Raw genomic sequence first — 57,671 nt, 5'->3', positions numbered from 1 at the left:
CGACGACACCTACAACGCCAACCCTGATTCCATGCACGCTGCCATCCAGGTGCTGGCTGAATTGCCGGGCCCGCAACTGCTGGTGATGGGCGACATGGGCGAGGTGGGCGACCAGGGCCCGCAGTTCCATGCCGAGGCGGGCGCACTGGCCCGCGAGGCGGGCATCCCCACGATGTTTGTTCTGGGTGCGCAGTCGGTGCACGCCGCATCGGCCTATGGCGATGGGGCCCGGCATTTCAACGAGATGGTCGCCCTGCAGGATGCCGTGCGCAACGCCCTGCCCACGGTGGGCAGTGTGCTGGTCAAGGGATCGCGATTCATGAAGATGGAACAGGTGGTCGAGGCGATCAGCGCCGCCGCACTGCCCGCAGAACAACAACAAAAGCCGATCAACCCACGGGAGGGACACCATGGCGCAACGCATTGATATTGCCCGCACGGTGCCAGCCTGCGCCGGAGGTGCCACATGCTGCTGATGCTGTCGCAATGGCTGCAGGGCTTGTCGCCCGAGTTCGGCTTTTTCCGGGTGTTCCAGTACCTCACGTTCCGTGCGGTGATGGCTGCCATGACGGCGCTGCTCATCGGGCTGGTGGCCGGCCCCAAGGTGATTCGCATCCTCACCTCGCTCAAGATCGGCCAGCCCATTCGGGGCTATGCGATGCAGTCGCACCTGTCCAAGAGCGGCACCCCCACCATGGGCGGTGTGCTGATCCTGTTGTCGATCGCCATTTCCACCCTGCTGTGGTTTGACCTGTCCAACCGCTTTGTGTGGATCGTGCTCATCGTCACGCTCGGCTTTGGCGCCATCGGCTGGGTGGACGACTGGCGCAAGGTGGTCAACAAAGACCCCGAGGGCATGCGCTCGCGCGAGAAGTATTTCTGGCAGTCGGTGATCGGCCTCATGGCCGCGCTGTACCTGGTGTTCAGCATTTCCGAAAGCTCCAACGCCAAGGTGTGGGAGCTGTTTGTGGGCTGGGTGCAGTCGGGCTTCTCGCTGGACCTGCCGCCCAAGGCGGGCCTGCAGTTGCCGTTCTTCAAAGAGGTGAGCTACCCGCTGGGCGTGCTGGGTTTCGTGATCCTCACCTACCTGGTCATCGTGGGTTCGAGCAATGCGGTGAACCTGACCGATGGTCTTGACGGCCTGGCCATCATGCCCGTGGTGATGGTGGGCTCGGCACTGGGCGTGTTTGCCTACGTCACCGGTAGCTCTGTGTACTCCAAGTACCTGTTCTTTCCGCACATTCCGGGGTCGGGCGAACTGCTGATCTTCTGCGCAGCCATGGCGGGCGCAGGTTTGGCGTTTTTGTGGTTCAACGCGCACCCTGCCCAGGTCTTCATGGGTGATGTGGGCGCGCTGGCGCTGGGCGGTGCCCTGGGCACCATCGCCATCATCGTGCGCCAGGAAATCGTGCTCGCCATCATGGGCGGCATCTTTGTGGTCGAGGCGCTGTCGGTGATGCTGCAGGTCACCTGGTTCAAGTTCACCAAGAAGCGCTATGGCGAAGGCCGCCGCCTGCTCAAGATGGCGCCGCTGCACCACCACTTTGAGAAGAGCGGCTGGAAGGAAACGCAGGTGGTCGTGCGCTTCTGGATCATCACCATGCTGCTGTGCCTGATTGGGCTGTCCACGCTGAAACTGCGATGAACCCGAACGATCCTCTTGTCCCTGACCCCCTCGGTACACCCGAGGCCATGCCCCCGTTGGCAGGGGCCGGGGTGGGTGCGGACGGCACTCCCGAAGGCGATCCTGGCATGCAGGCCCCTTTGCCTGCAGAGCCCGTAGCTCCTGAGGCGAATCCGGAGCAGGATGTTGCTGCGACAGGTAGCGAGGCCACAGACGCTTCGCCCGCAGCCAAAAGCACCAGTACCGCCTGGAACCCCGAGGCCGTGCCGGCCGTCTCCGCCGCGAAGGCCGCGGCGGACTTTGTGGCGCAGATCTTTGCCGAGGTGACCGCCCCCGAGCCGGGCGCTGCGGACAGCGCGGACGTTGCCGAGACCGCTGCGGCCGACGAGTCCACCACGCCGGATGTGCCTGCGGGCCCGGCGCGCGAGGGCGTTGCAACCCTGCTGCAAGACCAGCACATCCTGATCCTGGGCCTGGGCGCCTCGGGCATGGCGATGGCACGCTGGTGTGTGCGCTGCGGTGCACAGGTCACCGTGGCCGACACGCGCGCTGCCCCGCCACAACTGCCTGCGCTGCAGCAGGAGCTACCCCAGGTGCGTTTTGTGTCGGGCGCATTCGATGCCAGTCTGGTGCAGGGGCAGAACCTGCACGCGGTCTATCGTTCGCCAGGGCTGAGCCCCGAGGCAGTGGCTCCTGTTTTGGAAGCGGCTCGCGCAAACAGCATCAGCACTGGCGGTGAGTTGAGCCTGTATGCCACGGCCCTGGCCGCGCTGCGCGCATCGCATGCATATGCCCCGGCCGTGCTCGCTATCACCGGCACCAACGGCAAGACCACCGTGACCTCGCTCACCGGTCAGCTGGTGGAGCGTTCTGGCAAACGTGTGGCCGTGGCCGGCAACATCGGTCCGACCCTGCTCGACACACTGGCAGAACACCTGGATTCCGACACCTTGCCCGATGTGTGGGTGCTGGAGCTGTCGAGTTTTCAGCTGGATGGCGTGAATGGGGGTGAAGGCGGCTTCGAGCCCACAGCCGCCACGGTGCTCAACATCACGCAGGACCACCTGGACTGGCACGGCAGCATCGAGGCCTACGCTGCGGCCAAGGCACGCATCTTTGGCCAGACGGGCTTGATGATCCTGAACCGCGAAGACCCTGCGGTGATGGGCATGCTGCCACCGCCCGTCAAGGTCAAACTGCAAAAGCCGCAGGTGCGCGCGCACATCACCTTTGGTGGCGACATGCCCCGGCGTCCGGGCGACTTCGGCATCGAGGTCGTGAGCGGCATGCCCTGGCTGGTGCGCGCCATGGACGCCGACGAAACCCGCAAGCGTGGCCGCAACGAGGTCGAAGAGGACCTGCACATCCAGCGGCTCATGCCAGCGGATGCGCTGCGCATCCGGGGGCGCCACAACGCCACCAATGCCTTGGCGGCGCTGGCGCTGGCAACGGCAGCGGGTTGCCCGCTGGCGCCCATGCTGTACGGCCTGCGTGAATACCGGGGCGAGCCGCACCGTGTGGAGCCCGTGGCCATCATCCATGGCGTGGAATATTTTGACGACAGCAAGGGCACCAACGTAGGCGCCACGGCGGCAGCGTTGGTCGGGCTCGGCACGGAGCGGCGTCTGGTGGTCATTCTGGGCGGAGAAGGCAAGGGGCAGGACTTTGCGCCTTTGGCCGCCCCCGTCGCGCGCTATGCACGTGCGGTGGTGCTGATTGGCCGCGACGCACCGCTGATCCGCGCTGCGCTCCAGGACGCCGGCGTGCCGCTGCTCGATGCGGGCACCTTGCCTGAGGCCGTCGCACTGGCAGCGCAGCGCGCCCATTCTGGCGACGCGGTACTGATGTCGCCTGCCTGTGCCAGCTTTGACATGTTCAAGGACTACGAGCATCGCGCCCACGTCTTTTGCGAGACCGTGCGGGCGATGGCTGACGATGCGGGCCAGTCGGCGGAGGGCATGCAATGACAGCCCCCGCCAGCACCTTGCTCCAACGCGTGACCGGCTGGTTCGGTGGCCTGCCCGGCAAGGCGGCCGACGTGTTGCCCGTGCGTGTGGGCGGCACCGAGTACCGCCAGTCGTCCAGCACGCCCGCGAGTGTGCTGGGCTTTGACCAAGCCCTGCTCTGGGTGGTGGTGGCGCTGCTGGCCTGGGGACTGGTGATGGTCTATTCGGCGTCGATTGCCATGCCGGACAACCCGCGCTTTGCCAACTACGCGTCCACCCATTTCCTGACCCGCCACATGATGTATCTGGTGGTGGGCTTTGTGGCGGCGCTGCTGGCGTTCCAGGTGCCCATGGCGCTGTGGGAGCGCGTGGCACCCTGGTTGTTCATTGTGGCCCTGCTCATGCTGGTGGCGGTGCTGATTCCTGGCGTGGGCAAGGTGGTCAACGGCGCGCGCCGTTGGCTGTCCATCGGGCCGGTGGGCTTCCAGCCGTCCGAGGTGGCCAAGTTTGCGGTGCTGATCTATGCCGCCGACTACATGGTGCGCAAGATGGAGGTGAAGGAGCGCTTCTTCCGCGCCGTGCTGCCCATGGGCGCTGCGGTGGCCATCGTCGGCGTGCTGCTGCTGGCCGAGCCCGATATGGGCGCCTTCATGGTGGTGGCCGTGATTGCCATGGGCATCCTGTTCCTCGGCGGTGTGAATGCCCGCATGTTCTTCCTGATTGCTGGCGTGCTGGTCGGTGCCTTTGCGTTGATGATCGCCAGCTCCCCATGGCGTCGCGAGCGCGTGTTTGCCTACCTCGACCCTTTCAGCGAACAACATGCGCTGGGCAAGGGCTACCAGTTGTCGCACTCGCTGATCGCCATCGGGCGCGGTGAGATTTTTGGAGTCGGACTGGGCGGCAGCGTGGAGAAGTTGCACTGGCTGCCCGAGGCGCACACCGACTTCCTGATGGCCGTGATCGGCGAGGAGTTTGGCCTTGTGGGTGTGGTGGCGCTCATCATCCTGTTCCTCTGGATGACCCGCCGCATCATGCACATCGGCCGACAGGCCATCGCGCTGGACCGGGTGTTCTCCGGCCTCGTCGCACAGGGCGTGGCGATCTGGATCGGCTTCCAGGCCTTCATCAACATGGGCGTGAACCTGGGCGCACTGCCGACCAAGGGGCTCACGCTGCCGCTGATGAGTTTTGGCGGGTCAGCGATTCTGATGAATCTGGTGGCGCTGGCGGTAGTGCTGCGTGTGGACTATGAAAACAAACTCCTCATGCGCGGAGGCCGCATATGAGGAGTTTGTTTCACCAAAACAAGCTGCAGCAGCGTGCAACGCTGCCGAATGCGCAGCATTCGATGCGTGGGGGGCGGGTATGACGCAGAAGACCGCCCTCATCATGGCCGGTGGCACCGGTGGCCACATCTTCCCCGGCCTGGCCGTGGCCGAAGAGTTGCGCACGCGTGGCTGGCGCGTGCACTGGCTGGGCGCGCCCGGCAGCATGGAGTCACGCATCGTGCCGCAGCACGGCTTTGCTCTGGAACTCATCGATTTCTCGGGCGTGCGCGGCAAGGGGCTCGTCACGCTGGCCCTGCTGCCGCTGCGCCTGTTGCGTGCGTTCTGGCAGGCGCTGCAGGTCGTGCGCCGTGTGAAGCCCGATGTGGTGGTGGGCCTGGGCGGCTACATCACCTTTCCGGGCGGGATGATGGGCGTGCTCGCGGGCAAGCCTCTGGTGCTGCACGAGCAGAACTCCGTGGCGGGCATGGCGAACAAGGTGCTGGCCGGTGTGGCCGACCGGGTGTTCACCGCCTTCCCCAACGTGTTCAAAAAGGGCCAGTGGGTGGGCAACCCGCTGCGCACCGCCTTCACGCAGCAGCCCGGCCCGGCCGAACGGTTTGCGGGCCGCAGCGGCCCGCTGCGCCTGCTGGTGGTGGGTGGCAGCCTGGGCGCGCGTGCGCTCAACGAGATCGTGCCCCAGGCCATTGCGCTGATGCCTGCCGACCAGCGCCCCACCGTAGTCCACCAAAGCGGTGTGGCGCAGATCGATGCGCTGCGCGCCAACTACGCCGCCGCAGGTGTCGAGGCAGAGCTGACGCCTTTCATCGACGACACCGCCAGCGCGTTCGCAGCGGCCGACATCATCGTCTGCCGCGCGGGTGCGAGCACCGTCACCGAGATCGCGGCCGTGGGCGCCGCGTCCATCTTCGTGCCCTTCCCGTCGGCCGTGGATGACCACCAGACCACCAACGCGCAGTTCCTGGTGAATGCGGGCGGCGGCTGGCTGGTGCAACAGCGCGACCTGACGCCGCAAGGGTTGTCTGAAATGCTATTGAAATTGGAGCGGTCCACGCTTGTGGATGTAGCGCTCAAGGCCAAAAACATGCAAAAAATCAACGCCACCCGCGAAGTGGTGACTGCCTGCGAGGAGTTGGCATGAAACACGCGATTCGCCACATCCACTTCGTCGGCCTGGGCGGCGCCGGCATGAGCGGCATTGCAGAAGTCCTGTTCAACCTGGGCTACCGCATCTCGGGCTCGGACTTGGCCGACAGCGCCACGCTGCGCCGCCTGGCCGACCTGGGCATCAAGACCTGCCTCGGCCACGCGGCCGCGCACATCGATGGTGCCGACGCCGTGGTCACGTCCACAGCAGTCACATCGGACAACCCCGAAGTGCTGGCCGCACGCGAAAAGAAGATCCCCGTGGTGCCGCGCGCACTGATGCTGGCCGAGCTGATGCGCCTCAAGCAAGGCATTGCCATAGCCGGCACACACGGCAAGACCACCACCACCAGCCTTGTGACCAGCGTTCTGGCCGAGGCGGGGCTGGATCCCACCTTTGTGATCGGCGGCAAGCTCAACAGTGCGGGCGCCAATGCCAAACTGGGCAGCGGCGACTACATCGTGGTCGAGGCCGATGAGTCTGATGCGTCGTTCCTGAACCTACTGCCCGTGATGGCGGTGGTGACCAACATCGATGCCGACCACATGGAGACCTACGGGCACGACTTCGGCCGGCTCAAGGGCGCGTTTGTGGACTTTCTGCACCGCATGCCGTTCTATGGCACGGCCATCCTGTGTGTGGACAGCCCCGCCGTGCGCGACATCCTGCAAAGCGTGACCTGCCCCATCACCAGCTACGGCTTCGCGGAAGACGCCCAGGTGCGTGCCATCAACGTGCGTGCCGAGGCCGGCCAGATGCGCTTCACGGTGCAGCGGCGCAACGGCGTCACGCTGCCCGACATGGAGGTGGTGCTCAACCTCGCGGGCGAGCACAACGTGCTCAACGCGCTGTCGGCCATTGCCGTGGCGGTGGAGCTGAACATCCCCGACGACGCCGTGCAGCGCGCGCTGGCGGGCTTTAAGGGCGTGGGCCGCCGCTTCCAGCGCTATGGCGACCTGCCCGCGAAGGACGGCGGCACCTTCACCGTCATCGACGACTACGGCCATCACCCGGTGGAGATGGCTGCCACGCTGGCGGCCGCACGTGGCGCGTTCCCCGGGCGGCGCCTGGTGCTGGCCTTCCAGCCGCACCGCTACACGCGTACGCGCGATTGCTTCGAAGACTTCGTCAAGGTGATCGGCCATGCCGACGCGGTACTGCTCACCGAGGTGTATGCCGCAGGCGAGGCGCCTGTCGTGGCTGCCGATGGACGCTCGCTGGCCCGTGCCTTGCGTGTGGCAGGGCGCGTGGAGCCTGTGTTTGTGGACAACGTGGCCGATCTGCCCCAGGCCATTGCCAACAACGCACGCGCGGGCGATGTGGTGATGTGCATGGGCGCCGGTTCCATCGGTGCCGTGCCCGGCAAGGTGGTTGAGATGCTACAAAATAATGAGCTGAAAGCGCATGAAGGGAGCGCACCATGACCCTTCCTGAATCAAATATCGACGTGAAATCGCTGGGCAAGGTTGCCGTCCTGATGGGCGGAGACTCGGCCGAACGTGAGGTGTCGCTGATGTCGGGCAGCGGCGTGCTGCAGGCGCTGCGTTCGCGCGGCGTCGATGCCCATGCGTTTGACCCTGCGCAGAATGCGCTGGGTGATTTGAAGCGCGACGGCTATGCGCGCTGCTTCATCGCACTGCATGGTCGCCATGGCGAAGACGGCACGGTGCAGGGCGCGCTGGAGCTGCTGCGCATTCCGTACACCGGCCCTGGCGTGATGGCGTCGGCGATTGCCATGGACAAGGTCATGACCAAGCGGGTGTGGCTGGCCGAGGGCCTGCCCACGCCGCGGTACGTATGGTTGGCCCCTGACCGTCAACAGCGTGAAGTAGTGCGCACCGTGCCCGACGAGCTGGGTCTGCCGCTGATCGTGAAGCCGCCGCGCGAAGGTTCGTCCATCGGCGTGACCAAGGTGCGCGGCTATTCCGACATGCAGGAGGCCGTGCAGCTGTCGGCCCAGTACGACCCCGACGTGCTGTGTGAAGAGTTCATCGAGGGCGAGGAGGTGACTTGCCCTGTGCTGGGCCAGGGCGCCAACGCCCGCGCACTGCCGGTGATCCGCATCGTGGCGCCCGATGGCGCCTATGACTACCAGAACAAGTACTTCACCGACGACGTGAAGTACCAGTGCCCGAGCGGCTTGCCCGAGGCCGAAGAGCGCGAGATCCAGCGCATCGTGCTGGAGGCCTACCGCACCCTGGGCTGCCGTGGCTGGGGCCGGGCCGACCTGATGATCCGTGCGAGTGACCGCAAGCCCTTCCTGCTGGAGATGAATACGTCCCCCGGGATGACAGGCCATTCGCTCGTGCCCATGTCGGCCCGGGCCTCGGGCATCAGCTACGAAGAGCTGTGCCTGCGCATCCTCGCGGATGCCGCACTGGACACGCCCGCAAAGCCAAAGGCTGCCTGATGAATCAGACGCTGCCTGCACCCCTGGACGTCAAGCTCATGAACCTGACCGCGTCGGTCCTGTTCGTGGGCTGCGCCATGGCCGTGCTGGCGGCGGGCGCGTGGTGGGTGCTGCGCTACCCCGGCTTTGCCATTGCACGCATCGTGGTGCAGGGCGAACTGGTGCACAACAACGCGGTGACGCTGCGGGCCAACGTGGCGCCGCACCTGGTGGGCAACTTCTTCACGGTGGACTTGCGCGCGGCGCGCGAGGCCTTCGAGCAGGTGCCCTGGGTGCGCCGCGCGCAGGTGCGGCGGGTCTACCCAGGCAGCCTGCGCGTGGAGTTGCAGGAGCACGACGCCGTGGCGTATTGGGGCCCGGACACCGGCTCGGCGCTGGTCAATAGCCAGGGCGAAGTCTTCGAGGCGAATGTGGGCGATGTGGAGCAGGAAGGCCTGCCGCGCCTGCAGGGGCCAGCGGGCACCTCGGCCGAGGTGCTGCAGATGTACGGGCTGCTGGAGCCGGTGTTCCAACCGCTTGGGCTGGATGTGGAAGAGCTGGAGCTGACAGGGCGGGGCGGCTGGCGCGCCACCCTCGACAGCGAGGCTGTGGTGGAGCTAGGCGGCGGCACGCCGCAGGAAGTGGTGCAGCGCACGCAGCGGTTTGTGCGCACCCTCACCCAGGTGGCCGCGCAGTACGGCCGTCGGGTGGATGCGCTGGAGTCGGCAGACCTGCGCCACGCCGGGGGCTACGCGCTGCGCCTGCGGGGCGTGACCACAGTGAGTGCAGACGCAACCGGCGCGACGGCTGTGCGCAAGAGGTGATGGCATGAGGAACAACAGGACTGGACGCAGCATGCTGCAGACCCCGAGAGGGCGGTGTGAGGGCTTGGTGGGACAGCGGGACAGAACCGAGAAGGGCAGAGACTGATATGGCAAGAGAATACAAAGACGTCGTCGTGGGGCTGGACATTGGCACCGCCAAGGTCATGGCCGTGGTGGCCGAGGTTCTGCCCAATGGCGAGCTGAAGCTCGCAGGCTTGGGCGTGGCCCCGAGCAATGGTCTCAAGCGGGGCGTGGTGGTCAACATCGACGCCACGGTCCAGAGCATCCAGCAGGCCCTGAAAGAGGCCGAGCTGATGGCGGACTGCAAGATCCAGCGCGTCTACACCGGCATCACCGGCAGCCACATTCGCGGCCTCAACTCCAGCGGCATGGTGGCCGTGAAGGACAAGGAGGTCACGTCGGCCGACGTGGCTCGCGTGGTGGAGACGGCCAAGGCCATCAACATCAGCAGCGACCAGCGCCTGTTGCTGGTGGAGCCGCAGGAATTCGTGATCGACGGGCAGGACGTGAAGGAGCCCATTGGCATGAGCGGCATCCGCCTCGAAGCCAAGATCCACATCGTGACCGGCGCGCAAAGCGCGGCCGAGAACATCATCAAGTGCGTGCGCCGCTGCGGCCTGGAGGTCGAGCAGCTCATGCTGAACCCGTTGGCCAGCAGCCAGGCCGTGCTGACCGACGACGAGCGCGAGCTGGGCGTGGTGGTGGTGGACATTGGCGCAGGTACGACGGATGTGGCCATCTTCACGGGTGGTGCGATCCGTCACACGGCGGTGATCCCGATTGCGGGCGACCTCATCACCAGCGACATCGCGATGGCGCTGCGCACCCCTACGAAGGACGCCGAAGACATCAAGGTCGAAAGCGGCTACGCCAAGCAGCTGCTGGCGGACCCCGAGGCGCAGGTGGAAGTGCCCGGCCTGGGCGACCGCAGCCCGCGCATGCTGAGCAAGCAGGCGCTGGCCGGTGTGATTGAGCCGCGCGTCGAAGAAATCTTCTCGCTCGTGCAGCAGGTGGTGCGCGAGTCGGGCTACGAAGAAGTGCTGTCGTCGGGCATCGTGCTCACGGGTGGCAGCTCGGTGATGCCCGGCATGATCGAACTGGGCGAGGACATCTTCCTCAAGCCCGTGCGGCGCGGCATCCCCAAGTATTCCAGCGCGCTGGCGGACATGGTGGCCCAGCCCCGTGCCGCCACGGTGATGGGCCTTCTGGAAGAGGCCCGTCTGGCGCGCCTGCGCGGCTTCAAGGTGGCTCAGAAGAGTGGGTCCATGAAGACCGCATTCGGGCGTTTCAAAGATTTCATCGTGGGGAATTTCTGACCATGAAATATCCCCTGTGGCTGGCGCGTGGGAGCCCTCACAAGATACCGCGCGAGCGATGGCGATGTACAGGACCGCCACGCACTACAAGAAAAATGATCCCATCTCTCAATTGGCAATTGCATACGAATTTAGAACCAGGAGCTCCAAGATGACCATCGAAATGATCGAAGCCGAAGAATTCAACCAGGGCACCCAGATCAAGGTGATCGGTGTGGGCGGCGGCGGCAGCAATGCCGTCGAGCACATGATTGCCCGCAGCGTGCAGGGCGTGGAGTTTGTCAGCGCCAACACCGACGCGCAGGCGCTCACGCGCAGCTCGGCCCACCGCGTCATCCAGCTGGGCAACAGCGGGTTGGGCGCAGGGGGCAAGCCCGAGAAGGCCCGCGACGCGGCCGAGGCAGCGGTGGCCGATATCCGTGAAGCCATTTCCGGCGCCCACATGCTGTTCATCACGGCGGGCATGGGCGGCGGTACGGGCACGGGCGCTGCGCCCGTGATCGCGCGCGTGGCCAAGGAGATGGGCATCCTCACCGTGGGCGTGGTCACCAAGCCTTTCGACTGGGAAGGTGGTCGCCGCATGAAGAATGCGGACGATGGCCTGGCCGAACTGGAAGCCAACGTGGACTCGCTGATCGTGGTGCTCAACGAAAAGCTGCTGGATGTGCTGGGCGACGACATCACCCAGGACGAGGCCTTTGCGCACGCCAATGACGTGCTCAAGAACGCCGTGGGCGGTATCGCTGAAATCATCAACGAATACGGCCAGGTGAACGTGGACTTTGAAGACGTGCGCACCGTGATGGGCGAGCCCGGCAAGGCCATGATGGGCACGGCCACGGCGAGCGGCCCAGACCGTGCACGCATCGCTGCCGAGCAGGCCATTGCCTGCCCGCTGCTCGAAGGCATCGACCTGTCGGGCGCCAAGGGCGTTCTGGTGCTGGTCACGGCCAGCAAGGGCAGCCTCAAGCTGTCCGAGTCGCGCCAGGCCATGAACACCATCAACGCCTACGCATCCACCGATGCGCATGTGATCTTCGGCGCCGCCTACGACGAAAGCCTGGGCGATGAGATCCGCGTGACGGTGGTGGCCACGGGCCTGTCGCGTGCCAATGCACGCCGCCAGCCCATCTCGGTGGTGCAAGGTGGTCTGCGCACGGGCACGGACAACATGGCCTACCAGATGCCCGTCGCCGGTGTGGGCACGCTGGGTACCGCTGTGGGCGTGCCTGGCGGCCATGCGGGCAGTGCCCAGGCCGACTACGGCAGCATGTCGGTGCCCAGCGTGTGGCGCACCAACCGCACGCAGGCGGCAGCCCGCGTGGATGCCCTGTCGTCCGGCGGCATGGATGACCTGGAGATCCCCGCCTTCCTGCGCAAGCAGGCGGACTGACAGCCCCGCTGATCGCACTCCGCCGCCCCTTGATGGGGGTGTAAAACAAAAAGCCCTGCCAGCGCAAGCTGGCAGGGCTTTTTTACTGATGTAGCGTGCTTCAGCGCGCGTTCAAGCCTGGGTGGCCCCAGGCCTCTCAGCGATCAGAAAGACTCCCAGTCATCGTTGTTGTCTGCCGCAGTCTTGGGGCTGCTGGCCTTGGGGGGCAATGCCGCCGCTGGGGCGGGTGAAGGCGCCGCAGGGCGAGGGGCTGCCGGCGCCTTGGCCAGGGCTGGGCGGGGTGTTGCGGCGCGCACTGCAGGAGCCACGGCGGGGCGTGGCGCGGCTGCGGGCCGGCTGGTCGGGGCGGGCGCGGAGGTGCTGCCGTTCACACGGAAGAGCGCCACCACCTGGGTGAGCTTCATGGCTTGCTCGCGCAGACTGTCGGCGGCGGCGGTGGATTCTTCCACCAGCGCAGAGTTTTGCTGGGTCATCTGGTCCAGCTGGTTCATGGCGGTGTTGACCTGCGCAATGCCCTGGCTCTGCTCCGACGTGGCGGCACGGATCTCGCCAATGATGTCGGTCACGCGCTGCACGCTGGCCACGATCTCCGTCATGGTGGCACCCGCATTGCCCACCAGGGCCGTGCCGGACTCCACCTTCTCGACCGACGCGCCGATCAGCGACTTGATCTCCTTGGCGGCTTCGGCGCTGCGCTGCGCCAGGCTGCGCACCTCGCCGGCCACCACGGCAAAGCCCCGGCCCTGCTCGCCGGCACGGGCGGCCTCCACGGCGGCATTGAGCGCCAGGATATTGGTCTGGAACGCGATGCCGTCGATGACACCGATGATGTCGCTGATCTTCTTGCTGCTGGCATTGATGTCCTGCATGGTGGAAACCACCTGCGACACCACCTCGCCCCCGCGTGCCGCCACTTCGGCGGCGGACGTGGCCATCTGGTTGGCGGTCTGGGCGGAGTCGGAGGTCTGCTTCACCGTGCTGGTCAGCTCCTCCATGCTGCTGGCCGTGGTCTGCAGGTTGCTGGCCGTGTCTTCGGTGCGGTGGGCCAGGTCATTGTTGCCTTGCGCAATTTCGCTGGACGCGGTGGCAATGCTGTCGGTGGCCGAGCGCACTTCGGTCACCAGCTTGCGCAGCGAGGTCACCATGTGGGCGAGGCCGTCCAGCATGGAGCCCGGAGGGGCGGCCGGAATCTGCGCGTCCAGGTTGCCTTCGGCCACCTCGGACATGATGGCAATGGCATGGGTGGGCTCGCCGCCAATCTGGCGCAACACCGAGCGCGAAACCAGCAGGCCGATCACCCCCACCGCCACAAACACCGCCAGCACCAGCGCCAGGCTCGACCACAGGGCCTGGCGCAGCATCACATCTACGTCGTCTGTGTACAGCCCGGAGCCGACCATCCAGTTCCAGCCATCCACCTTGACGATGTACTGCAGCTTGGGCACGGGAGTCTGCTGGCCGGGACGCGCAAACATGGTGGGCACAAAGGCCTTGCCATCCTTGCTGTTGCGCATGCCGTTGACCAGCAGGCCAATGATGTCCACGCCCGAACCGTCCTTGACCTTGCCGAGCATGTCCTGCCCGTCCCATTCGGTCTTGAAGGGGTGCATCACGCCCACGCCCTCCGTGGTCCAGATGTAGAAATATTCGGTCTTGCCTTCGGGGCCGCCGTAACGGGCAATGCGCAGGGCGTCCTTGGCGGCTTTCTGCGCATCTTCTACCGACATGGCGCCGCTGGCGGCCTTGGCCTGGTAGCCGACCACGATGCTGTGGGCGGACTGTACGGCGGTGGTCAGCATGTCCTTGCGGGACTCGGTGATCAGCCGCCGCTCCTGGAGGAGGGACAGGATGGCCATGATCAGCAGCGCCGTGAGCGCGGTGCCGATCATGAGCATGACCTTCATCTTGAAACCGAGTTTGCTCATGGGAGTCTCCTGCGGGGCGGGTGTAGTGAGTTCATGTCGTGTATTTTCAAGGCCCTTAGAGCGCAAATTGTGCGACCAAGCATGGGGCCTGCACAGTAGGTGAAAACGCGGCGGTAGCTCTACGTACGCGTCTCTGAAGGGCTGACAAGACCTCGGCGCATGCGGGGCGGCGGCGCAGAAACTAAAATGCGCGGATGCTCCAGCAACGCACCCTCAAGACCCTGACCCGCGCCGTAGGCGTGGGTCTGCACAGCGGCCAGCGGGTCGAGTTGACCCTGCGGCCCGCGCAGCCGGACACGGGCATCGTGTTCCGGCGGGTGGACCTGCCGCAGCCGGTAGACATTCCCATCCGTGCCGAGGCGGTGACGGACACGCGGCTGGCGTCCACCATCGCGGTGGGCAATGCCAAGGTGCACACCGTGGAGCATCTGATGTCGGCCTGTGCGGGGCTGGGCATTGACAACCTCTACGTGGACATTACGGCTGAAGAGGTCCCCATCCTCGACGGGTCTTCGGCCTCGTTCGTGTTCTTGCTTCAAAGCGCCGGGGTGGAGCTGCAAAACGCGCCCAAGCGCTTCATCCGCGTCACCCGCCCCGTGGAGGTGCGCGAGGGTGAAGGCGCCAACGCCAAGTGGGCGCGCCTCACGCCGTACCACGGCTACAAGCTCAGTTTTGAAATCGACTTTGACCATCCCGCCGTAGACTCCACCGGCCAGCGTGTGGAGTTTGACCTGGGGCAAGGCAACTACAGCCGCGACATCGCTCGCGCGCGCACCTTTGGCTTCACCCGCGATGTGGAGATGATGCGCTCCAACGGCCTGGCGCTGGGAGGCGGGCTGGACAACGCCATCGTCATGGACGACTACAAGGTGCTCAACAGCGACGGCCTGCGCTACGACGACGAGTTCGTGAAGCACAAGATCCTGGATGCCATGGGCGACCTGTACCTCATTGGCAAGCCGCTGCTGGCCGCCTACAGCGCCTTCCGCTCGGGCCATGCCATGAACAATTTGCTGCTGCGCGAGCTGCTGGCCCAGCGCGATGCCTGGGAAGTGGTCACCTTCGAGGATGAGCGCCAGGCACCCACCGGCTTTGCGCAGCCTGCGCGTGCCTGGTAGGGCCCGTTGGCCATGTTGATCTTTCGCTGGCTGGCCATGCTGCTGCTTTTGGCGGCCGCCGTGTCATTTGCGTTTTATGCCGGCACCGGGCAGCCGCGCTACAAGCGCCTGGGGCTCGTCATTCTCAAGTGGACGGTGATTGCCGCGGTGTTCTTTTTTGCAGTGATCCTCATCGGCCGCCTGGCCTGATGTATCGGCTGATGCGCGGGCTCTGCGGGCCCGTTTTTTCCTCTGCCCTATACTCGCGCCTGCTCCGGGGTGTGCTGATGCGCTGAGATGCAAGGGTCCTGAAGGAATTCAGGCGAGCTTGCGAACCCGACGAACTTGATCCGGTTCATACCGGCGGAAGAAGAGCCGACCTCCTTGTCCCCGTGCCCGCAGTCCCTGTGGGCACGCCATGCCTCAGGTGCTGCCATGCGCAGCCACCCGAGGGGCGCACAGGTCCATTCCGGAGCAGACCCCACCGCCACCGGAACCAGGAGACCTGCCCATGAACGCCCCCGACCCTCACACCCCACTGGCCAGCGCTGAAAAGTTTGCCGAGCTGCTCGCCCGCACCCGCGAGCCCTTCCCCGCATCGCGCAAGGCCTATATCCCCGGCCAGTTGCACACTGACCTGCGCGTGCCCGTGCGTGACATTGCGCTCACCAATGGCGAACTGGTCAGCGTGTACGACACCTCCGGCCCCTACACCGACCCGAACGCCATGATCGACGTACGCCAAGGCCTGGCCAGCGTGCGCGGTGGCTGGATCACCGGCCGTGGCGATGTGGAGCACTACGAAGGCCGCGCGCCCGTGGCGCTGGACGACGGACAAAAGAGCGAAGACGCCACCCGCCTGGCCCAGTTGCGCGCCGAAGCCGCCGCCCTGCAGCGCAAGCCCCTGCGCGCCAAGGCGGGCGCTAACGTCACGCAGATGCACTACGCCAAGAAGGGCATCATCACGCCCGAGATGGAATACGTGGCCATCCGCGAAAACGGCAAGCGCGAGTGGATGGAGCAGTACATGGCCGACGCAGGCCGTGAGAAGCGCCTGATGGGCAACCCCCTGGGCGCCAGCATCCCGCGCATCATCACGCCCGAATTCGTGCGCGACGAAGTGGCCCGGGGCCGCGCCATCATCCCCGCCAACATCAACCACCCCGAGGTGGAGCCGATGGCGATTGGCCGCAATTTCCTGGTCAAGATCAACGCCAACATCGGCAACTCGGCCGTCACCTCGAGCATTGAGGAAGAAGTCGAAAAACTCGTCTGGGCGATCCGCTGGGGTGCCGACAACGTGATGGACCTGTCCACCGGCAAGAACATCCACACCACGCGCGACTGGATCGTGCGCAATTCGCCCGTGCCGATTGGCACGGTGCCCATCTACCAGGCGCTGGAAAAGGTGGGCGGCGTGGCCGAAGACCTGACCTGGGAAATCTTCCGCGACACGCTGATCGAGCAGGCTGAGCAGGGCGTGGACTACTTCACCATCCACGCGGGCGTGCGTCTGGCCTACATCCACCTCACGGCGCAGCGCCGCACGGGCATCGTCTCGCGCGGCGGCTCCATCATGGCCAAGTGGTGCATGGCGCACCACCGCGAGAGCTTCCTGTACGAGCACTTCGAGGACATTTGCGACATCATGAAGGCGTACGACGTGTCGTTCAGCCTGGGCGACGGCCTGCGCCCCGGCTGCGCCTCTGATGCCAATGACGAAGCGCAGTTTGCCGAGCTGCACACGCTGGGCGAGCTGACCCAGGTGGCCTGGAAGCACGACGTGCAGACCATGATCGAAGGCCCCGGCCACGTGCCCATGCACATGATCCAGGCCAACATGACCGAGCAGCTCAAGACCTGCCACGAAGCGCCGTTCTACACCCTGGGCCCGCTGACCATCGACATCGCGCCGGGCTATGACCACATCGCCAGCGCGATTGGCGCGGCCATGATCGGCTGGATGGGCACGGCCATGCTGTGCTACGTGACGCCCAAGGAGCACCTGGGCTTGCCCGACCGTGACGACGTGAAGCAAGGGATCATTGCCTACAAGATTGCCGCCCACGCGGCCGACGTGGCCAAGGGCCACCCCGGCGCCCGCTCGCGCGACGATGCGCTCAGCCAGGCGCGCTTCGACTTCCGTTGGCAGGACCAGTTCAACCTGGGCCTGGACCCGGAGACGGCCAAGGAATACCACGACGAGACCCTGCCCAAGGACTCGGCCAAGGTGGCGCATTTCTGCTCGATGTGTGGGCCCAAGTTCTGCTCGATGAAGATCACCCAGGAAGTGCGCGACTTTGCCGCGCAAAAGGGCGTGGCCGAGGCCGAAGCCCTGGCCCAGGGCATGCAGGCCAAGGCGGCCGAGTTCCAGCAGGGCGGCGGCGAGCTGTACATCCCCCTCAAGCCCGTGTGATGGCAGCGGCGCAATAAGCGCAGCTACTGGCCCCGAGGATTCCCTGAAACAGGGCCCCGGGGCCGTGCTTACCCTGTGCGGCGGACGGCCTGGCCCGGCATATAGTCCCGCCCACCCCCGGCCCAGAAGGTGGGGGGTGTGTGTGGCACCAAATTTGCTATGCTGGACTATCTGTTAAAAAATGTAAGGAAGAGCCATGAACGCTCTCGGCCGCTTCTCCATCCGCACGCGTCTCTACTTCGGAACCGTCTTCTCCCTGATCCTTCTGGTCGTCATCGGTGCCATGGGCTACGTAGCCCTGGACCGCACGCGCGGCACCCTGCAAGTGCTGTTTTCAGAGCGCGTGCAGACGCTGACCGACATGTCCGAGCTGCGCACCACCCTGGGTGACCTGCGCCGGACCGAAAAAGACATCATCATCAACTTCAACAACTCGGTCGAGGTCTCTGCCCTGCGCGAGTCCTGGGCCAAGACCCTGACCTCCCTGCGCAAACGCTTGGCCGATGTGCGCCAGGTGCAGTCGGGCGATGCGGATTTTGTGGCCTCCATCGACAAATCGCTGGACGAGATCAAGCAGTACGAAACCGGCATTTCGCCCATCTTCGAGAAGATCGAAGGCGCGCAGCTCGACGGCGCCGGTGGCGGCGCCTACGCCGATCGCCTGAAGGTCCACATGGAGGCCACCGACAAGCTGTTCTCCAGCCTCGCGGACTCGGCCCGTGCGCAGATGGACGAGGCCCGTGCGGGCGTCGAATCACGCACCTCCACCATGGCCGCGCTGATCGGCGTAGGCCTGGTGCTGGCACTGGCCGTGCTGATTCCGCTCACGTTCTTCAGCGTGCGCTCCATCACCAAATCCCTCGGGCAGGCACAAGAGCTGGCCGAACGCATTGCCAGTGGCGACCTGTCGCGCGACGTGGCGGCTATGAACCAGGACGAAGTGGGCCAGTTGGTGGGCGCCATGGGCCGCATGCAGGACTCGTTGCGTGACCTGGTGCGCCAGGTGCAGGACGCGGCGGGCAACATCTCCACCGCCAGCTCCGAGATCGCCAGCGGCAACCACGACCTCAGCCACCGCACCGAGCAGACGGCGGCCAACCTGGAAGAGACGGCCTCGTCAATGGAAGTGCTGACCAGCACCGTGCAGCAAAGCGCCCAGGCCTCGCGCCAGGCCAGCGACTTTGCCTCGACCGCCGCCGAGGTGGCTGCGCGCGGCGGCGCCGTGGTGTCGCAGGTGGTGACCACCATGGACCAGATCACCACCAGCTCGCGCAAGATTGCCGACATCACGGGCGTGATCGATTCGATTGCGTTCCAGACCAACATCCTGGCGCTGAACGCTGCGGTGGAAGCTGCCCGTGCCGGTGAGCAGGGCCGCGGCTTTGCCGTGGTGGCCAGCGAGGTGCGCAACCTCGCGCAGCGCAGCGCCGAGGCCGCCAAGGAAATCAAGGGCCTGATCGGTTCGTCGGTGGAGCGGGTGGAAGACGGCTCGCGCCTGGTGAGCCAGGCCGGCCAGACCATGACGGAGATCGTGAGCAGCGTGCGGCGCGTGTCCGACATCATTGCGGAGATCACCGCCTCGTCGGCCGAGCAAAGCGACAACATCGGCCAGATCAGCCAGTCGGTCACGCAGCTTGACCAGATGACCCAGCAGAACGCGGCGCTGGTGGAGGAATCTACCGCAGCGTCCGAGTCGCTGCGTGAGCAGGCCCACCACCTCAACAGCGCGGTCAGCCAGTTCAAGCTGCAGGATGGCGCATCGCCCTCGGCCACGTTCAACACCCCCGTTGCCGCAGCACCCGCCGTCGCCCAGGTGGCACGCCGACCTGCGTTGCAGATCCGGTAATTTCAGGTGTTTTTGGCTGGTAGTGCTAGTGCTTCATGCGCTAGCAGCTATCAGATGTATAGCAAATCAGTCCCGCGTCACCCGCAGCACTTCTTCGCGGCTGGTGATGCCGGCGGCAATCAGGCGTTCGCCATCCTCTCGCATCAGTGCCATGCCATCGGCCATGGCGGCGGCGCGGATGTCGGCCTCTGACGCCTGGGCGTGGATTTGCGCGCGGATCGCGTCCGTGGTCACCAGCAGTTCGAACACGCCGGTGCGGCCGGTGTAACCCGTCTGGCCGCAGTGCTCGCAGCCCGCGCCGTGGCAGTGGCTGCAGAACTTGCGCACCAGGCGCTGGGCCAGCACGCCCAGCAAAGACGACGACAACAGGAACGGCTCCACGCCCATGTCGGTCAGGCGCGTGACGGCGCTGGCCGCATCGTTGGTGTGCAGCGTGGCCAGCACCAGGTGGCCGGTGAGTGACGCCTGGATGGCGATCTGCGCGGTCTCGAAGTCGCGGATTTCACCAATCATGATGATGTCCGGGTCCTGCCGCAGGATGGCGCGCAGGGCCTTGGCAAAGGTCAGCTCGATCTTGCTGTTGACCTGGGTTTGCCCCACGCCGGGCAGCTCGTATTCGATGGGGTCTTCCACCGTCATGATGTTGTTGCGCGTGGCGTCGAGCCGGCCCAGCGCCGCGTACAGCGTGGTGGTCTTGCCCGAGCCCGTGGGGCCCGTCACCAGGATGATGCCGTGCGGCTGGCCGATCAGGCCCTCGAAGCGGTGCAGGGTGTCGCCCTGCATGCCCACGGCTTCCAGGCTCAGCTTGCTTTCGCTCTTGTCCAAAAGACGCAGCACCGCGCGTTCGCCATGGGCGCTGGGCAGGGTGGACACGCGCACGTCGATGGCGCGGGTGCCCAGGCGCAGGCTGATGCGACCGTCCTGGGGCAGGCGTTTTTCGCTGATGTCCAGGTCGGCCATGATCTTCAGGCGCGAGATCAGGGCGGCGTGCAGCGCGCGGTTCGGCTGGACCACTTCGCGCAGCGTGCCGTCCACCCGAAAGCGCACGCTGCTGTGGCGCTCGTAGGGCTCGATGTGGATGTCGCTCGCGCCGTCGCGTGCGGCCTGTGTGAGCAAGGCGTTGAGCATGCGGATGATGGGCGCGTCGCCAGCGGACTCCAGCAGGTCTTCCACCGCCGGTAGCTCCTGCATCATGCGAGAGAGGTCGGCATCGCTCTCGACCTCGCTCACCACGGTTGCAGCGCTCGATTCGCTGTGCGAATAGGCTGCGCTGATGCGCTGGGCCAGGGCCGGGGCATCCAGCGGCAGCAGCTGCTGCACCGGGTGCTTGCGCAGCACTTCGGACAGCGCGCCCGCGTCGGGGCTGGGGCCGTGCCACAGCACCAGCTGGTGGCCGTCGTCCTCCAGCAGCAGCTGGGCGGTGCGGGCAAAGGCGTAGGGCAGGGGGTGGCGCATGGGGGGCGGCTCTTCTCTTCTCAGCGTGGCGAAGTCTCTGCGGGCAGCGGGGCCAGCGGCTGCGCCGGCACGGTGGCTGCGCCGGGCTCTGTGCGCTGTGGCAGCGCGGGCAGGATGGGCGCGCCGGACACCGACTTCATCACCACGCTGGGGGCGGGCTGCGTGGTCTGCTGCAGCGCGCGGATGGCCTCGTAGCGGTCCATCATCAGCGCATCGCTGGTGGCGTTGTCGCGCACCACAATGGGGCGCAGGAACACCATCAGGTTGGTCTTGTTGCGGGTGCGGTTCTCGCTGCGGAACAGGTTGCCCAGCACCGGGATGTCGCCCATCACCGGCACCTTGTCCTGGCCTTGCGAGTAGCTGTCTTCCAGCAGGCCGCCGATCACGATGATGTTGCCGTCGTCCACCACCACGTTCGACTCGATGGAGCGCTTGCTGGTGGTGGGGCCGTTGGCGTTGCTCAGCGTGGCGGTGTCGATCTTGGAGACTTCCTGGTAGATGGCCATCTTCACCGTGCCGTTCTCGCTGATCTGCGGACGCACCTTCAGCATCAGGCCCACGTCCTTGCGCTCCACCGTGGTGAACGGGTTCACCGTGCTGCTGCCCGTGCTGTTGGCGTACGAGCCGGTCACGAAGGGCACGTTGTTGCCGATGATGATGCGCGCCTCTTCGTTGTCCAGCGTCATCAGGTTGGGGGTGGAGAGCACATTGGCGTCGCCGCTGTTCTGCAGAAAGTTCGCCAGCGCGCCCAGGTAGTACTGGCCGTTGACGCGCGGCGCCAGCGCCAGGTTCAGCCCCTTGCCCAGCGAGCTGGCCGCCGAGGCGATGGAGGTGGTGGAGCCCGAGGCCAGCGCGGCTGTCACGTTCAGGATGTTGGCGCCCGCCTGGCCGGAGTTGGTACCGATCACGCCCACGGTGCCATCACCGTTCTTGCCCAGAACGCCCTGCCACTGGATGCCGAACTCGGCCACCTTGTTGGCAGAGACCTCGACGATCAGGCTCTCGACCAGCACCTGCGCGCGACGGCCGTCGAGCTTGTCGATCACGTCGCGCAGCTGGCGGTACAGCGGCTCGGGCGCCGTGATGATGAGCGAATTGGTGGTGGGGTCGGCCTGGATCTGCCCGCCGGTGGAGGGCTGGTTGTTGTTGGTACTGCTGGTACCCATGGCGCTCGCGCTGGAGCCCAGGCCGCCGGTGCTACTGCTGCTGGACGAGCTGCCGTTGGTGGACAGCATGCCGCCGGTGCTCAGCCCCGTGCTGGGTGCGGGCGCGCTGGCACCACCCCCGCCGCTGGCCGCACCGCCATTGTTGCCGCCCATGGCTGCCATGGCGGCGCGCAGGGTGGTCGCCAGCTTGGTGGCGTCGGCGTTCTTGAGGTAGACCACATGGATGTTGCCGCTGGCGGCGCTGCTGCCGGGCGCAGGCGCCTGGTCCAGTTGTGCCACCAGGGCGCGCACCTGGGCCACGCGGGCTGGGTTGGCGGCGCGCAGGATCAGCGAGTTGCTGCGCGGCTCGGCAATCAGGGTGGTCTTGAACGATGTGTCGGCCTGGCCGGGCGCGGCCGCAGCGGCGACGCCCCCGTTGGCGCTGCCGCCATCGATCAGGCGCGACACCAGCGGTGCCAGGTCGCTGGCAATCGCGTTCTTGAGCGGAATCACCTCCACATCGCTGGCGTTGGACACATCCATGGCCGCCACGATGCGCGCCAGGCGCTGCAGGTTGTCGGCGTAGTCGGTGATCACCAGCGAGTTGTTGCCGGGGTTCACGTTGATGGTGTTGTTTGGGCTGATGAGCGGGCGCAGCACCGGCACCAGATTGGCCGCGTTCTCGAAGTTGAGCTTGAAGATCTGCGTGACGATCTGCCCGCCGCCGGGTGCGCTGCCCGCGTTGCCCTGCACCACGCTCACGCTGCCGCCCTGCAGCTTGGCGTCGGCCTCGGGCACCACCTTGTACAGGCCGGCTGCCTCCACCACCGTGAAGCCCTGCAACCGCAGCGCGGCCAGGAATTGCTGGAACGCGGCGGCAGGCGTTACCGCGCGCTCGGTCACCAGGTTGAGCTGGCCTTTCACGCGCGGGTCCACCACTACGTTGCGGCCGGTGATGGTGGCCATGGTGCGGGCCACGGCCTCGATCTCGGCGTTGGCAAAGTTGAGCGTGACGGGTTCGCTGGGGCGCACGCTGCCGGTGCGGGTGTCCACCGCCGTTTGGGCGCCAATTTGACCGCTAGCGCAGGTAAGTATTGCGCTGGCAGCTATTGTTTTGAGAGTAAAGCGCAGGCGTGGAGCAAACAGGAAAGTCATAGATTCAACCCACGGTGATGATGGAGCGCGCGCCATTGCGCCGTCCGATGATGTTCAGAAGATTAGACAGTGCGGCCTCTCGCTCGGGGGCGGCACTGGCCTCGCCCGCAAAGCGCAGGCGGTTGCCCACCCACTGGCCGCTGCCGCTCAGTTGCAAGGCCCCGTCGAGCGTGCTGAGGGCGAGTGTGGGCACCTCGCCACCCTGCAGCACCAGCCGGTAGCTGCCCATGGGGCGCAGGGTGGACAGGCGCGAGGACATGGCCCGTGCATCCAGCTGGGCCTGGCCCGACAGCACCATGCGGCCAGCGGCCCATTGCACGGCCAGCGCGCGGGTCTGCAGCGCCAGCTGGCCTTGCGGCTGCAGCGTGTTCCAGGGGGTGCCCAGGCCGGCCAGCAACGCGGCGGGCCACTGGCTCTGGCCGTCGGCCAGGGTGATTTGCGGGCCGGCCCAGCGCAGGTGCACCTGGGCTTGCAGGGGCTCCGCCGTGCAGCAGCCCGCTTGCAGCCGGGCGCGCAGGCCGCCCCAGGTGGGGCGCAGCTGCCAGTCCACCCGGCCGGGGAGGGCGGCGCTGTCTTTGCTGGCCTGGCCGCCGGTCAACACCAGCTGGGCCGATCCGGTCCACACCGTGCCGCGTGGCTGCAGCAACTGCACCTGCCCCTGGGTGGCGCGGGCCACGCCGCCGGCCAGCCAGTGCGCGGGCGCAAAGGCCACCACGGCGGGCAGCACGCCCACCAGCGCACCGGCCCATGCCCAGCCCCACGCTGTGCGGGGGGCGGAGCGGGGGGCAGGGCGTGTCGGACGGAGGTTGCGGGCCACGGTGGGGAGGGTGTCGTTCAGTGCAGTGAAGGGGCGGCGAGTCAGCGGGCCGGTGCGGCAGGCAGGGCCAGCACCACGGTGCCATCCCAGCGGGGCATGGCCACGGGTGCGCTGCCCAGGGTGACGGGTGCATTGCCAGCCGGCGGCGCAGCGGTAGCGCTGCGGGTCAGGCGTGCTTCGAGCGGCGTGGCGCGGGCGTTGCTGCGGGCCTGGGCCAACCACTGGGCCAGCGCGTCGGCCGATGCGCCTTTGAGCGTGACCGTGGCGCGGTCGCCCGCCACGTTGAGCTGGGCCGTGTTGCCCAGGCGCTGTGTCAGGGCGGTGCGCAGCGCACCCACGGCATCGCCGGGGCTGGTGGCGGGGGTGGCCTGCAGCTGCTGGGCCTCGGCCTGCAGGCTTTGCATGCGCTGCAGCTGGGCGTCGAGTGCGGCGTGCCGCGCGGGCGCGGCGCGCAAGGTGCCAAGCGCGGGGGCAACGGCTACCCACCACAGCAGGGCCAGCGCCACCACCGTGCCGGCGGCCAGCACCAGGTTCTGCTCGCGGGGTGCCAGGGCTTTCCAGCGGTCCTGGAGGGCGGAGGGTTGGGTCATGGGCTCACCTCGGTGCGCAGCAACAGGCTGCCATCGTCCATGCGGGCGCGGTAGCCGGCGGCTTGCAGGCGGCCAGACACCACAGATTCTTCATCGGGGGCCAGCGTCACGCCCCGCAGGCGCAGCTCGCCGGGCGTGTATTCGATGCTGCTGGGCAGGCGGCCATCGGGCAAGGCGGCGCCGGCCGCTGCCAGCAGGGGCTCCAGGTCGCGCGCCGACACGCTACCGGCGGCCTGCCGCAGCTGAGCGAGTTCGCGTTCCATCTGCACCGGCGCATCGACGACCACCTGCACCTTGGGAAAGGTCTGGGTCAGGGTATTGCGCACGCTGGCCTGCTTGGCGGTCAGTGCTTGCCGTTCTTGCCAGGCCCAGGCGTTCAGCCCCACCAGGTGCGCCACCACCAGAACGCCAGCGCCCCAGCGGGCGGCACGCCACTGCGGGGCGTACAGCGCCGCACTCAACGCGCTGCCCACCTTGCGCAGCGCGCGGGTGCTGCTGGTGCTGGAGAGGTCGAACTGCGCCAGGTCCCAGTCGCCACGGGCGGCATCGAGTGCGCGCTGGCTGGTGGTGTGCAGGGCAATGCGTTGGCCTTGCTGGCCCAGGGTGCGTTCGGCCAGCGCAGCCACGGCGGGCTCGGCGCGGACCACGAGGGCCTGGTCGTCGCCAGCGTCGGCGGCCGGCAAACCGGTACGCGCCAGCGTCAGGGCCATGGGCGTCAGCGGCAGCACGGCCACGCCCTGGTCGGCACCATGGCCGGCGAGCACCACATAGGCTTCTTCGGGCGTTCCCAGGGCACACAGCTCGGGCTGGCCGGTGGCTGTGGGGCCGGGCGCAAATTCGGGCACCACGCGGGCCACGCGGCGGCCTGCGGCCTCCAGTGCCTGCAGGTGTTCGCGCAGCCAGGCGCGGTCGCACACGGCCACCCACACCGGCTCGCCAGCCTGCGCGCGGCTTTGTGCGCCGGGCTGCAGCGCAAAGTGCAATTGGCTGGCATCGTCCAGCACGCGGTCTTCGAGCAGGCCTTCGAGCACCGAGCGCAGCCGGGGCGTCTGTTGGCCGGCGCCCAGCGGCACACCGGCCGGAATGGTCACGCGTTGCCACGACAGCGCCCGTGCGGGCACCACAGCCACGACCTCGCCGCCGGGGCGGGTGGGCTCGGGCAGCAGGGCAGCGGGTGCGGTGGCGTGCTGGAGGGCGGAATGGCCGTCTGCCGTGAGCGTGTAGGCGTACTCGGAGGCGGGTCCCGGGCGTGCCGGCGGCAGGAAAAGGATCAGGGTGCTCATGGGCGGGTTTTGCGGGCCATTTTAGGGGGCGGGCGTGACACGGCGGCGGTGTGGGTGGTGCGGTGTTGAGGGTTGTTGTGCCTCAGAACAGGTTCTCAACGCTGCGCCCCTGGCAGGGTTTGCGTGGTTTCCCGGTCGAAGGCCCCGCGCTCGCGCCACAGCGTGGTCACGTCGATGCCCTGTTTGCGGACCAAAGAGCGCTCGTCCACCATCGCATCGCCCAGGCGCAGGCGGCCCCGCACTTCAAAGTACGACGAAGCCACGGCATGGGCACTTTCGTTGATGTCGATGCTGGCACCCACCAGGTCGCGCACGTCGCTGAGGGTGCGGAAATGCCGCGCTTCGCGGGCCTGCACGATCTTCTGGGCCGTGGCGCTGTCCAGCCCGTCGACGGCGGCCATCAGCACGTTGATGTCGGCGGTGTTCAGATTGACTGGGGTGCGCACGGGCAGCAGCGTCACATGGGGGGCGAGCGCCGCCACCGTGGCCGGGGTCAGGCCCAGCCAGCCTAGCTGGCTCACGCTGGGGGGCAGCAGGGGGGCGGAGCCGCTGTCGGTGCCTGCACCCGCCTGCGCGCGGCGCAGGCCGTCGATGAGGGTGCTCAGCTGCTGGCCGGGCAGGCCCAGGCGCTCGAACAGCCGGGTGAACTGCCGCAGGGCCACGGCCTGCACCTGCCCACCTTCTGCGAGGTTGGTGATGTTCAGGCGGCCCTGCAGGTCGGTGATCTGGCCCGACAGGAAGGCCTCGGTGGTGTCGGTGCTCGCGTCGTCCACCTGTGTCACGTTCTTGTCGGCCGCGAGGAAGGTGGACAGGCGGGCCTCCTGCAAGGGGATGGCCCAGGGCTCGGCCAGGTGGTCGGCTCCGCCGGAGCGCCCATCCTCGCGCAGGATCAGCCGCGACCAGTCGAGCGCGCCGATCAAGATCCACGCGGACTGCACGCGGCCGCGCTCGGCCGTCTCGACCTCTACCGCGCGCCACTGCTGCCACATCGCGGCGGCCGCGAAGGTGGCGACCAGCGTGACGGTGAGCATGGCGGCGAGCAGGGCGGTGCCGCGTGCCTTGTGTCTGTGCGGTGTGTGCCGCTGGGGGCTCATGTCCTGCCTCCGCCCAGCACGGGGTTGACCCAGTCACGCGTGAGCTGGCCCGTCAGCGCCTGGCCCGGGGGCAGGGTGATCTGCAGGCGGATGCCGTCCGGGGTGGCCGAGGTGCTGTCGCCCGTCGGGGTGCCTGTGCTCGACTGTGGGTTGGACCATGCGCCGCCCCGGTAATAAAAGATCTGCCAGTTGTCCAGCGGCAGCAGCGTCACCTCGTAGCGCCGCTCGGCGTCGCCCGGCGTGCGCGCCCACTGGGCGGCCTGCTCCCAGGCCTGCCGCCAGTCGGCGCGGGTGCGCACCGGCGGCGACTGCCAGCGCAGCCACTGGCCGACGCCCTGGTTGTTGTTGCGGCGGGTCCAGGCCACCACCAGCGCACCCTCGTCGGGCACGGCGCTGCTGCGGCGGGTGAGGCGCAGCACCTGGCCATCCCAGTCCAGCGGCGTGGTGTTGGCGATGGAGACCAGGGCGTCCAGGTCCGTCCCCCACTGGCCCAGCGCGGCCTGCAGCACCAGCATCTCGTCCGCCCGCTGGCGTGTGGACTCCTGCGCCCGCACCATGCCATCGAGCCCGCGCCAGCTCAGGATGGCGATCAACGCCATGACGCTGATCGCGACCAGCAACTCGATGAGTGTGAAGCCGCGCGGGGCCTTCAAAAATGGCGCGACGCGAGGCCAGCGCACCCGTGGAACTGGCTCTGCCAGGCCGCCGGGTGCGTCCCCCTCACGGGGGGAAGGCGCGAAGCGACTCAGGGGGGGCATTAATACCTTCCAATGATGGTGGAGAGGCGCAGGATGGAGTTGTCCCCGTCCAGCACCTGCGCATCGATGCGCCGAAAACTCGGGTTGGGCGTAGGCCGCACGATGGTCACCACCTGCAGCTGGCGCCCGGCCTGCTCGCAGGTCAGGCTGCTGTCACCCACGCTGGGCATCTGGCGGGAGAGCCGGGCCTTGACCAGCTCGTTCTCCGCGCACAGCTGCGCGAGCACGATGTCGGACTGCCGCAGGGCGTTGCGCGTGAGCGCCGTCGTGGCCTGCAGCCCCGCCATGAGGGCGATGGCCACGATGGCCAGCGCCACCAGCACTTCCACCAGCGTGAAACCCCGGTGGCCGATGAGAGGGCGGCGCATCCTCACTGCACCGCATCCACGGAAAACGGGCGCACGCCGTCGGTGGCAATGCGCAGGGTGCGGTCGGGGGAGGACTGGTGGGTGATCATCACCTGCTGCGGGCCGATCAGGGGCTCGGGGCCCAGTAGCAGCACTGCCGGCCCGCGCACCACGGTGCCAGGGTCCAGCCACTGGTTGGGCAGGGCGGCCTGTGCGCTGCGCGGCAGCCCTTCAAAGCGGAAGCCCCCCGGCAGCGCGCGCCAGCGCACGGGGATGCCCCCGGCGCGCGACTGGGCGCGTGCGGATTCGAGCAGCGCCGCCAGCCGCGCGGCCTCCCGCTCCAGCTGCGTCTGCCCGCCATCGCGCATCGCCAGCCCCACGCCCGCCGTGGCCAGCGCCATGATGCTGATGACGACCAGCAACTCCAGGAGGGTGAAGCCCCTCTGAGCTGCTGCACGGCTTCTTCCGAAGAAGACGCCAGTGGCCTGGCAAAGCCAGTTCCATGGCGTCCCTCGCTGGGCGCGTGCCCGTTTCATGGGGCTGGGGCACCTTGGCAATGAGCGGTCACTGCCAGCTGCCAATATCGGCGTCCTTGCCTTCGCCGCCCGACTGGCCATCGGCGCCGAACGACATCACGTCGATCTCGCCCTTGATGCCGGGGTTGAGGTATTGATAGGGGCGGCCCCAGGGGTCGTTGGGCAGCTTTTCGAGGTACAGCTTCCAGTTGCCCGGCACGGGGCCCGCAGTGGGCTTGATGACCAGGGCTTGCAGGCCCTGTTCGGCCGTGGGGTAGCGCTGGTTGTCCAGGCGGTAGAGCTTGAGCGCCTGCATGATGTTGGTGATGTCGGTGCGGGCGGCCGTCACGCGGGCATCGTCGGCACGTTCGAGCACATTGGGCACGATCAGCGCGGCCAGCACGCCGATGATCACCAGCACCACCATCAGTTCGATGAGGGTGAAACCACGGGCCACGGACTTGGCAACGCGGCGCGGGGCGGAGCGCACAAGGAGGGAGAAAGAAGTGTTCACTGCTGGCGGTCTCTCGGATGGTCGAATCGCGTGAATCATAATCCCCGCATGGTGACCAATACGTACAGCAAATGGGGCGTCCGCCTGGGGACTCTGGTGCTCTGGGCAGCAGCCGGTGCCAGCGTGGTCTATTGGGGGCTGCGTCTGTCGGCGCCTTCGTCCGCATCCGCCGCGCCGGCCGTGGCGCCTGCCCCGGTGGCCATGGATGCGCAGGCGCTGGCGCGTTTGCTGGGTGCGGCACCTGCCGCCCCTGGCGTGGCAGCACCGGTGGCGCCTACCGCAAGCCGGTTCACGCTGATCGGCGTGCTGTCGGGGCGAAGCAGCGGCGGCGGAGCCGCATTGATTGCCGTGGACGGCAAGCCCGCCAAGCCCTTCCGTGTGGGCGCTGCTGTGGATGAGGGGCTGGTGCTGCAGGCCCTGGGCCCCCGCCAGGCGCAACTGGGGGCCAGCATGGGCGGGCCTGCCACGGTGACGCTGGACATGCCGCTGAAAAACTGACGTTCTTTTTGTTGGCCTGCCGCACGTGGCGTCAGGCCAGCTCCCTGATTTCCCATTCCCCCCAGCCCGGCGCCGCAGCCGGCCAGTCCTCCGAGCGGGGCAGGGCGCTTTCACCACGCTCCTGCAACCAGGCCACGCAGCGTGCCACCCCGGCGTGGGTGATCCACACCACATCCATCGTCCCCTGATCATTGCGCCATTCTCGGGCGGTCTGCAGGGCGGCCGCCACGCGGTGCAGCATGTGGGCCAGGCTTTCGCCCCCGCCGGGTGCGTGGGTGGCGAACCCGGCCACCCAGGTGTCGATGGCACTTTTGCCGATGGCCTCCCAGGTTTGCCCTTCCCAGCGGCCGAAGTCCATCTCGCGCAGCCGGGCGTCGGGGGTAAGGGTCAAATCGGGTCTGAGCGCTTGTAATTCATGCGCTAGCAGCTCACATCTTTGTAGCGTGGAATAAACCACGAGGGCTCCAGCGGGCAGGGCTGTTGCCAGGCGCTCTGCTGCTGCGCGGGTGTCCTGCGCGTCGGCCGGCACGTCCAAAGCGCCGTAGCAGGTGCCTGGGGCAACCAGCGGGGCCGCATGGCGCACCAGCCACAGGCGGTTTTTGGCGGCGGCGGGAGGGGGCGTCATAGCCATCGCAGTGCGATGGCAGCGCCCAGGTAGAACCCGATCTCGCTCACCTGCTGCGTGGCGCCCAGGCAGTCGCCGGTGAAGCCTTGCAGCCGTCGGGCGAACCAGCGCGCCATCCAGGCCGCGCAGAGCGCGCTGAGAGCGATGGATGCTACCAAAAAGAGAGCTGATTGGGTATATCCCACTAGCACCAGGGGCGGAAAACACCATAAAAGCGCCGCAACCAGTGCCTGGCCGGAGATCTGATCGGCCAGCGGCTTGCTTTTGGAGCGCGCCGTGTCGCCCACATGCGGCAGGCTGCGCACGATGAGCAGGGGCCAAAAGCGCGACAGCACATGCGCGCCCACCAGCGCCGCCAGCGCCGCCAGCAGGCTGTGTGCCCCCAGCAGCGTCAGCAGGCTGAGCTTGGCCAACAGCGCCAGCACCAGCGCCATGGCCCCGAAGGCGCCGATGCGCGAGTCCTTCATGATGTCCAGCGCGCGTTCGCGGTCGTAGCTGCCGCCCAGGCCATCGGCCACATCGGCCAGGCCGTCTTCATGGAAACCGCCCGTCATCAGCACCGTGGCGATGGTGCAGAACACCGCTGCCACGGCCGGGGCCAGCGGGTTGGGCGCCATCGCCCAGTGCAGCGCGGCATACACGGCCGCAGACAGCAACGCCGCCAGCCAGCCAATACCCGGAAAGTGCGCCGCGCTGGCCCGCAGCATGGCCGGGCTGTAGCCCACCCAGTTCGCCAGCCGCCCGGTGACGGGGATGCGGGTGAAGAACTGCACGGCCAGTAGGTAGTGGCGCAGGGCTTGCATGGTGTGCCGTAGGGGCTTGATGCTTCTGTTTTGATAGCTGCTAAGGCATGCTCAACAAGCGCTTGCAGTCATTTTTTGCATTATTTGGAGCGCAGGAACAGCCGGTAGGCCGGATTCAGTGTTTCTTCCACATAGGGGTAGCCCAGCGTGGCCAGGAAGGCGTCGAAGGCCGCCTTGTCTTCGGGCGGCACCTGCATGCCCACGAGGATGCGGCCATAGTCCGCGCCCTGGTTGCGGTAGTGGAATAGGCTGATGTTCCAGGTCGGCTGCATCAGGCTCAAAAATTTGAGCAGCGCACCGGGCCGCTCGGGGAAGGTGAAGCGCATCAGGCGCTCGTCCTGCGCCAGCGCCGAGTGCCCGCCCACCAGGTGGCGCAGGTGTTCCTTGGCCAGCTCGTCGTGCGTCAGGTCCAGCGCCTCGAAGCCGTGGCGGTTGAAGTTCTTTGCGATCTTTTCCGATTCGCCCTTGCCGTTGGTGGTCAGGCCCACGAACACATGGGCGCGGGCGGCGTCGCTGATGCGGTAGTTGAACTCGGTCACGTTGCGCGGGCCGCCGGGCAGGCCGCCGACCACCTCGCAGAAGCGGCGGAAGCTGCCGCGTTCTTCGGGGATGGTGACGGCGAGCAGCGCCTCGCGCTCCTCGCCCACCTCGGCGCGCTCGGCCACAAAGCGCAGCCGGTCGAAGTTCATGTTGGCGCCGCAAAGGATGGCCGCATAGGTCTCGCCCTTGGTCTTGCGCTGGGCCACGTACTGCTTGATGGCGGCCACGGCCAGGGCACCGGCGGGCTCGACGATGCTGCGCGTGTCCACAAAGATGTCCTTGATGGCGGCGCAGACGGCGTCGGTGTCGACGGTGATGTAGTCATCCACCAGGCCCTGTGCCACGCGGAAGGTTTCCTCGCCCACCAGCTTCACGGCCGTGCCGTCGGAGAACAGGCCCACATCGGCCAGCGTCACGCGCTCGTGCGCCTGCACCGACTGGATCATGGCGTCCGAGTCGTTCATCTGCACCCCGATCACCTTGATCTCGGGGCGCACGGCCTTGATGTAGTTGGCCACACCCGAGATGAGTCCGCCGCCGCCAATCGCCACGAACACGGCATCGAGCTGGTTGCTGCCCAGACTTTGCAGCTGGCGCAGGATCTCCATGGCGATGGTGCCCTGGCCGGCGATCACGTCCGGGTCGTCGAACGGGTGCACAAAGGTCAGGCCCTGTTCTTTCTCCAGCTGGACGGAGTGGCCGTAGGCGTCGGAATAGCTCTCGCCAAACAGCACGACCTCGCCACCGAGCGTCTTCACGGCGTCAATCTTGAGCTGCGGCGTGGTGGTGGGCATCACGATCACGGCGCGGGTGCCCAGCCGGTGGGCGCTCATGGCCACGCCCTGGGCATGGTTGCCAGCCGAGGCGCAGATCACGCCGCGCCGCAGCTGCTCGGGCGTGAGGTGCGCCATCTTGTTATAGGCGCCCCGCAGCTTGAAGCTGAACACGGGCTGCTGGTCCTCGCGCTTCAGGAGCACCTTGTTGTGCAGGCGGCGGCTGAGGTTCTTGGCGGGCTCCAGCGCCGACTCCACCGCCACGTCGTACACGCGGGCAGTCAGGATTTTCTTGAGGTAGTCGGCGGGGGTGAGGTGCTGGGTCATGGCAGGTGCAGGAGGAGAGCCCCACCGGCGCAGGGCGGCGGGCGGGGGCCCACATCATAGGGCGTCGCCCTGGCGAGGTGCCGAGGCATCCGGGACGGCAACCTGCCGTGGGACGGTGCGAGCGGGCAAAAAAAAGCCCCGGGCCGTGAGGCCTGGGGCTAATCCATCCTTTGAGGAGATGGAGGAGACAATCGGTGCGAGGCAAGTGCCGGGTTCCGGGCTTCTTGCCGCCTGCCGGTTCCTTTCTGTTCGAAAGCGGCAGCGCATGGGCGAAGTTTAGCGCGAGTCTTGTTGCGATGCAGCAAAATTCGCATCAAATTCTTTTCGTTTCGGTTTTCCGTGCGAAAAAAACCACGTGTCACACAGGAGAAACACAAATGGAATGCACAGTCAGTTGGACCGGCGGGGCGGGAACCCGTTCTGGCATGGGTTTTGTGGCCGAAACCGGCAGCGGCCATGTTTTGACCATGGATGGCGCCCCCGATGCCGCCAACCCCGCCAACGGCGGCCAGAACCTGGCGCCCCGGCCCATGGAGACCGTGCTGGCGGGCACGGGCGGGTGCACCGCCTATGACGTGGTGCTGATCCTCAAGCGCGGCCGCCATGACGTGCGCGGCTGCAGCGTCAAGTTGACGACGGAACGCGCCGAGACCGACCCCAAGGTGTTCACCAAGATCCACATGCACTTCACCGTCACGGGCAAGGGCATACCCCCAGCCGCCGTGGAGCGCGCGATTGCCATGAGCCACGACAAGTACTGCTCGGCCAGCATCATGCTGGGCAAGACAGCCGAAATCACCACCGGCTTCGAAGTGCTGGAGGTCTGAGGGGGCGCGTGTAGTGGTCTGGACTGCCAAGCTGAGCGGGTTGCGGCGCGTATGTTTTGGTGCGCCTGCTGCCTGCGTGAGCCAGCTTGGGGTTCAAAGATAGTGCGCCGTGGTGGTCATGACCTTCGCGGCGCCTTTCATGGCAAGGCGCACCGGGGCGGGCAATTCCAGCGCTCCGGCGGCGCGCGCCTGGTCTGCGTGCCGCTCCTCGTCCTGCTTCATCCGCGCGACCACGGCCCTTGACGCCTGGTCTTGCTCGGGAAGCCTGTCGAGGTGGCTTTGCAGATGCGCTGCCACCTGGGTTTCTGTTTCCACCACAAACCCCAGGTTGGCTCGGTCACTGACCTTGGCGGCCACCAGTCCGAGCGCAAAAGCCCCTGCGAACCACAGAGGGTTGAGCAAGCTGGGGCGGGCACCCAGCGCGTCCAGGCGCTGTTGCGTCCAGGCCAAATGATCGGTTTCTTCGCGCGCCGCTGCCTGCAGGTGGTCCCGCAGGGCGGGGTCGCGGGTGACCGCCGCCTGCGCGCTGTAGAGCGCCTGGGCGCACACTTCTCCCACATGATTCACCCGCATCAGGGCCCCCGCCAGCTTTTTCTGTGCGGGATCGAGCGACGCCTCGGGCACACCGTGGGCTGGTGTCTGCTCGGAAGCGCGGGGTTGGGCGAACAGTGTGCGCAGCGCGTTGTCTGCGGCAGTCAAAAAAGCGTCCATGGAAAGCTTTCGAGTGGCAATGGTGTTGAAACACAAATTGCACTTGGATACAAAAAACCACAAGGCAAGGCACAGGAGTTGCATGCAGCAATCGTGATTTTGCCCGTACGCACTGAAATGTTGCAACACTGCAACGAATTTCCCCTTTCGGGGCGATTGTGGGTGAATTCCTTTGCGAAACCGGTCCGTGTCTGGTGCAATAAGAGCAACTTCCCCACCAGGAGGTTGGCCCGGGAAACCGGCGGGACTGTGCAGGTGCTTTCACCATAGACCCCCCGTACCGGAGCCCGATGTTTAACCTTGGAGTAACTCGCAATGAAAAAATCCCTGATTGCCCTGGCTGTGCTGGCTGCTTCCGGCGCTGCAATGGCTCAATCTTCCGTGACCCTGTTCGGCGTGGTTGACGCAACCTACGCTTACGGTTCCGGCAGCGTCTCTAACAAGTCGCAACTGACGAACTCCGGCTACAACAGCAGCCGTTTGGGTTTCCGCGGCGTTGAAGACCTGGGTGGCGGCATGTCCGCTTCGTTCTGGCTCGAAGCTGGTCTGAACAACGACAACGGCACCGGCGGCGTTACCAACACCAACAACCAAGCAGCTACCAGCACTGGCGGCGGCCTGACTTTCAACCGTCGTTCGACGGTTAGCCTGAACGGCGGCTTCGGTGAAGTGCGTCTGGGCCGTGACTACACCCCTCAATTCTGGAACCTGACCGTGTTCGATCCGTTCGGCACGAACGGCGTGGGCACCACCCAAACCCTGAACTCCAGCCTGGGCGGCCCTACCACCATCCGCGCTTCGAACTCCATCGGCTACTTCCTGCCTGGCAACCTGGGTGGTTTCTACGGCCAAGCCCAGTACTACATGGGTGAGAACAACAGCAACGCTGCCAACAAGAAGGACGGCAACGGCCTGGCACTGCGCGCTGGTTACGCTAACGGCCCCATCAACGCCGCTATCGCTTTCTCCGAAACCAAGTTCCTGACGGGCAACATCAAGGCTGTGAACCTGGGCGGTCAATACGACCTGGGCGTGGCTAAGATCATGGCTCACTACAACCAAGACAAGATCAGCGGCGGCAACGACGGCAAGGGTTTCCTGATCGGCGGTCTGGTGCCCGTGGGCGCTGGCGAAGTTCGTCTGGCTTACTCCACCTACAAGATCGACACCGTTGGTGCTGACCCCCGTACGAACAAGCTGGCTCTGGGCTATGTGCACAACCTGTCCAAGCGCACGGCTCTGTACGCAACGTACGCTCACCTGACCAACAAGAACGGCGCCGCACAAGCTCTGAACGGCGCTGTGACTGGTGTGAACAGCAACTCCAACGGCTACGACTTCGGTATCCGTCACAGCTTCTAATATCGTCAGCTGGCTTTGGCCAGTTGTTGATACAAAAGCTTAAAAGCCGCCTTCGGGCGGCTTTTTTCATTTCTCGAATTGTTTTCGTGAGTTGGTTCGTCGCGTGCGACTCCCTGTGTATCGATTCGAGTAGTCCAAAGCTGTCTCGTGGTTTGCGTGCAGAACAGTGACTGCCATGCAGACCTGTAGGTTTTGTGGGGCAACTGATTTCCCTCTGTGGAGTGCTTCCGTCGAGGTGGCGATAAGGCCCGGTGGGTGGCAAGGCCACAGGGCTCTCTGCCCCTGGGTTGCTGAGTGGTGAAGTAATGTCGCGGCCGTGCCCGGAGGCGTGAGCCCGCGCGGACAAGATAAAAAGAAAGTTTTAGCTGGCACCAACCTTGCATAAAGGACGCGCTGTCAGCGCAGATATAGGCCCTTCATAGCACCGGGGATTCAGGGATTTCCCGTTGGCTATAGAGCAACCTTTACTGCATAGTAAAACTTTTAATCAAGAGGGTTCCATGAAACTCAACCACAGTCTTTTGGCGGTGGCTGCGGCTGCCGCGCTGCTGTTTGCGCCATCACTGCAAGCCAAGCCCTTCAAATGGGCCAGTCAGGGGGAAATCGCGACCTGGGACATTCACTCCCAGAACAATGCGCTGCAAAACGGCCTCCATGCCAACGTGTATGAAAGCTTGGTTTACTACAACAGCAAGACGTTCGATGTGGAACCTGTGCTGGCAACAGCCTGGAAAGAGATCAGCCCCACGCAGGTGCGTTTTACGCTGCGCCAGGGGGTCAAGTTCCATGATGGTTCGCCGTTGACCACGGACGATGCGGTGTACTCCATCCAGCGGGCCATGGCCAAAACGTCCAACTTCACCCCCTACGTGCAGGGCATCAGCAAAGTGGTGAAGGTGGATGCCCAGAACTTTGATGTGATCCTGTCTTCGCCCAACCCAGTGCTGCTGCGTCAGATGACCGAGTTGCGCATCATGAGCAAGGCATGGGCTGAAAAGAACAAGTCGGTAGAGCCCAAAGACATCAAGGGCACCGATGAGAACTTTGCCCACCGCAATGCCATGGGGACAGGGCCTTACACGCTCGAGTCGTGGCAGCCTGATGTGAAGATGGTGTTCAAGCGCAACCCCAACTGGTGGGGCAAGATGGACGGTAATGTGACCGAGATCGTCTACACGCCCATCAAGTCCGCAGCCACGCGCATTGCCGCGCTGCTGTCGGGTGAAGTGGATCTGGTGCTCGACCCGTCCCCCCAAGATCTGGGCCGCCTGCGCGCCAGCCCTGACCTGAAGGTGATTGACGGCGTGGAGAACCGCACGATCTTCCTGGGCATGGACCAGTTCCGCGAAGAACTCCCGGGCTCGAACATCAAGGGCAAGAACCCGCTCAAGGACGTGCGAGTGCGCAAGGCCCTCTATCAGGCGATTGATGCCGAAACCATCTCGCGCAACATCATGCGCGGCCTGGGCAAGCCCACCGGCACCATCGTGGCGCCACAAGTGGCCGGCTACACCGAGGCCGTGGGCAAGCGCTTCCCGTACAGCGTGGATGCGTCCAAGAAGCTGCTGGCCGAGGCGGGTTACCCCGATGGTTTTGAAGTGGACTTCGCCTGCCCCAACAACCGCTACATCAACGACGAAGCCATCTGCCAGGCCGTGACAGCGATGTGGGCGCGCGTGGGTGTGAAGGCCAAGCTGCGCACGCTGCCGCTGGTCAACTACTTCCCGATGATCCAGCGCTACGAAGCCAGCATCTACATGCTGGGCTGGGGCGTGCCGACATTTGACGCGCTGTACAGCCTGCAATCGCTGGTGCGCACGGTGGGCCAAGGTGGTGACGGCAACTACAACGTGGGCCGCTACAGCAACCAGCGCATGGACTATCTGGTGGACCGCATCAAGGCCGAAACCGATGCGCCTGTGCGCGCCCGCATGCTGACCGAGGCGCTGCAACTGTCCAACGACACCGTGTCCCACATTCCTCTGCATGACCAGGTGATCCCATGGGCCATGAAGAAGAACATCGAACTGGTGCACCGTGCCGATAACCGCGTGGACATGCGCACCGTCAAGGTGAACTGATTTATTCTTGACACACTGAAAGCAAGGGCCGTGCGGCCCTTGCTTTCTTTGGTATATCTGACGATGTATTGACCCGCAGTGCCTCGGCCACCAAAAGTGGCGGTGGCACTTCCATCGAACACTCACTCGACTCTCTGATGCTTGCCTTTATATTGCGCCGCCTGATACAGGCTGTGATTGTCATGGTCACGGTGGCCTTCATCTCCTTCATGCTGTTCCAGTACGTGGGAGATCCCGTGGTGTTCCTGTTGGGCCAGGATGCCACCCCTGAGCAGATTCGCGAGCTGCGCAGCGCCCTCGGCCTGGACAAATCCTTTTTCGTGCAGTTCTGGCACTTTCTGGTGAATGCGGCGCAGGGCGAGTTTGGCCTGAGCCTGCGCCAGGGCGCCAAGGTATCGCGCCTGATTGCCGAGCGCTTCCCGGCCACGCTGGAGCTGGCCCTCGTAGCGGCCCTGCTCGCGCTGGTGATTGGTGTGCCGATGGGCGTGTATGCCGCCCTCAAGCGCGGCACTTTCACCAGCCAGTTGTTCATGACCCTCTCGCTGCTGGGCGTGTCCCTCCCCACCTTCCTGATCGGCATCTTGCTGATCCTGGTGTTTGCGGTGCACCTGGGCTGGTTCCCCAGCTTCGGCCGAGGCGAAGTGGTGCAGCTGGGCTGGTGGAGCACCGGCTTGCTGAAGGCCAAGGGTTGGCATCACATCACCCTGCCTGCGATCACGCTGGCCATCTTCCAGCTCACGCTGATCATGCGTCTGGTGCGGGCTGAAATGCTGGAGGTGCTGCGCACCGACTACATCAAGTTCGCCCGGGCGCGCGGCCTGTCCAACCGGGCCATTCACTTTGGCCACGCCCTCAAGAACACGCTGGTGCCTGTGCTGACGATCACCGGTCTGCAACTGGGTGGCCTGATCGCTTTCGCCATCATCACAGAGACCGTGTTCCAGTGGCCAGGCATGGGCCTGCTGTTCATCCAGGCCGTCACGTTTGCCGACATCCCCGTGATGGCTGCTTACCTGTGCCTGATCGCGCTGATCTTCGTGGTGATCAACCTGGTGGTGGACCTGCTGTACTTCGCTGTCGATCCCCGCCTGCGCGTGGGCAAGGCAGGAGGCCACTGATGCAAGGCCCTCGTTTGAAAGCCGGTGGCCGCGCCTTCGCGCACATCGCGCAATACCACCCCGAGTTGACGGCACTGCGGCGTGACCTGCACGCCCATCCCGAGCTGGGTTTTGAAGAGATCTACACCAGCAAACGCGTCAACGAAGCGCTGAAGCTCTGCGGTGTGGATGAGATCCACGACGGCATCGGGCGCACGGGTGTGGTGGGCGTCATTCGGGGGCGCAGCACGGCCAGCGGCAGCATGGTGGGCCTGCGCGCCGACATGGATGCCCTGCCGCTGACCGAGCACAACGACTTCGCCTGGAAGTCCTGCAAGCAGGGCCTCATGCACGGTTGCGGCCACGACGGCCACACCGCCATGCTGATTGGCGCCGCGCGCTACCTCGCGGAAACGCGCAACTTCGACGGCACCGCCGTGCTAGTGTTCCAGCCAGGCGAAGAAGGCTTTGCCGGTGCCCGCGTGATGATGGAAGATGGGTTGTTTGACCGCTTCCCGGTGCAGTCCATCTTTGCCATGCACAACTGGCCCGCGATGAAGCCCGGCACCGTCGGCATCAACGCCGGGCCCATGATGGCCGCTGCCGACCGCTTCACCGTTGAAATCACCGGGCGTGGCGGCCACGGCGCGCACGCTTACCAGACGGTGGACGTGGTGCTGGTCGCGGCCCACATCATCACTGCCGCGCAGAGCATCGTGTCGCGCAACGTCCGGCCTATCGACAGCGCGGTGGTCAGCCTGTGCGCGATGCAGGCAGGCGATCTGGGGGCTTTCAGTGTGCTGCCCGGTACGGCCACGCTGGTGGGCACTGTGCGCACCTTCGACCCGCAAGTGCAGGAGATGGTCGAAAAGCGCCTCAAGGAGCTGTGCAGCGCCATTGCGCTCGGATTCGGTGCCACGGCCACCGTGCACTACGAACGCATCTACCCCGCCACCATCAACAGCGAAAGCGAAGCCATCTTCGCGGGCGATGTGGCCGAATCACTGCTGGGTGCCGACCACGTGGTGCGCGACCTGGAGCCCAGCATGGGCGCCGAGGACTTCTCTTTCATGCTGCAAAACAAGCCGGGCGCTTACCTGCGCATTGGCCAGGGCGCGGGCGCAAGCGGCAGTGCTTTGCACAACAGCCGCTATGACTTCAACGACGACATCCTGCCACTGGGCGCCGCCCTGCATGCGAGCCTGATCGAGCAGGCCATGCCCCTGCCGGCAGTCTGACCGGATGCCCAGCCTTCATTGCTTGCACCGCCCCTTCGCGCAAACACGCTTTTCACCCACCGGAAGTCTTCGTACCCTTCCATTCCACCCTTTCACTACCAGGAGATTTCCATGAAATTCCAGAAAAAACTCGCTGTGACCGCTCTCTTCGCTGCGCTGGCTGCGGCGAGCGTGGTAGCCCAGGCCCAGACCGTGCGCATCGCCAACCAGGGCGATGCGCTGTCGATGGACCCTCACTCGCTCAACGAATCCCTGCAGCTGAGCGTGACCAGCAACGTGTACGAACCCCTGGTGGGCCGCAACAAGGACCTGAGCCTGGCGCCCGCGCTGGCCACCAGCTGGAAGCAGATTGCCCCGACCGTGTGGCGCTTCGAACTGCGCAAGGGTGTGCAGTTCCATGACGGCACGCCGTTCACGGCCGACGACGTGGTGTTCAGCTTTGCCCGCATGAAGGGCGATGGCTCGGACATGAAGGCCACCAACAGCGACATCAAGCAGGTGCGCAAGATCGACGACCACACGGTCGAGATCGATACCGTCGCTCCCCAGCCCATCCTGCCAGACGTGATCACCACGTCCTACATGATGAGCAAGAAGTGGTGTGAGACCAACCAGGCCACCACCCCCGTGGATCGCCGCAAGGGCATCGAAAACGCCGCATCGTTCCGCGCCAACGGCACGGGCCCCTACCGCCTGCGTGAGCGCCAGCCCAACGTGCGCACGGTGTTTGTGCGCAACGGCGCTTACTGGGACAAGATCGAAGGCAACGCGACCGAGGTCGTCTTCACGCCCATCGGCAACGACGCCACCCGCGTGGCAGCCCTGCTGTCGGGCGAAGTGGACGTGATGGAGCCCGTGCCGGTGCAAGACATCGAGCGCATCAACAACAGCGCCAACGCCCGCGCCATCACCGGCCCTGAGCTGCGCACCATCTTCCTGGGCATGGACCAGAAGCGCGACGAGCTGCTGTACTCCAACGTCAAGGGCAAGAACCCCTTCAAGGACAAGCGCGTGCGCCAGGCCTTCTACCAGGCCATCGACATCGAAGGCATCAAGAAGACCGTGATGCGCGGTGCCTCCAACCCGTCCGCACTGATGGTGGGCCCCGGCATCAACGGCTTTCAGCCCGACGTCAAGCGCCTGCCTTATGACGTTGAAGCCGCCAAGAAGCTCATGGCCGAAGCCGGTTACCCCAACGGCTTTGAAGTCACCATGAACTGCCCCAACGACCGTTACGTGAACGACGGCCGCATCTGCCAGACGGTGGCTGCCAACCTGTCGCGCATCAACGTCAAGATCAACCTTGCAGCCGAAACCAAGGGCACGTACTTCCCCAAGGTGCTGCGCCGCGACACCAGCTTCTACATGCTGGGCTGGACCCCCACCACGTACGACTCGCACAACGCCCTCAATGCGCTGATGATCTGCCCCGACGACAAGACTGGCGCGGGCCAGTTCAACCTGGGTGCGTACTGCAACCCCAAGCTGGACGAGCTGACCAAGAAGATCCTGGTCGAGACCGACAAGCCCAAGCGCGACGCCATGATCAAGGAAGCCTTTGAAGTGCACACCGCCGATGTGGGCCACCTGCCGCTGCACCAGCAGGCGCTGGCCTGGGGCGTGAGCAAGAAGGTCAAGCTCGTGCAGATGGCTGACAACTACATGCCGTTCAAGTGGATCACCGTGAGCAAGTGAGCCCGCATTTTTCCGACTGATCGATACGACGACAACAACAAAGCCACCGGCTGATCCAAGCCCGCAACAACACCCGCAGCTACCCGCTGCGCGTGTTGTTGCCCGTTGACTGGTTTCCCACAATGAAAACTACCCTTGCCCGCTGGTTCGACAGCGACGTTGGCTACAGCTTCCGCACATCGCCGGTCGCCATGCTGGCCGCTGCCATTGCGCTGATTTGCCTGTTCTGTTCGGTGTTTGCCGGATGGGTGGCACCCCACAACCCGTTCGACCTGACCACGCTGGAGCTGAGCGATGCGCGCCTGCCTCCGGCATGGAGCGAAATGGGCTCGATGAAATATCCCCTGGGCACCGATGACCAGGGCCGTGACATCCTGTCTGCGCTGATCTACGGCGCGCGCATCTCGCTCGTGGTGGGCATCGCCTCGGTGGTGCTGTCCGTGGTGGTGGGCGTGGCCTTTGGCCTGCTGGCAGGCTTTCGGGGCGGCTGGGTGGATGCCGTGCTCATGCGCCTGTGCGACGTGATGTTGTCCTTTCCCGCCATCCTGGTCGCGCTGCTGATTGCTGGCGTGGGCCGTGCGCTGTTCCCCAATGCCCACGAGTCGCTGGCGTTTGGCGTGCTGATCCTTTCCATCTCCCTCACCGGCTGGGTGCAATATGCCCGCACGGTGCGCGGCTCCACGCTGGTGGAGCGTAACAAGGAATACGTGCAAGCCGCCCGCGTGACGGGCGTCTCGCCGCTGCGCATCATGCGCAAGCACGTGCTGCCCAACGTGATGGGGCCCGTGCTGGTGCTGGCCACCATCCAGGTGGCCACGGCCATCATCACCGAAGCCACGCTGTCTTTCCTGGGCGTGGGCGCGCCGCCCACTTCGCCCTCGCTGGGCACGCTGATCCGTATCGGCAACGACTACCTGTTCTCGGGCGAATGGTGGATCACCGTCTTCCCGGGCGCCATGCTGGTGCTGATTGCTTTGTCCGTGAACCTGCTGGGTGACTGGCTGCGCGACGCGCTCAACCCCCGCCTGCGTTGAACAAGAACAAGAAGAAAAGCGATATTTCCATGAGCCTTCTCGAAGTCAAAAACCTCGTTGTCGAATTCCCGGGCCGCCGCGGTACCCTGCGCGCTCTGGACGACATTTCCTTTTCCATCGCACCCGGTGAGATCCTGGGCGTGGTGGGAGAGTCCGGCGCCGGCAAGTCGCTCACCGGCGCGGCCATCATCGGCCTGCTGGAGCCGCCCGGGCGCGTGGCCTCGGGCCAGATCCTGCTGGAAGGTCAGCGCATCGACAACCTCAACAACGAGGAGATGCGCCACATTCGGGGCCGCCGCATCGGTGCCATCTTTCAAGACCCGCTGACCTCGCTGAACCCTCTGTACACCGTGGGCCGTCAGCTCACCGAGACCATCCTCGCCCACCTGCCGGTCAACGCCGCCGAGGCCCGCCAGCGCGCCATCCAGTTGCTCAAGGACACCGGCATTCCGGCGGCCGAAGAGCGCATCGACCACTACCCCCACCAGTTCTCGGGCGGCATGCGCCAACGCGTGGTGATTGCCCTGGCCCTGGCCGCCGAGCCCAAGCTCATCGTGGCCGACGAGCCCACCACGGCGCTCGATGTGTCCATCCAGGCACAGATCATCACGCTGCTGAAAAACATCTGCAAATCGCGTGGCGCGGCCGTCATGCTCATCACCCACGACATGGGCGTGATCGCCGAAACCTGCGACCGCGTGGCCGTGCTGTACGCAGGCCGCGTGGCCGAGATCGGCCCGGTGCATGACGTGATCAACCAGCCATCCCACCCCTACACCGCCGGGTTGATGGCCTCCATCCCCGACATGGAACAGGACCGCGAGCGCCTCAACCAGATCGACGGCGCCATGCCGCGCCTCAACGCCATCCCCAAGGGCTGTGCCTACAACCCCCGCTGCCCCAAGACCTTTGACCGCTGCATGACCGACCGCCCCGACCTGATGGATGCAGGCGCTACCCGCGCTGCCTGCTGGCTGCATGCCGGTGCAACGACCCAAGCCAAGGTGACCGCATGAGCGCCGCCGCAACGAATAGCAAGGCTCTGGTGCAGGCGCATGACCTGGCCAAGACCTTCGACGTCTCTGCCCCGTGGCTCAACCGCGTGATCGAGCGCAAGCCCCGCACCCTGCTGCATGCGGTGGACGGCGTGAGCTTCGAGATCGAGAAGGGCAAGACGCTGGCGCTGGTGGGCGAATCCGGCTGCGGCAAGAGCACCGTGGCCCGCCTGCTGGTGGGCCTGTACGACCCTACGCGCGGCGGTCTCACGTTTGATGGGCAAGACGCCCATGCGGCCTTCAAGGGCAACAACGCCAAGGCCATGCGCCGCCGCATCCAGATGATCTTCCAGGACCCGTACGCCAGCCTGAACCCCCGCTGGCTGGTGGAGGACATCATCGGCGAGCCCCTCAAGGAGCATGGGCTCATCACCGACAAGGAGCAGCTCAAGCAACGTGTGGGCGAACTGCTGCAATCGGTGGGCCTGTCGCCTCTCGATATGGTCAAGTACCCGCACCAGTTCTCCGGCGGCCAGCGCCAGCGCATCTCCATCGCTCGCGCCCTGGCCACCGAGCCCGAGTTTCTGGTCTGCGACGAGCCCACCAGCGCGCTCGACGTGTCGGTGCAGGCGCAGGTGCTCAACATCATGAAGGACCTGCAGCGCGAGCGGCAGCTCACGTATCTGTTCATCAGCCACAACCTGGCCGTGGTGCGCCATGTGAGCGACCAGGTCGGTGTGATGTACCTGGGCCGCCTGGTGGAGCTGGCCGACAAACACACGCTGTTTGACACGCCGCGCCACCCCTACACGCGCATGCTGCTCGATGCCATCCCCAAGATGCACGACACCGGCAAGGCGCGCACACCGGTGCAGGGCGAGGTGCCCAACCCGTTGAACCCGCCGCCCGGCTGTGCGTTCAACCCGCGCTGCCCCCATGTGAATGACCGCTGCCGCACCGAGCGCCCCAAGCTCCAGAGCATCGGCGGCATCCGCATTGCGTGCCATGCGGTGGAGGAAGGGCGGATCTGATGCCCCGCGCCGCGCCGGCGTGCGGCGAAGTCACCCGGAGTGCGGGACAAGGGTGCAGGTGGATGTGTTTGCTATAAAAAATATAGCTATTGACGCATGATTGACTAGCGCCTGCGCCCGTTTTGGCATTGGGAGTCGATCAAGGCGCTGATCCGGCCGCCGCTGGCGCGCCTGACTCGGCGGCGGGCAGGGCCCGCCCCAGCAGGTAGTCAATGCAGGTGCGCACCGCCCGGGTCTGGTGGCGGTTGGGCATGTAGAGCATGAACATCTGGGTGCCAAAAATGCTCAGCCGCCAGTCGTCGAGCGTGGTCAGCACTTCGCCGCTGGACACGGCGTCCTGCACCACGTAGTCCGGTACCAGCCCCACGCCAAGCCCTGCCAGGATGCCCTGGCGCAAAAACGGAAAGTGCTCCGAAATGAGGGTGGGCTCCAGCATGGCTTCCTGGCGCTGGTCACCCCGGTATCCGCGCAGGCGCAGCTGCTTGCCTACCACCCCTGCGGTGATCACCGGCGCGGCCTGCAGAGCTTCGAAGTCCTGGGGCAGCCCATGCGTCTCGGCGTACTCCCTCGATGCGCAGGCGATGTAACGCACGCTGCCCAGGTCGCGCGCCACCAGCGTGGGTGGGGGCTCAGGCATCACGCGGATGGCGATGTCCACCTCATCGCGTATGAGGTCGTCCACCCGGTTTTCGAAGCGCACATCCAGCACGATGCCGGGGTACAGCCGCTTGAAGTCGATCAGCCAGTCCGACATCACCATCTGCCCATAGCCACTGGGTACGCTCAGGCCCACGCGGCCCTGCAGGCCCTGGCCCAGCGTGGCAATCGTCTCGCGCGCGGCCAGCATTTCGTTCTGAATGGCGCGGCCATGGGCGTACAGGCGCAGGCCCACCTCAGTGGGCTCCACCCGGCGCGTGGTACGGCGCACCAGCTGCACACCCACCGATTTTTCCAACTGGTGCAGGTGGTAGCTCACATTCGCACGCGTCATCTTCAGGTTGCGCGCGGCCTGGCTCAGGTTGCCGGCATCAAGGATGTCGACCAGCACGGTGAGGGAGGTGAGTTCCATAGGCGGGATAGGTGGGGCGGCGCCTGAACGCTCGTTTGCCGCAGTTTGTCAAAAGAAGTTTGACAGTCTGTCAATGGGCTATGTAATTGTCAAGATTACTTCGCGCATCAACAATCCCCCGGTCATCAACAGGCACAGCCATTGACCAGGAGACTTCCCCGTATGCATGCCGCCGCTGCCGCATCTTCCGTTGTTACGACCGCGCTGCATGGCGATGTTCTGGTCGTCACCATCGACAACCCGCCCGTCAATGCCCTGGGCGCCGCCGTGCGCCAGGGCCTTTTGGCCGCCATGCAGCAGGCGCAGGCCGATGCCGCCGTGGCGGCTGTGCTGCTGGTGGGCGCGGGCAAGGCCTTCATTGCCGGGGCGGACATCCGCGAATTCGGCAAGCCCCCGGTTGCTCCCATCCTGCCCGAGGTCTGCCGCGCCATCGAAAACCTGAACAAGCCTGTGGTCGCCGTGCTGCACGGCGCAGCCTTGGGCGGTGGGCTGGAGGTGGCTTTGTCGGCCCACTACCGGCTGGCTTTGCCTGCTGCCACACTGGGCCTGCCCGAGGTGAACCTGGGCCTGCTGCCCGGCTCAGGCGGCACGCAGCGCGCCCCACGCTTGATGGGCGTGCTGGCCGCCACCACCCTCATGCTCAGCGGCCAGCCCCTCAAGGCCCAGGCCGCGCTGCAAGCCGGGCTGGTGGACAAGCTGGTGGAAGGCACCGACCCGCAGGCCGCAGGCCTGGCCTACGTGCGCGAACTGCTGGCGGCCAATGCGCCCGTGCGCCGCACGCGTGACTTGACCATTGCCGAGCCGCAGGCTGCGCTGGCCTGGCTCGACGCGCAAAAGGCTGAGACCGCCAAGAAGTCGCGCGGCCTGTTCTCTCCCCTCAAGATCATCGAATGCGTGCAGGCCGCGCTGCAACTGCCGTTTGACGAAGGCATGGCCCGCGAACGTGCGCTGTTCATGGAATGCCTCGACAGCCCGCAACGCGCCGGTCTCATTCACGCCTTTTTTGCCGAGCGTGAAGTGGTCAAGGTGCCCGAGGCCCAGGCCGCGCAGCCGCGCCCCGTGGCCAGCATCGCCGTCATCGGCGGCGGCACCATGGGCGCGGGCATTGCCGTGGCCGCGCTGGATGCAGGCCTGCCCGTGACCATGATCGAGCGCGATGCCGAGTCCATCGCGCGTGGCCGCGCCAATGTGGAGAAGGTCTACAACGCCCTGGTCGCCAAGGGCCGCATGACGGAAGCCGCCCAAGCCGCCGTGATGGCGCGCTACACCGGGAGTACCAGCTACGCCGATATCACCCAGGTGGACCTGGTGATCGAGGCCGTGTTTGAAGACATCGAGGTCAAGAAGGCCGTGTTCCGCGAGCTGGACCGCGTGTGCAAGCCCTGTGCCGTGCTGGCCACCAACACGTCCTACCTCGACATCGACGCCATTGCCGCTGCCACCGGCCGCCCGCAGGACGTGATTGGCCTGCACTTCTTCAGCCCCGCCAACATCATGAAGTTGCTGGAGATCGTGGTGCCCGCCAAAGTGGGGACCGATGTGGTGGCCACGGCGTTTGAGCTGGCCAAAAAACTCAAAAAGGTGCCCGTGCGTGCGGGCGTGTGCGACGGCTTTATCGGCAACCGCATCCTGGCCGTGTACAAGCAGGCGGCCGACCACCTGCTGGAAGACGGTGCCAGCCCGTATGAGATCGACGCTGCCGTGCGCGGCTTTGGCTTTGCCATGGGCCCCTTCCAGGTGACAGACCTTGCCGGTGGCGACATTGGCTGGGCCACGCGCAAGCGCCGTGCTGCGACGCGTGACCCCCAGGCCCGCTACGTGGAAATTGCCGACTGCATCTGCGAACGCGGCTGGTTTGGCCAGAAGACCGGGCGCGGCTTTTACCTCTACCCCGAAGGCTCCCGCACGGGCCAGCCCGACCCTGAAGTGCTGGCCATTGTGGATGCCGAGCGCGCCAAGAAGGGCGTCACCCCCCGCAGCTTCACTGCCGACGAAATCATGCGCCGCTACATGGCCGCCATGGTCAACGAAGGGGCCAATGTGGTGCATGAAGGCATTGCCCTGCGCCCGTTGGATGTGGACGTGACCTTTGTGGCGGGTTATGGCTTTCCGCGCCACCGGGGCGGCCCGATGAAGTGGGCCGACATGACGGGGCTGGACAAGATGCTGGCCGACATCGAGGCCTTTGCCAAGGAAGACCCGCTGTTCTGGAAGCCCTCGCCCTTGCTGGAAAAGCTGGTGGCCGAGGGGCGTGATTTCGACAGCCTGAACAAGGGTGGATAACCGCCACCCGTTCACGCTGAGCCTGTCGAAGCGCGGCGCAAGGCTTCGACAAGCTCAGCCCGAACGGCTGGTTGGCTGGTGGCCTTGGTGGGCCAACGCCATGTCCCGTCCGCCCTGTTTGGCTGTGTTTTAGCACTAATTTTTGAGTCATTTTGGCTTCTAGCGCTCTATCAATAAGCGCAAGCAGCTATTAAATCAGGAGCAATTCATGCGTGAAGCCGTCATCGTTTCCACCGCCCGCACCCCGCTGACCAAGTCGCACCGGGGCGAGTTCAACGCCACGCCCGGCCCGCAGCTGGCGGCGTATTCCGTCAAAGCAGCGGTCGAGCGCTCGGGTATCGACCCCGAACTGATCGAAGACTTGGTGATGGGCTGCGGCTACCCCGAAGGCATCACCGGCAAGAACATTGGCCGCCAGACGGCGCTGCGTGCGGGCCTGCCCCTGTCGGTGGCGGGCATGGTGGCCAGTCGCTTCTGCGCGTCGGGCCTGCAGTCGGTGGCGATTGCGGCGGGCCGCATCGTGGCCGAAGGCGTGCCCGCCATGGTGGCGGGCGGGGTGGAGAGCATATCGGCCATCCGCGCAGGCAACCCCGCAGACATCGACCCCTGGCTGCAAGAGCACAAGCCCGACCTTTACATGGCCATGATCGACACCGCTGACATCGTGGCCCACCGCTACGGCATCAGCCGCGAAGACCAGGACCTGTTTTCGCTGCAAAGCCAGCAACGCACCGCCGCCGCACAGCAGGCGGGCGTGTTTGCCGACGAGATCGTGCCCTGCACCACGCGCATGATGGAAAAGAACAAGGAGACCGGCGAGGTCACCTACCGCGAAGTGACGGCCACGCACGACAACTGCAACCGTGCGAGCACCACGCTCGAAGGCCTGGCCAAGCTGGAGCCTGTGAAAGGCCCCGGCCAGTTCATCACCGCAGGCAATGCCTCGCAACTGTCCGACGGCTCCAGCGCCTGCGTGCTCATGGAAGCCAAGGAGGCCGAGCGCCGTGGCCTGCAGCCGCTGGGCGCCTTCCGTGGCTTTGCGGTGGCCGGTTGCGAGCCCGACGAAATGGGCATTGGCCCCGTGTTTGCCGTGCCCAAGCTGCTGGCACGCCACGGCCTTACGGTGCAGGACATTGACCTGTGGGAGATGAACGAAGCCTTTGCCTCGCAGGCCCTGTACTGCCAGCGCCGCCTGGGCATCCCGTCCGAGCGGCTGAACGTGAACGGCGGGGCCATTGCCATTGGCCACCCCTTTGGCATGACCGGCGCACGCCTGGTGGGCCACCTGCTGCTCGAAGGCCGCCGCCGCAAGGCCAAGTACGGCGTGGTGACCATGTGCATTGCAGGCGGCATGGGCGCTGCAGGGCTCTTCGAAATCTTCTGACCCCGCGCCACACCACCGAACTCTGAACTGCAAGCGACCCGATATGGACCTGAATTTCACCCCCGAAGAAGAAGCCTTCCGCGCCGAGGTGCGGGCTTTCTTGAAAGCCAAGCTGCCCGAACGCATCGCCACCAAAGTCAAAGCCGGGCAGCGCCTGTCCAAGGCCGACCAGGACGAGTGGCACGCCATCCTGAACGAGCGCGGCTGGCTGGCCAACCACTGGCCCGAGGCCTATGGCGGCCCCGGCTGGGGGGCGGTCGAGAAGTTCATTTTCGACACCGAATGCGCCCTGGCCGGTGGCCCGCGCATCGTGCCCTTTGGTGTGAACATGCTGGGCCCGGTGCTCATCAAGTTTGGCAACGAGGCGCAGAAAAAATACTGGCTGCCGCGCATCCTGAGCGGCGAGGACTGGTGGTGCCAGGGCTACTCCGAACCCGGCGCGGGCTCGGACCTGGCTTCGGTCAAGACCACGGCAGTGCGAGTCACGGACGAAACAGGCGACCACTACATCGTCAACGGCCAGAAGACCTGGACCACCCAGGGTCAGCACGCCAACATGATCTTCTGCCTGGTGCGCACCGACCGCGAAGCCAAGGCGCAGTCGGGCATCAGCTTCTTGCTGGTGGACATGAAGTCGCCCGGCGTGGAGCTGCGCCCCATCCGCACGCTGGATGGCGACAAGGAAGTCAACGAAGTCTTCTTCACCGACGTGAAGGTGCCCGTGGAAAACCTGGTGGGCGAGGAAAACAAGGGCTGGACGTATGCCAAGTACCTGCTGACCTATGAGCGCACCGGCATCGCAGGCGTGGGCTTTTGCATTGCCGCGCTGGCCAAGCTCAAGGTGGTGGCCGCCAAGGTGATGAAGAACGGCCAGCCACTGGACCATGACCCGCTGTTTGCCGCCCGCATGGCCCAGGTTGAGATTGACCTGGAGAACATGAAGACCACCAACCTGCGCGTGATTGCCGCCGTGGCCGGTGGTGGCGTGCCGGGGGCGGAAAGCTCCATGCTCAAGATCCGTGGCACCGAGATCCGCCAGGAAATCCTCTCGCTCATCCGCCGTGCGGTGGGCCCATACGCGCTGCCCTTCATCGAAGAGGCGCAGTACGAAGGCTATGCCGACGAACCCGTGGGGCCGAAAGAGGCGGCCACGGCAGCAGCCAACTACTTCAACTACCGCAAGCTGTCGATTTTTGGCGGCTCCAATGAAATCCAGAAGAACATCATCTCCAAGATGATTCTCGGCCTGTGAGGTTGCCGCGATGAACTTTGAACACACCGAAGACCGTCGCATGCTGGCGGACACCCTGAACCGTTTTGTGGCCGAGCAGTACGGGATCGAAACGCGCAACCACATCGCTTACGGCGACACCGGCACGGACCCGGCGCTGTGGGCCCGTTTTGCCGAGCTGGGCGCGATTGGCGCGCTCTTCCCCGAAGCCGATGGCGGCTTTGGCGGCGCAGGCTTTGATGTGGCAGTGGTGTTTGAAGCCCTGGGCAGCGGCCTGGTTGTGGAGCCCTTTGTCAGCGCGCTGGTGGTGGGCCGGGCGCTAGGCTTGGCGGGCAGCGCGGCACAGAAGGAACACATCGCCAGCCTCATCGACGGCAGCACTGTGGCCGCGCTGGCGCATGAAGAGCCCGGTGCACATTACGCATTGAACCGCGTGACCACCCGCGCCGTGCGCAGTGGCGATGGCTGGCAACTCACCGGCCACAAGGCCGTGGTGCTGCATGGCGACCAGGCGCAGATGCTGCTAGTCAGTGCCCGCACCTCGGGCGCTGTGGACGATGAAAGCGGCATCTCGCTGTTCCTGGTGCCCGCCGATGCTGCAGGTCTGAGCCGCCGTGGCATGGGCCGCATCGACGGTGGCCGTGTGGCCGAGGTCAGCTTGCAGAATGTGCAGGTGGGTGCTGATGCACTGCTGGGCACGGAGGGGCAGGGCCTTGCCACGCTGGAACACGCGGTGGGCTGGGGCATTCTGGCCGTGTGCGCGGAGGCGCTGGGCGCCATGGACGTTGCCAAGAAGCACACGCTGGAATACCTGCAAACGCGCAAGCAGTTTGGTGTGCCCATCGGCAGCTTTCAGGCCCTGCAGCACCGCATGGCCGACCTGCTGCTGGAAGTGGAGCAGGCGCGTTCTGCCGTCATCAACGCAGCCGCAGCCATGGACAGCACCGACCGCACCGAGCGCGAGCGCGCACTGTCGGCCGCCAAGGTCACCATGGGCCGTATCGGCGCGTTGGTGGCTGAAGAAAGCATTCAGCTGCACGGCGGCATTGGCATGACGTGGGAGCTGCCGCTGTCGCACTACGCCAAGCGCCTCGTCATGGTGGACCACCAGTTTGGCGATGAAGACCACCACCTGGCGCGCTTTATCGCGCTGGGCCGGAGCTGAAGCCATGGAGCAGCCACTGCCTCTGCTGCAACGCCGCGAGGGCGCGGTGCTCGTGCTCTCCAACAACAACCCCGCCGCGCGCAATGCGTTGTCACCCGCGTTCTACGCGGCACTGACCGAGGCACTGGCGCAGGCCGAGGCCGATCCCACCGTGGGCGCCATCGTGCTCACGGGCGAAGGCGGGCACTTTTGCGCGGGCGGTGACTTACGCCAATTGGCCAAGCGCCGCGAGCTGCCCATTGAAGAACGCCGCGCCAAGCTCGAGGGCCTGCACGACCTGATCCGTACCGTGCGCGATTGCCGCAAGCCGGTGATTGCAGCGGTGGAGGGCGCAGCGGCCGGTGCGGGCCTGTCGCTGGCGCTGGCCTGCGACATGCTGGTGGCTGCGCGCAATGCCGTGTTCTCGGTGGCTTATGTGAAAGTGGGCCTCACGCCCGATGGCGGCGCCACGGCCTTCCTGGCCGAGTTCGTGTCGCGCCAGGTGCTGACCGAGCTGTGCCTCACCGGCGAACGCATTTCGGGCGAGCGGCTGCACGCACTGGGCCCGGTCAACCGACTGGCCGAACCGGGAGAAGCGCTGACCCAGGCATTGGCATTGGCCGCGCAGGTGGCCACCGGGCCTGATGCGGCCATGGGCCACATCAAGGCGCTGTGCCGCAGTGCTTATGCGCATCCGCTGGACGACCAGCTGGAGCTGGAAGCACAGCTCATGGTGCAGTCGCAAGCCACCGAAGAATCCCGCGAAGGCATTGGTGCGTTTCTGGAAAAGCGCCCGGCCGATTTCGCCCGCCTGCGCCAGGTCAATGCCGCTGGCGCGGGTACACAAGACACTACGCAATGACCTCCACAACCCCCACACCCGCATTGCCCGAGGGCATGGACTTTCCGCTCGAAGGCCTGCGCGTGCTCGACCTCTCGCGCGTGTTTGCCGGGCCGCTGTGCGGCCAGGTGCTGGCCGATTTTGGTGCCGACGTCATCAAGGTGGAACACCCCGGACGGGGTGACGACACCCGCGACTGGGGCATGCGCATCGGCAAGACCGAGACCACCTACTACAACAGCATGAACCGCAACAAGCGGTCCATCACGGTGGATTTGCAGACGCCCGAAGGCGTGAAGATCATCCGCGACCTGCTGCCCCAGTGCGATGTGGTGGTGCAGAACTTCAAGACCGGCGGCGCCGAGAAGCTGGGCCTGGGCTACGAGCAGCTCAAGGCCATCAAGCCCGACCTCATCTACTGCTCGGTGGCGGGCTACGACAGCTCGGGCCCCGAGGCCAAGCGCCCCGGCTACGACTTGGTGATTCAGGGCGAGGCGGGTCTGATGGCCATCAACGGTGAGGCCAGCCAGCCACCGCTGAAGTTCGGTGTGGCTGCGGTGGACATGATGACCGGCATGTACGCGGCGCAGGCTGTGCTGGCGGCGCTGTTCCGCCGTGAACGCACAGGCAAGGGCCGCCACATCGAGATGGCGCTGTACGACTGCGGCCTGATGATCACCGGCTACTACGGCCTGGACGCCATGCTGCTGGGCCACGACCCGCAGCGCTACGGCAACGCCCACCCGTCTATCGTGCCCTACGGCATGTTCGAGGCGCAGGATGGTCCGCTCATCATCGCCGTGGGCAACAACAGCCAGTTCGACAAGTTCTGCCGCCAGGTGGTGATGCGCCCGGACATCGTGGAAGACCCCCGTTTCGCCACCAACGTCGAGCGCGCCCGCAATCGACTGACCCTGCTGCCCGAGATGAAGGCGTTGATTGCCAGCTTTCCGCGTGATGTGCTGCTCGAACGCCTGACCGCTGCAGGCATCCCTTGCGGCCGCGTGGCCGGCCTGCACGAAGCGCTGACCAGCGAGCGCACGCGCCGCGGCGGCCTGCTGCAGGAAATGCCCCACCCCGTAGCGGGCACCACGCATGTCTTCGCGCCGCCTTATCGGCTGGACGGGCAGCGCCTGCCCATCCGCAACGCACCGCCCACCCTGGGCGCCGCCACGCGAGAGGTGCTGCAGCAACTGCTGCAACTGCCCGAGGCCGAGCTGCAGGCCCTGCGCGACAAGGGCGTGCTCACGCTGCCCGACCCACAACAACATTGACAGGAGACTCCCCCCATGCGATCCCTTTCCCGCCGCGCCATCCTGGCCACCGTGGCTGCCCTGGCCCCCTTGGCTGTCCCCGGCATCATGTCGGCAGCCCATGCGCAGGCATGGCCTGCCAAGCCCATCAAGCTGATCGTGCCGTACCCGGCGGGCGGCGCCACCGATATCACCGCCCGCACGCTGGGCGAGAAGCTCTCGGCCCGGCTGGGCCAGCCTGTGCTGGTGGACAACCGCGGCGGAGCCGGCGGCGTGACCGGCACCGACCAGGCGCTCAAGTCGCCCGCCGACGGCTACACCCTGCTGGTGTCCCTGGGCACCACCATGCTCATCAACCAGTTCCTGTACGACCGCCTGCCTTACCAACCGCAAAAGGACCAGGCCCTCGTCACGCAGATCGCGCTGGCGCCGGTGGTGCTGCTGGTCAACCCGCAGCTGCCGGTCAACAACGCCTCGGAGCTGATGGCCTACATCGACCGCAACAAGGGCAAGATCGCCTATGGCTCATGGGGCATGGGTTCGTACGCCCATCTGGCGGGTGCATGGCTGTCCGACAAGCACAAGGCCGACATGAACCATGTGGCCTACAAGGGCGAGGCCCCCATGCTGCAGGACCTCGTGGGCGGGCAGTTCCAGATGGCGTTTGCCAGCCTGCAGTCGGCCCGGCCGTACATCGAATCGGGCCGCCTCAAGCCACTGGCCGTGACCGGCGCGCAGCGCATGGACGCGCTGCCCAAAGTGGCCACCATGGCGGAGCAGGGTATCAAGGACGAGGTCTTCCTGGTGACGGGCTGGGTGGGCATGAGCGCACCTGCCAAGACGCCGCCTGAAGTCGTGGCCAAGCTCGGCGCCGAGCTGCAGGCCGTGATCGCGATGCCCGAGGTGCGCGAGCGCATCCAGCAGATGGGCTTCATCCCCGTGGGCAGCAGCCCCGAACAGTTCAACGCGCAGTTCAAGAAGGACGCACCGGTGTGGGAGCGGGTGGTGAAGGTTTCTGGCGCGAAACTAGATTGACACCCCCCTGAGTCGCTTCGCGCCTTCCCCCCGCTCTCGCAACGCTGCGCGTTGCGGGCAGGGGGACGCAGCCAGCGCGGCGGGGCGGCCCTTGCGCGGCTGCCCACGCCTGGGCAGCGCCGGTTACGTCGGGTGTGGGCCAGCACAAAAGCTGAAAGTAAAAACGGATCTCTGATGACGAAACAATGTCTTTTTCCCGCCGCCTTTTCACGTCGCGCAGTGCTTGCAACGGCTGCGGCTGTGTCGGCGCTTGGCCTGTTGGGCACGGCCCCGGCACACGCCCAGGCCTGGCCCAACAAGATGATCAAGCTCGTGGTGCCCTTCCCGGCAGGCGGCCCCACCGACACGGCCTCGCGCATCGTCGGCCAGAAGTTGGCCGAGCGCCTGAAGCAGCCCGTGGTGGTGGAGAACCGCGCGGGCGCGTCGGGCTCGATGGCCGCGCAACAGATCGCCAAGACCCCTGGCGATGGCTACACGCTCATGATGCTGGCCACGCCCACGCTGCTGGCACCGCACTTGTATAAAAAGGCGGGCTACGACACCACCAAGGACTTTGTGTCCGTGGCCACTGTGTACGACCTGCCCATCGTGGTGGTGGTCAACCCGGCGCAGATGCCCACCGTGACCGATCTGCAAAAGCTCATTACCCACGCCAAGGCGCGGCCGGGTCAGCTCAACTACACCTCCTCGGGCGTCGGCAGCTTTGGCCACCTGAGCATGGAGCTGCTCAAGCAGCTGGGTCAATTTGAGATGGAGCATGTGCCTTACAAGGGCGGCGTGCCCGCCATCACCGACACGCTGAGCGGCCAGGTGCCCATGATGTATGCCGACCTCGTGGCGGCGCTGCCCCATATCCAGACTGGCAAGCTGCGTGCGATTGCGGTGGGCTCGCCGCGGCGCGTGGGCGTGATCCCCAACGTGCCCACCATTGCCGAGCAGGGCTTCAAGGGCTTTGATGCCGTCTCGTGGGGCGGCCTGATGGCCCCGCCCGGTACGCCCAAGGATGTGGTCGACCGCATCAGCACCGAAGTCAAGGCCATCCTGGCCGACAAGGAAGTGCAGGACAAGCTGCTCAACGCCGGTGCCATTGCCAACTACCAAGGCCCGGACCAGATGGCCAAGCGCGTGCGAGGCGATTACGCCAAGTGGGGCCAGGTCATCCGCGACAAGGGCATCGTCTTCGAGTAAGTTGGGCCATGACCAACGCAACTGCCTCTGCCCCTTTCCCTCCGTTCCGCCGGGTCTCCGATCTGCTGCGTGACAACGCGCAGCAGCGCCCGCAGGCCAATGCCTTGGCCGATGACGACTCCGCGCTGGACTGGGCTGCACTCGATGCCCTGGTGGACCGCGTAGCCGCATCGCTGCAGCAGGCAGGCCTGCAGTCGGGCGATGTGGTGGCCGTGTGCGCCGCGTCGTCGGTGCTTTATGCCGCCGTGTACCTGGGCGCCCTGCGTACGGGCGTGGTGGTGGCACCGCTGGCGCCGTCCGTCACGCCCGAGGCCATGGTGTCCATGCTGGGCGATGCCCAGGCGCGCCTGCTGTTTGCCGATGCGCAGGGCAGGGCGGCGGTGCCGCCTGCGGTGATGGAAGGCGCCGGTACGCTGCCGCTCGTGGCGCTGGACGACGCGGGTGCGGGTACGCCGTGGAGCGCATGGCTTGCCCCTGAAGGTGCGACGCCGCAGCCGGTGGACGTGGGCCCCGAGCACCCGTTCAACATCATTTATTCCTCTGGCACCACCGGCAACCCCAAGGGCATCGTGCAGTCGCATGGCATGCGCTGGGCGCATCTGGTGCGCGGCCTAGCGCAGGGCTACGGTCCAGACAGCGTCACGCTGCTGGCGACGCCGCTGTACTCCAACACCACGCTGGTGTCGTTCTTTCCTGGCCTGTGCTGGGGCGGCAGCGTGCGGCTGATGCCAAAGTTCGATGCGCTGCGCTACCTGCAGACTGCGCAGCAGATCCGCGCCACGCATTCCATGCTGGTGCCGGTGCAGTACCAGCGCATCATGGCGCTGCCGCAGTTTGGTGAATTCGACCTGTCGTCCTTTCGCGCCAAGTTCTGCACCAGCGCGCCGTTCCGCTCCGAGCTGAAAGCCGACATCCTGGCGCGCTGGCCGGGCGCGCTGTACGAGTTCTACGGCATGACCGAAGGAGGGGGCACCTGCATCCTGGCGGCGCACGAGCACCCGGACAAACTGCACACCGTCGGCCAGCCCGCATCCACCAGCGACATCCGCCTGATCGACGAAGAGGGCCATGAGCTGCAGCCCGGTGCCACCGGCGAGGTGGTGGGCCACTCCCCCGGCATGATGACCGGCTACCACCGCCAGCCCGACAAGACGCGCGAGGCCGAGTGGTTTGACGCCACCGGCAAGCGCTTCATCCGCACGGGCGACGTGGGCCGGTTTGACGCGGACGGATTTCTGACCCTGCTGGACCGCCGCAAGGACATGGTCATCAGCGGCGGCTTCAACATCTACCCCAGCGACCTCGAAGCCGAGCTGCGCAAGCACCCTGCCGTGGAGGACGTGGCCGTGACCGGCGTGCCCTCCGAACAGTGGGGCGAGACGCCGGTAGCCTTTGTGTGTCGCCGACCAGGCGCCACCGAAGACGCCGCCCAGATCATGGGTTGGTACAACGCCCGGGCGGGCAAGACACAGCGGCTGGCCGCGCTGCATTTCATTGATGAGCTGCCGCGCAGCGCGATTGGCAAGGTGCTCAAACGCGAGCTGCGCGACCTGCACCGCGCGCTGTCGCACTGATTGATTTCCTGTTTTTCCAGAAAGACCCAACATGCTGAAAATCCTCGTTCCCGTCAAGCGCGTGGTGGACTACAACGTGAAGGTCCGCGTGAAGTCGGACAACACGGGTGTGGACATCGCCAACGTGAA

At 65.9% G+C, this 57,671-nt stretch carries 49 protein-coding genes, 1 pseudogene and 1 riboswitch (1 of these 51 running past the window's edge); of the genes and pseudogenes, 34 read left to right on the top strand and 16 right to left on the bottom strand.

Going from position 1 to position 57,671, the window contains the following annotated elements; genetic code table 11:
- The 10 genes from ACT531_RS00250 to ftsZ form a co-directional block, all read left to right on the top strand.
- Positions 1-427, top strand: the 3' end of a protein-coding gene (locus ACT531_RS00250) for a UDP-N-acetylmuramoyl-tripeptide--D-alanyl-D-alanine ligase (protein WP_476016079.1). Its footprint begins 1,040 nt before the window's first position; only the last 427 of its 1,467 coding nucleotides appear in the window; the start codon falls outside the window, past its left edge; it ends in the stop codon at positions 425-427.
- A 39-nt stretch (positions 428-466) separates the two neighbouring features.
- Positions 467-1,645, top strand: a complete 1,179-nt coding sequence (gene mraY, locus ACT531_RS00245) for a phospho-N-acetylmuramoyl-pentapeptide-transferase (protein ID WP_015012552.1) — start codon at positions 467-469, stop codon at positions 1,643-1,645.
- Complete coding sequence (gene murD, locus ACT531_RS00240) at positions 1,642-3,591, top strand: UDP-N-acetylmuramoyl-L-alanine--D-glutamate ligase (RefSeq protein ID WP_476016078.1); 1,950 nt, start codon at positions 1,642-1,644, stop codon at positions 3,589-3,591. The genes mraY and murD overlap by 4 nt, the downstream gene beginning before the upstream one ends.
- Entirely contained in the window at positions 3,588-4,856 is a 1,269-nt protein-coding gene (ftsW, locus tag ACT531_RS00235) for a putative lipid II flippase FtsW (protein ID WP_476016077.1), read from the top strand. Before murD ends, ftsW begins: the two co-directional genes overlap by 4 nt.
- Positions 4,857-4,935: 79 nt before the next feature.
- Positions 4,936-5,997, top strand: a complete 1,062-nt coding sequence (gene murG, locus ACT531_RS00230; protein ID WP_476016076.1) for an undecaprenyldiphospho-muramoylpentapeptide beta-N-acetylglucosaminyltransferase — start codon at positions 4,936-4,938, stop codon at positions 5,995-5,997.
- Complete coding sequence (gene murC / locus ACT531_RS00225) at positions 5,994-7,427, top strand: UDP-N-acetylmuramate--L-alanine ligase (RefSeq protein ID WP_060985578.1); 1,434 nt, start codon at positions 5,994-5,996, stop codon at positions 7,425-7,427. Before murG ends, murC begins: the two co-directional genes overlap by 4 nt.
- A complete protein-coding gene (locus ACT531_RS00220; protein ID WP_015012557.1) occupies positions 7,424-8,413 on the top strand; it encodes a D-alanine--D-alanine ligase in 990 nt (329 codons plus the stop codon). The genes murC and ACT531_RS00220 overlap by 4 nt, the downstream gene beginning before the upstream one ends.
- Positions 8,413-9,216, top strand: a complete 804-nt coding sequence (locus tag ACT531_RS00215) for a cell division protein FtsQ/DivIB (protein WP_015012558.1) — start codon at positions 8,413-8,415, stop codon at positions 9,214-9,216. The genes ACT531_RS00220 and ACT531_RS00215 overlap by 1 nt, the downstream gene beginning before the upstream one ends.
- A gap of 107 nt (positions 9,217-9,323) precedes the next feature.
- Positions 9,324-10,553 (top strand): cell division protein FtsA, encoded by a 1,230-nt coding sequence (ftsA, locus tag ACT531_RS00210; RefSeq protein WP_015012559.1) that lies wholly within the window; start codon positions 9,324-9,326, stop codon positions 10,551-10,553.
- Positions 10,554-10,704: 151 nt separating this feature from the next.
- Entirely contained in the window at positions 10,705-11,946 is a 1,242-nt protein-coding gene (gene ftsZ / locus ACT531_RS00205) for a cell division protein FtsZ (RefSeq protein ID WP_060985579.1), read from the top strand.
- A 143-nt stretch (positions 11,947-12,089) separates the two neighbouring features.
- Here ftsZ and ACT531_RS00200 read toward each other — a convergent pair whose 3' ends face one another.
- Complete coding sequence (locus ACT531_RS00200; RefSeq protein ID WP_476016075.1) at positions 12,090-13,871, bottom strand: methyl-accepting chemotaxis protein; 1,782 nt, start codon at positions 13,869-13,871, stop codon at positions 12,090-12,092.
- Between the two features lie 194 nt (positions 13,872-14,065).
- Here ACT531_RS00200 and lpxC point away from each other — a divergent pair, with 194 nt between their 5' ends.
- The 4 genes from lpxC (at position 14,066) to ACT531_RS00180 (ending at position 19,230) form a co-directional block, all read left to right on the top strand.
- The gene (gene lpxC / locus ACT531_RS00195) at positions 14,066-14,989 is read left to right on the top strand and encodes a UDP-3-O-acyl-N-acetylglucosamine deacetylase (RefSeq protein WP_015012562.1); all 924 of its coding nucleotides are present in this window, start codon (positions 14,066-14,068) and stop codon (positions 14,987-14,989) included.
- A gap of 12 nt (positions 14,990-15,001) precedes the next feature.
- Positions 15,002-15,178 carry a hypothetical protein gene (locus tag ACT531_RS00190; protein ID WP_015012563.1) on the top strand — a complete coding sequence of 59 codons (177 nt, stop codon included), beginning with the start codon at positions 15,002-15,004 and terminating at the stop codon, positions 15,176-15,178.
- Between the two features lie 55 nt (positions 15,179-15,233).
- Positions 15,234-15,357: riboswitch (TPP riboswitch) on the top strand.
- A 122-nt stretch (positions 15,358-15,479) separates the two neighbouring features.
- On the top strand, positions 15,480-17,384 hold the full coding sequence (gene thiC, locus ACT531_RS00185) for a phosphomethylpyrimidine synthase ThiC (RefSeq protein ID WP_476016074.1): 1,905 nt from the start codon (positions 15,480-15,482) through the stop codon (positions 17,382-17,384).
- Between the two features lie 196 nt (positions 17,385-17,580).
- Positions 17,581-19,230 (top strand): methyl-accepting chemotaxis protein, encoded by a 1,650-nt coding sequence (locus tag ACT531_RS00180; protein WP_110961378.1) that lies wholly within the window; start codon positions 17,581-17,583, stop codon positions 19,228-19,230.
- A gap of 66 nt (positions 19,231-19,296) precedes the next feature.
- Here ACT531_RS00180 and ACT531_RS00175 read toward each other — a convergent pair whose 3' ends face one another.
- The 10 genes from ACT531_RS00175 to gspG form a co-directional block, all read right to left on the bottom strand.
- Positions 19,297-20,685, bottom strand: coding sequence for a GspE/PulE family protein (locus ACT531_RS00175; protein WP_110961377.1), 1,389 nt, complete (start codon positions 20,683-20,685; stop codon positions 19,297-19,299).
- Positions 20,686-20,705: 20 nt separating this feature from the next.
- On the bottom strand, positions 20,706-22,985 hold the full coding sequence (gspD, locus tag ACT531_RS00170; RefSeq protein ID WP_476016073.1) for a type II secretion system secretin GspD: 2,280 nt from the start codon (positions 22,983-22,985) through the stop codon (positions 20,706-20,708).
- 4 nt (positions 22,986-22,989) lie between these two features.
- On the bottom strand, positions 22,990-23,802 hold the full coding sequence (gene gspN / locus ACT531_RS00165; RefSeq protein ID WP_422848746.1) for a type II secretion system protein N: 813 nt from the start codon (positions 23,800-23,802) through the stop codon (positions 22,990-22,992).
- A gap of 41 nt (positions 23,803-23,843) precedes the next feature.
- Positions 23,844-24,392, bottom strand: coding sequence for a type II secretion system protein GspM (gene gspM, locus ACT531_RS00160; RefSeq protein WP_476016072.1), 549 nt, complete (start codon positions 24,390-24,392; stop codon positions 23,844-23,846).
- Positions 24,389-25,675, bottom strand: a complete 1,287-nt coding sequence (gene gspL / locus ACT531_RS00155; RefSeq protein ID WP_476016071.1) for a type II secretion system protein GspL — start codon at positions 25,673-25,675, stop codon at positions 24,389-24,391. The genes gspM and gspL overlap by 4 nt, the downstream gene beginning before the upstream one ends.
- 95 nt (positions 25,676-25,770) lie before the next feature.
- Entirely contained in the window at positions 25,771-26,769 is a 999-nt protein-coding gene (gene gspK / locus ACT531_RS00150; protein WP_476016070.1) for a type II secretion system minor pseudopilin GspK, read from the bottom strand.
- On the bottom strand, positions 26,766-27,422 hold the full coding sequence (locus ACT531_RS00145; protein WP_476016069.1) for a PulJ/GspJ family protein: 657 nt from the start codon (positions 27,420-27,422) through the stop codon (positions 26,766-26,768). Before ACT531_RS00145 ends, gspK begins: the two co-directional genes overlap by 4 nt.
- Positions 27,423-27,526: 104 nt before the next feature.
- A complete protein-coding gene (gene gspI, locus ACT531_RS00140) occupies positions 27,527-27,895 on the bottom strand; it encodes a type II secretion system minor pseudopilin GspI (protein ID WP_099731212.1) in 369 nt (122 codons plus the stop codon).
- A 2-nt stretch (positions 27,896-27,897) separates the two neighbouring features.
- Positions 27,898-28,296 carry a type II secretion system protein GspH gene (locus tag ACT531_RS00135; protein ID WP_476016068.1) on the bottom strand — a complete coding sequence of 133 codons (399 nt, stop codon included), beginning with the start codon at positions 28,294-28,296 and terminating at the stop codon, positions 27,898-27,900.
- A 142-nt stretch (positions 28,297-28,438) separates the two neighbouring features.
- Complete coding sequence (gspG, locus tag ACT531_RS00130; protein ID WP_043565124.1) at positions 28,439-28,903, bottom strand: type II secretion system major pseudopilin GspG; 465 nt, start codon at positions 28,901-28,903, stop codon at positions 28,439-28,441.
- Between the two features lie 48 nt (positions 28,904-28,951).
- On the opposite strand from gspG, the gene ACT531_RS00125 reads away from it, so the two are divergent.
- The gene (locus ACT531_RS00125; RefSeq protein WP_476016067.1) at positions 28,952-29,401 is read left to right on the top strand and encodes a type II secretion system protein N; all 450 of its coding nucleotides are present in this window, start codon (positions 28,952-28,954) and stop codon (positions 29,399-29,401) included.
- A 31-nt stretch (positions 29,402-29,432) separates the two neighbouring features.
- Here ACT531_RS00125 and ACT531_RS00120 read toward each other — a convergent pair whose 3' ends face one another.
- The 3 genes from ACT531_RS00120 to ilvA form a co-directional block, all read right to left on the bottom strand.
- On the bottom strand, positions 29,433-30,026 hold the full coding sequence (locus tag ACT531_RS00120) for a histidine phosphatase family protein (protein WP_476016066.1): 594 nt from the start codon (positions 30,024-30,026) through the stop codon (positions 29,433-29,435).
- A complete protein-coding gene (gene cobS, locus ACT531_RS00115) occupies positions 30,023-30,829 on the bottom strand; it encodes an adenosylcobinamide-GDP ribazoletransferase (RefSeq protein WP_110961367.1) in 807 nt (268 codons plus the stop codon). Before cobS ends, ACT531_RS00120 begins: the two co-directional genes overlap by 4 nt.
- An 80-nt stretch (positions 30,830-30,909) precedes the next feature.
- Positions 30,910-32,469: a threonine ammonia-lyase, biosynthetic gene (ilvA, locus tag ACT531_RS00110; RefSeq protein WP_476016065.1), complete on the bottom strand. Its 1,560-nt coding sequence runs from the start codon at positions 32,467-32,469 to the stop codon at positions 30,910-30,912.
- 377 nt (positions 32,470-32,846) lie between these two features.
- Between ilvA and ACT531_RS00105 the strand changes: the two genes are divergently transcribed.
- A complete protein-coding gene (locus tag ACT531_RS00105; RefSeq protein ID WP_476016064.1) occupies positions 32,847-33,296 on the top strand; it encodes an OsmC family protein in 450 nt (149 codons plus the stop codon).
- A gap of 93 nt (positions 33,297-33,389) precedes the next feature.
- Here ACT531_RS00105 and coq7 read toward each other — a convergent pair whose 3' ends face one another.
- The gene (coq7, locus tag ACT531_RS00100; RefSeq protein WP_056646690.1) at positions 33,390-34,007 is read right to left on the bottom strand and encodes a 2-polyprenyl-3-methyl-6-methoxy-1,4-benzoquinone monooxygenase; all 618 of its coding nucleotides are present in this window, start codon (positions 34,005-34,007) and stop codon (positions 33,390-33,392) included.
- A 315-nt stretch (positions 34,008-34,322) separates the two neighbouring features.
- Between coq7 and ACT531_RS00095 the strand changes: the two genes are divergently transcribed.
- From ACT531_RS00095 to ACT531_RS00060, 8 genes are all read left to right on the top strand, one after another.
- The gene (locus ACT531_RS00095) at positions 34,323-35,369 is read left to right on the top strand and encodes a porin (RefSeq protein ID WP_209816156.1); all 1,047 of its coding nucleotides are present in this window, start codon (positions 34,323-34,325) and stop codon (positions 35,367-35,369) included.
- Positions 35,370-35,869: 500 nt separating this feature from the next.
- A complete protein-coding gene (locus ACT531_RS00090) occupies positions 35,870-37,450 on the top strand; it encodes an ABC transporter substrate-binding protein (RefSeq protein WP_209816155.1) in 1,581 nt (526 codons plus the stop codon).
- A 137-nt stretch (positions 37,451-37,587) separates the two neighbouring features.
- Positions 37,588-38,568 carry an ABC transporter permease gene (locus tag ACT531_RS00085; protein ID WP_015012584.1) on the top strand — a complete coding sequence of 327 codons (981 nt, stop codon included), beginning with the start codon at positions 37,588-37,590 and terminating at the stop codon, positions 38,566-38,568.
- The gene (locus tag ACT531_RS00080) at positions 38,568-39,785 is read left to right on the top strand and encodes a M20 aminoacylase family protein (protein WP_476016063.1); all 1,218 of its coding nucleotides are present in this window, start codon (positions 38,568-38,570) and stop codon (positions 39,783-39,785) included. The genes ACT531_RS00085 and ACT531_RS00080 overlap by 1 nt, the downstream gene beginning before the upstream one ends.
- 111 nt (positions 39,786-39,896) lie before the next feature.
- Positions 39,897-41,480 carry an ABC transporter substrate-binding protein gene (locus ACT531_RS00075; RefSeq protein WP_060986070.1) on the top strand — a complete coding sequence of 528 codons (1,584 nt, stop codon included), beginning with the start codon at positions 39,897-39,899 and terminating at the stop codon, positions 41,478-41,480.
- A 122-nt stretch (positions 41,481-41,602) separates the two neighbouring features.
- Entirely contained in the window at positions 41,603-42,514 is a 912-nt protein-coding gene (locus ACT531_RS00070) for an ABC transporter permease (protein ID WP_015012586.1), read from the top strand.
- 29 nt (positions 42,515-42,543) lie between these two features.
- Positions 42,544-43,530: an ABC transporter ATP-binding protein gene (locus ACT531_RS00065; protein ID WP_015012587.1), complete on the top strand. Its 987-nt coding sequence runs from the start codon at positions 42,544-42,546 to the stop codon at positions 43,528-43,530.
- On the top strand, positions 43,527-44,540 hold the full coding sequence (locus tag ACT531_RS00060; protein WP_015012588.1) for an ABC transporter ATP-binding protein: 1,014 nt from the start codon (positions 43,527-43,529) through the stop codon (positions 44,538-44,540). The genes ACT531_RS00065 and ACT531_RS00060 overlap by 4 nt, the downstream gene beginning before the upstream one ends.
- 139 nt (positions 44,541-44,679) lie before the next feature.
- Here the strand turns inward: ACT531_RS00060 and ACT531_RS00055 are convergent, their stop codons facing one another.
- Complete coding sequence (locus tag ACT531_RS00055) at positions 44,680-45,609, bottom strand: LysR family transcriptional regulator (RefSeq protein ID WP_476016062.1); 930 nt, start codon at positions 45,607-45,609, stop codon at positions 44,680-44,682.
- Between the two features lie 162 nt (positions 45,610-45,771).
- Between ACT531_RS00055 and ACT531_RS00050 the strand changes: the two genes are divergently transcribed.
- The 10 genes and pseudogenes from ACT531_RS00050 to ACT531_RS00005 form a co-directional block, all read left to right on the top strand.
- The gene (locus ACT531_RS00050) at positions 45,772-47,892 is read left to right on the top strand and encodes a 3-hydroxyacyl-CoA dehydrogenase NAD-binding domain-containing protein (protein ID WP_476016061.1); all 2,121 of its coding nucleotides are present in this window, start codon (positions 45,772-45,774) and stop codon (positions 47,890-47,892) included.
- Between the two features lie 208 nt (positions 47,893-48,100).
- Positions 48,101-49,276, top strand: coding sequence for an acetyl-CoA C-acyltransferase (locus tag ACT531_RS00045; protein ID WP_476016060.1), 1,176 nt, complete (start codon positions 48,101-48,103; stop codon positions 49,274-49,276).
- A 43-nt stretch (positions 49,277-49,319) separates the two neighbouring features.
- Positions 49,320-50,528, top strand: coding sequence for an acyl-CoA dehydrogenase family protein (locus tag ACT531_RS00040; protein ID WP_476016059.1), 1,209 nt, complete (start codon positions 49,320-49,322; stop codon positions 50,526-50,528).
- 10 nt (positions 50,529-50,538) lie between these two features.
- On the top strand, positions 50,539-51,672 hold the full coding sequence (locus ACT531_RS00035) for an acyl-CoA dehydrogenase family protein (RefSeq protein WP_476016058.1): 1,134 nt from the start codon (positions 50,539-50,541) through the stop codon (positions 51,670-51,672).
- Positions 51,673-51,676: 4 nt separating this feature from the next.
- Complete coding sequence (locus ACT531_RS00030; protein WP_476016609.1) at positions 51,677-52,513, top strand: oxepin-CoA hydrolase, alternative type; 837 nt, start codon at positions 51,677-51,679, stop codon at positions 52,511-52,513.
- Positions 52,510-53,766: a CaiB/BaiF CoA transferase family protein gene (locus ACT531_RS00025; protein ID WP_476016057.1), complete on the top strand. Its 1,257-nt coding sequence runs from the start codon at positions 52,510-52,512 to the stop codon at positions 53,764-53,766. Before ACT531_RS00030 ends, ACT531_RS00025 begins: the two co-directional genes overlap by 4 nt.
- A 15-nt stretch (positions 53,767-53,781) precedes the next feature.
- Entirely contained in the window at positions 53,782-54,780 is a 999-nt protein-coding gene (locus tag ACT531_RS00020; protein WP_476016056.1) for a Bug family tripartite tricarboxylate transporter substrate binding protein, read from the top strand.
- 174 nt (positions 54,781-54,954) lie between these two features.
- Complete coding sequence (locus ACT531_RS00015) at positions 54,955-55,968, top strand: Bug family tripartite tricarboxylate transporter substrate binding protein (RefSeq protein WP_476016055.1); 1,014 nt, start codon at positions 54,955-54,957, stop codon at positions 55,966-55,968.
- 8 nt (positions 55,969-55,976) lie between these two features.
- Positions 55,977-57,542: a class I adenylate-forming enzyme family protein gene (locus ACT531_RS00010; RefSeq protein WP_476016054.1), complete on the top strand. Its 1,566-nt coding sequence runs from the start codon at positions 55,977-55,979 to the stop codon at positions 57,540-57,542.
- Positions 57,543-57,576: 34 nt separating this feature from the next.
- A pseudogene (locus ACT531_RS00005) lies at positions 57,577-57,671 on the top strand (electron transfer flavoprotein subunit beta/FixA family protein); the annotation flags it as partial.

This window comes from Acidovorax sp. DMC1, from assembly GCF_056314325.1.
The sequence above is the reverse complement of the archived record's forward strand: the minus strand, read 5'-3'. Positions and strand labels throughout refer to the sequence as shown.

Bases quoted from the DNA above. Each gene is read 5' to 3' on its own strand.
- ACT531_RS00085 (WP_015012584.1), top strand. From the start codon at position 37,588: ATGCTTGCCTTTATATTGCGCCGCCTGATACAGGCTGTGATTGTCATG.
- ACT531_RS00015 (WP_476016055.1), top strand. From the start codon at position 54,955: ATGACGAAACAATGTCTTTTTCCCGCCGCCTTTTCACGTCGCGCAGTG.
- murG (WP_476016076.1), top strand. From the start codon at position 4,936: ATGACGCAGAAGACCGCCCTCATCATGGCCGGTGGCACCGGTGGCCAC.
- ACT531_RS00050 (WP_476016061.1), top strand. From the start codon at position 45,772: ATGCATGCCGCCGCTGCCGCATCTTCCGTTGTTACGACCGCGCTGCAT.
- thiC (WP_476016074.1), top strand. From the start codon at position 15,480: ATGAACGCCCCCGACCCTCACACCCCACTGGCCAGCGCTGAAAAGTTT.
- ACT531_RS00105 (WP_476016064.1), top strand. From the start codon at position 32,847: ATGGAATGCACAGTCAGTTGGACCGGCGGGGCGGGAACCCGTTCTGGC.
- ftsA (WP_015012559.1), top strand. From the start codon at position 9,324: ATGGCAAGAGAATACAAAGACGTCGTCGTGGGGCTGGACATTGGCACC.
- ACT531_RS00080 (WP_476016063.1), top strand. From the start codon at position 38,568: ATGCAAGGCCCTCGTTTGAAAGCCGGTGGCCGCGCCTTCGCGCACATC.
- ACT531_RS00040 (WP_476016059.1), top strand. From the start codon at position 49,320: ATGGACCTGAATTTCACCCCCGAAGAAGAAGCCTTCCGCGCCGAGGTG.
- gspL (WP_476016071.1), bottom strand. From the start codon at position 25,675: ATGAGCACCCTGATCCTTTTCCTGCCGCCGGCACGCCCGGGACCCGCC.
- gspD (WP_476016073.1), bottom strand. From the start codon at position 22,985: ATGACTTTCCTGTTTGCTCCACGCCTGCGCTTTACTCTCAAAACAATA.
- ACT531_RS00125 (WP_476016067.1), top strand. From the start codon at position 28,952: ATGGTGACCAATACGTACAGCAAATGGGGCGTCCGCCTGGGGACTCTG.
- ACT531_RS00030 (WP_476016609.1), top strand. From the start codon at position 51,677: ATGGAGCAGCCACTGCCTCTGCTGCAACGCCGCGAGGGCGCGGTGCTC.
- ACT531_RS00200 (WP_476016075.1), bottom strand. From the start codon at position 13,871: ATGAGCAAACTCGGTTTCAAGATGAAGGTCATGCTCATGATCGGCACC.
- ACT531_RS00035 (WP_476016058.1), top strand. From the start codon at position 50,539: ATGAACTTTGAACACACCGAAGACCGTCGCATGCTGGCGGACACCCTG.
- ACT531_RS00175 (WP_110961377.1), bottom strand. From the start codon at position 20,685: ATGCGCCACCCCCTGCCCTACGCCTTTGCCCGCACCGCCCAGCTGCTG.
- mraY (WP_015012552.1), top strand. From the start codon at position 467: ATGCTGCTGATGCTGTCGCAATGGCTGCAGGGCTTGTCGCCCGAGTTC.
- murD (WP_476016078.1), top strand. From the start codon at position 1,642: ATGAACCCGAACGATCCTCTTGTCCCTGACCCCCTCGGTACACCCGAG.
- ACT531_RS00220 (WP_015012557.1), top strand. From the start codon at position 7,424: ATGACCCTTCCTGAATCAAATATCGACGTGAAATCGCTGGGCAAGGTT.
- ACT531_RS00215 (WP_015012558.1), top strand. From the start codon at position 8,413: ATGAATCAGACGCTGCCTGCACCCCTGGACGTCAAGCTCATGAACCTG.
- gspI (WP_099731212.1), bottom strand. From the start codon at position 27,895: ATGCGCCGCCCTCTCATCGGCCACCGGGGTTTCACGCTGGTGGAAGTG.
- ftsW (WP_476016077.1), top strand. From the start codon at position 3,588: ATGACAGCCCCCGCCAGCACCTTGCTCCAACGCGTGACCGGCTGGTTC.
- ACT531_RS00180 (WP_110961378.1), top strand. From the start codon at position 17,581: ATGAACGCTCTCGGCCGCTTCTCCATCCGCACGCGTCTCTACTTCGGA.
- ACT531_RS00120 (WP_476016066.1), bottom strand. From the start codon at position 30,026: ATGACGCCCCCTCCCGCCGCCGCCAAAAACCGCCTGTGGCTGGTGCGC.
- ACT531_RS00020 (WP_476016056.1), top strand. From the start codon at position 53,782: ATGCGATCCCTTTCCCGCCGCGCCATCCTGGCCACCGTGGCTGCCCTG.
- murC (WP_060985578.1), top strand. From the start codon at position 5,994: ATGAAACACGCGATTCGCCACATCCACTTCGTCGGCCTGGGCGGCGCC.
- ACT531_RS00055 (WP_476016062.1), bottom strand. From the start codon at position 45,609: ATGGAACTCACCTCCCTCACCGTGCTGGTCGACATCCTTGATGCCGGC.
- cobS (WP_110961367.1), bottom strand. From the start codon at position 30,829: ATGCAAGCCCTGCGCCACTACCTACTGGCCGTGCAGTTCTTCACCCGC.
- ilvA (WP_476016065.1), bottom strand. From the start codon at position 32,469: ATGACCCAGCACCTCACCCCCGCCGACTACCTCAAGAAAATCCTGACT.
- gspK (WP_476016070.1), bottom strand. From the start codon at position 26,769: ATGAGCCCCCAGCGGCACACACCGCACAGACACAAGGCACGCGGCACC.
- gspM (WP_476016072.1), bottom strand. From the start codon at position 24,392: ATGACCCAACCCTCCGCCCTCCAGGACCGCTGGAAAGCCCTGGCACCC.
- ACT531_RS00070 (WP_015012586.1), top strand. From the start codon at position 41,603: ATGAAAACTACCCTTGCCCGCTGGTTCGACAGCGACGTTGGCTACAGC.
- ACT531_RS00065 (WP_015012587.1), top strand. From the start codon at position 42,544: ATGAGCCTTCTCGAAGTCAAAAACCTCGTTGTCGAATTCCCGGGCCGC.
- ACT531_RS00045 (WP_476016060.1), top strand. From the start codon at position 48,101: ATGCGTGAAGCCGTCATCGTTTCCACCGCCCGCACCCCGCTGACCAAG.
- coq7 (WP_056646690.1), bottom strand. From the start codon at position 34,007: ATGGACGCTTTTTTGACTGCCGCAGACAACGCGCTGCGCACACTGTTC.
- ACT531_RS00075 (WP_060986070.1), top strand. From the start codon at position 39,897: ATGAAATTCCAGAAAAAACTCGCTGTGACCGCTCTCTTCGCTGCGCTG.
- lpxC (WP_015012562.1), top strand. From the start codon at position 14,066: ATGCTCCAGCAACGCACCCTCAAGACCCTGACCCGCGCCGTAGGCGTG.
- ACT531_RS00010 (WP_476016054.1), top strand. From the start codon at position 55,977: ATGACCAACGCAACTGCCTCTGCCCCTTTCCCTCCGTTCCGCCGGGTC.
- ACT531_RS00190 (WP_015012563.1), top strand. From the start codon at position 15,002: ATGTTGATCTTTCGCTGGCTGGCCATGCTGCTGCTTTTGGCGGCCGCC.
- ACT531_RS00060 (WP_015012588.1), top strand. From the start codon at position 43,527: ATGAGCGCCGCCGCAACGAATAGCAAGGCTCTGGTGCAGGCGCATGAC.
- ftsZ (WP_060985579.1), top strand. From the start codon at position 10,705: ATGACCATCGAAATGATCGAAGCCGAAGAATTCAACCAGGGCACCCAG.
- ACT531_RS00025 (WP_476016057.1), top strand. From the start codon at position 52,510: ATGACCTCCACAACCCCCACACCCGCATTGCCCGAGGGCATGGACTTT.
- ACT531_RS00095 (WP_209816156.1), top strand. From the start codon at position 34,323: ATGAAAAAATCCCTGATTGCCCTGGCTGTGCTGGCTGCTTCCGGCGCT.
- ACT531_RS00090 (WP_209816155.1), top strand. From the start codon at position 35,870: ATGAAACTCAACCACAGTCTTTTGGCGGTGGCTGCGGCTGCCGCGCTG.